This window comes from Serratia sp. CY27727 (assembly GCF_052169275.1).
GTDB lineage: Bacteria > Pseudomonadota > Gammaproteobacteria > Enterobacterales > Enterobacteriaceae > Serratia > Serratia sarumanii.
This window is the reverse complement of the sequence record NZ_JBJNLB010000001.1, coordinates 892146-946124: the sequence shown is the minus strand read 5'-3', so window position 1 is coordinate 946124 and position 53979 is coordinate 892146. Positions and strand designations below refer to the sequence as shown.

60 protein-coding genes (2 of these 60 running past the window's edge) are annotated in these 53979 nt (G+C 61.9%); 25 read left to right on the top strand and 35 right to left on the bottom strand.

The genetic code is table 11. The annotated features are described in order from the left end of the window. Positions 1–964, bottom strand: partial view of a hypothetical protein gene (locus tag ACJ8HB_RS04715; RefSeq protein WP_033653491.1) — the 5' portion only. Its footprint begins 857 nt before the window's first position; 964 of the gene's 1821 nt are visible here — the first part of the coding sequence; it begins with the start codon at positions 962–964; its stop codon lies off the left edge, out of view. 197 nt (positions 965–1161) lie between these two features. Further along, positions 1162–2061, bottom strand: coding sequence for a LysR substrate-binding domain-containing protein (locus ACJ8HB_RS04710; protein WP_047568790.1), 900 nt, complete (start codon positions 2059–2061; stop codon positions 1162–1164). 116 nt (positions 2062–2177) lie between these two features. Here ACJ8HB_RS04710 and ACJ8HB_RS04705 point away from each other — a divergent pair, with 116 nt between their 5' ends. Beyond that, on the top strand, positions 2178–2957 hold the full coding sequence (locus tag ACJ8HB_RS04705) for a HalD/BesD family halogenase (protein WP_047568788.1): 780 nt from the start codon (positions 2178–2180) through the stop codon (positions 2955–2957). A gap of 37 nt (positions 2958–2994) precedes the next feature. On the opposite strand, the gene ansP is transcribed toward ACJ8HB_RS04705, so the two are convergent. Continuing rightward, positions 2995–4461, bottom strand: a complete 1467-nt coding sequence (gene ansP / locus ACJ8HB_RS04700) for an L-asparagine permease (protein WP_033637529.1) — start codon at positions 4459–4461, stop codon at positions 2995–2997. Positions 4462–4897: 436 nt separating this feature from the next. Beyond that, entirely contained in the window at positions 4898–5335 is a 438-nt protein-coding gene (locus ACJ8HB_RS04695) for a PACE efflux transporter (protein WP_033647078.1), read from the bottom strand. A 112-nt stretch (positions 5336–5447) separates the two neighbouring features. On the opposite strand from ACJ8HB_RS04695, the gene ACJ8HB_RS04690 reads away from it, so the two are divergent. Beyond that, positions 5448–6341, top strand: a complete 894-nt coding sequence (locus ACJ8HB_RS04690) for a LysR family transcriptional regulator (protein ID WP_047568785.1) — start codon at positions 5448–5450, stop codon at positions 6339–6341. A gap of 16 nt (positions 6342–6357) precedes the next feature. Here ACJ8HB_RS04690 and ACJ8HB_RS04685 read toward each other — a convergent pair whose 3' ends face one another. Both ACJ8HB_RS04685 and ACJ8HB_RS04680 read right to left on the bottom strand, forming a co-directional pair. Next, positions 6358–6921 (bottom strand): DedA family protein, encoded by a 564-nt coding sequence (locus tag ACJ8HB_RS04685; protein ID WP_033647075.1) that lies wholly within the window; start codon positions 6919–6921, stop codon positions 6358–6360. 50 nt (positions 6922–6971) lie between these two features. Further along, positions 6972–7649, bottom strand: a complete 678-nt coding sequence (locus tag ACJ8HB_RS04680) for a DJ-1/PfpI family protein (protein WP_047568783.1) — start codon at positions 7647–7649, stop codon at positions 6972–6974. A gap of 91 nt (positions 7650–7740) precedes the next feature. On the opposite strand from ACJ8HB_RS04680, the gene ACJ8HB_RS04675 reads away from it, so the two are divergent. From ACJ8HB_RS04675 to pbpG, 3 genes are all read left to right on the top strand, one after another. Further along, complete coding sequence (locus tag ACJ8HB_RS04675) at positions 7741–8685, top strand: GlxA family transcriptional regulator (protein WP_047568781.1); 945 nt, start codon at positions 7741–7743, stop codon at positions 8683–8685. Between the two features lie 45 nt (positions 8686–8730). Further along, positions 8731–9834, top strand: coding sequence for an adenosylhomocysteinase (locus tag ACJ8HB_RS04670; protein WP_033653486.1), 1104 nt, complete (start codon positions 8731–8733; stop codon positions 9832–9834). A gap of 151 nt (positions 9835–9985) precedes the next feature. Next, the gene (pbpG, locus tag ACJ8HB_RS04665) at positions 9986–10915 is read left to right on the top strand and encodes a D-alanyl-D-alanine endopeptidase (protein ID WP_041033978.1); all 930 of its coding nucleotides are present in this window, start codon (positions 9986–9988) and stop codon (positions 10913–10915) included. A gap of 34 nt (positions 10916–10949) precedes the next feature. On the opposite strand, the gene ACJ8HB_RS04660 is transcribed toward pbpG, so the two are convergent. Beyond that, a complete protein-coding gene (locus ACJ8HB_RS04660) occupies positions 10950–11405 on the bottom strand; it encodes a GNAT family N-acetyltransferase (RefSeq protein WP_033647069.1) in 456 nt (151 codons plus the stop codon). Between the two features lie 75 nt (positions 11406–11480). Here ACJ8HB_RS04660 and ACJ8HB_RS04655 point away from each other — a divergent pair, with 75 nt between their 5' ends. Beyond that, on the top strand, positions 11481–11885 hold the full coding sequence (locus ACJ8HB_RS04655) for a VOC family protein (protein ID WP_033653485.1): 405 nt from the start codon (positions 11481–11483) through the stop codon (positions 11883–11885). A gap of 99 nt (positions 11886–11984) precedes the next feature. Beyond that, positions 11985–12905, top strand: coding sequence for a DUF808 domain-containing protein (locus ACJ8HB_RS04650; RefSeq protein WP_047568779.1), 921 nt, complete (start codon positions 11985–11987; stop codon positions 12903–12905). A 42-nt stretch (positions 12906–12947) separates the two neighbouring features. Here ACJ8HB_RS04650 and ACJ8HB_RS04645 read toward each other — a convergent pair whose 3' ends face one another. The 6 genes from ACJ8HB_RS04645 to ACJ8HB_RS04620 form a co-directional block, all read right to left on the bottom strand. Beyond that, on the bottom strand, positions 12948–13031 hold the full coding sequence (locus ACJ8HB_RS04645) for a membrane protein (protein WP_016928643.1): 84 nt from the start codon (positions 13029–13031) through the stop codon (positions 12948–12950). 103 nt (positions 13032–13134) lie between these two features. Further along, on the bottom strand, positions 13135–13674 hold the full coding sequence (locus tag ACJ8HB_RS04640) for a GNAT family N-acetyltransferase (RefSeq protein WP_033653482.1): 540 nt from the start codon (positions 13672–13674) through the stop codon (positions 13135–13137). 159 nt (positions 13675–13833) lie between these two features. Beyond that, positions 13834–14646 (bottom strand): MetQ/NlpA family lipoprotein, encoded by an 813-nt coding sequence (locus ACJ8HB_RS04635; protein WP_033653481.1) that lies wholly within the window; start codon positions 14644–14646, stop codon positions 13834–13836. A gap of 130 nt (positions 14647–14776) precedes the next feature. Continuing rightward, positions 14777–15628, bottom strand: coding sequence for a DUF1460 domain-containing protein (locus tag ACJ8HB_RS04630; protein WP_033647064.1), 852 nt, complete (start codon positions 15626–15628; stop codon positions 14777–14779). Between the two features lie 104 nt (positions 15629–15732). Next, positions 15733–16275, bottom strand: a complete 543-nt coding sequence (locus tag ACJ8HB_RS04625) for a GNAT family N-acetyltransferase (protein WP_033653479.1) — start codon at positions 16273–16275, stop codon at positions 15733–15735. After that, the gene (locus ACJ8HB_RS04620; protein ID WP_047568776.1) at positions 16275–16742 is read right to left on the bottom strand and encodes an acyltransferase; all 468 of its coding nucleotides are present in this window, start codon (positions 16740–16742) and stop codon (positions 16275–16277) included. The genes ACJ8HB_RS04625 and ACJ8HB_RS04620 overlap by 1 nt, the downstream gene beginning before the upstream one ends. Before the next feature lie 205 nt (positions 16743–16947). On the opposite strand from ACJ8HB_RS04620, the gene ACJ8HB_RS04615 reads away from it, so the two are divergent. Further along, positions 16948–17538 carry a Yip1 family protein gene (locus ACJ8HB_RS04615; RefSeq protein ID WP_033637547.1) on the top strand — a complete coding sequence of 197 codons (591 nt, stop codon included), beginning with the start codon at positions 16948–16950 and terminating at the stop codon, positions 17536–17538. 57 nt (positions 17539–17595) lie between these two features. On the opposite strand, the gene ACJ8HB_RS04610 is transcribed toward ACJ8HB_RS04615, so the two are convergent. Continuing rightward, positions 17596–18447, bottom strand: coding sequence for a DMT family transporter (locus ACJ8HB_RS04610; protein WP_047568774.1), 852 nt, complete (start codon positions 18445–18447; stop codon positions 17596–17598). A 598-nt stretch (positions 18448–19045) separates the two neighbouring features. Here ACJ8HB_RS04610 and ACJ8HB_RS04605 point away from each other — a divergent pair. The 3 genes from ACJ8HB_RS04605 to ACJ8HB_RS04595 are packed head-to-tail and all read left to right on the top strand — an operon-like array spanning position 19046 to position 21739. Further along, positions 19046–19762: an ABC transporter ATP-binding protein gene (locus ACJ8HB_RS04605; RefSeq protein ID WP_047568772.1), complete on the top strand. Its 717-nt coding sequence runs from the start codon at positions 19046–19048 to the stop codon at positions 19760–19762. A gap of 16 nt (positions 19763–19778) precedes the next feature. Next, positions 19779–20735: an ABC transporter substrate-binding protein gene (locus ACJ8HB_RS04600; protein WP_047568771.1), complete on the top strand. Its 957-nt coding sequence runs from the start codon at positions 19779–19781 to the stop codon at positions 20733–20735. Further along, positions 20732–21739, top strand: coding sequence for a FecCD family ABC transporter permease (locus ACJ8HB_RS04595; RefSeq protein WP_047568769.1), 1008 nt, complete (start codon positions 20732–20734; stop codon positions 21737–21739). Before ACJ8HB_RS04600 ends, ACJ8HB_RS04595 begins: the two co-directional genes overlap by 4 nt. 13 nt (positions 21740–21752) lie before the next feature. Here the strand turns inward: ACJ8HB_RS04595 and ACJ8HB_RS04590 are convergent, their stop codons facing one another. The 5 genes from ACJ8HB_RS04590 to ACJ8HB_RS04570 all read right to left on the bottom strand — a co-directional run bounded on the left by ACJ8HB_RS04590 (position 21753) and on the right by ACJ8HB_RS04570 (position 26756). After that, positions 21753–23276: a flavodoxin domain-containing protein gene (locus tag ACJ8HB_RS04590; RefSeq protein WP_047568767.1), complete on the bottom strand. Its 1524-nt coding sequence runs from the start codon at positions 23274–23276 to the stop codon at positions 21753–21755. A gap of 5 nt (positions 23277–23281) precedes the next feature. Next, the gene (locus ACJ8HB_RS04585; protein WP_033647052.1) at positions 23282–23707 is read right to left on the bottom strand and encodes a PAS domain-containing protein; all 426 of its coding nucleotides are present in this window, start codon (positions 23705–23707) and stop codon (positions 23282–23284) included. Positions 23708–23929: 222 nt separating this feature from the next. Continuing rightward, positions 23930–25636, bottom strand: coding sequence for a D-lactate dehydrogenase (gene dld, locus ACJ8HB_RS04580; RefSeq protein WP_047568764.1), 1707 nt, complete (start codon positions 25634–25636; stop codon positions 23930–23932). A gap of 125 nt (positions 25637–25761) precedes the next feature. Beyond that, positions 25762–26556: a type I methionyl aminopeptidase gene (gene map, locus ACJ8HB_RS04575; protein WP_047568762.1), complete on the bottom strand. Its 795-nt coding sequence runs from the start codon at positions 26554–26556 to the stop codon at positions 25762–25764. Then, positions 26553–26756 (bottom strand): ParD-like family protein, encoded by a 204-nt coding sequence (locus ACJ8HB_RS04570; RefSeq protein WP_006324220.1) that lies wholly within the window; start codon positions 26754–26756, stop codon positions 26553–26555. The genes map and ACJ8HB_RS04570 overlap by 4 nt, the downstream gene beginning before the upstream one ends. 167 nt (positions 26757–26923) lie before the next feature. On the opposite strand from ACJ8HB_RS04570, the gene ddlA reads away from it, so the two are divergent. After that, positions 26924–28027: a D-alanine--D-alanine ligase gene (gene ddlA / locus ACJ8HB_RS04565; RefSeq protein WP_047568755.1), complete on the top strand. Its 1104-nt coding sequence runs from the start codon at positions 26924–26926 to the stop codon at positions 28025–28027. A gap of 34 nt (positions 28028–28061) precedes the next feature. Here ddlA and ACJ8HB_RS04560 read toward each other — a convergent pair whose 3' ends face one another. Both ACJ8HB_RS04560 and ACJ8HB_RS04555 read right to left on the bottom strand, forming a co-directional pair. Further along, on the bottom strand, positions 28062–28841 hold the full coding sequence (locus tag ACJ8HB_RS04560) for an ABC transporter substrate-binding protein (RefSeq protein WP_047568753.1): 780 nt from the start codon (positions 28839–28841) through the stop codon (positions 28062–28064). A gap of 34 nt (positions 28842–28875) precedes the next feature. After that, positions 28876–30030: a pyridoxal phosphate-dependent aminotransferase gene (locus ACJ8HB_RS04555; RefSeq protein WP_047568751.1), complete on the bottom strand. Its 1155-nt coding sequence runs from the start codon at positions 30028–30030 to the stop codon at positions 28876–28878. Positions 30031–30148: 118 nt separating this feature from the next. On the opposite strand from ACJ8HB_RS04555, the gene ACJ8HB_RS04550 reads away from it, so the two are divergent. The 3 genes from ACJ8HB_RS04550 (at position 30149) to ACJ8HB_RS04540 (ending at position 34478) form a co-directional block, all read left to right on the top strand. Further along, positions 30149–31069: a LysR substrate-binding domain-containing protein gene (locus ACJ8HB_RS04550; protein WP_049233799.1), complete on the top strand. Its 921-nt coding sequence runs from the start codon at positions 30149–30151 to the stop codon at positions 31067–31069. Between the two features lie 112 nt (positions 31070–31181). Beyond that, a complete protein-coding gene (gene bglX / locus ACJ8HB_RS04545; protein ID WP_047568749.1) occupies positions 31182–33479 on the top strand; it encodes a beta-glucosidase BglX in 2298 nt (765 codons plus the stop codon). 75 nt (positions 33480–33554) lie between these two features. Continuing rightward, complete coding sequence (locus ACJ8HB_RS04540; RefSeq protein WP_041033990.1) at positions 33555–34478, top strand: DUF7916 family protein; 924 nt, start codon at positions 33555–33557, stop codon at positions 34476–34478. A 173-nt stretch (positions 34479–34651) separates the two neighbouring features. Here ACJ8HB_RS04540 and ACJ8HB_RS04535 read toward each other — a convergent pair whose 3' ends face one another. Further along, entirely contained in the window at positions 34652–34870 is a 219-nt protein-coding gene (locus tag ACJ8HB_RS04535) for a hypothetical protein (protein WP_223307166.1), read from the bottom strand. 462 nt (positions 34871–35332) lie between these two features. Here ACJ8HB_RS04535 and ACJ8HB_RS04530 point away from each other — a divergent pair, with 462 nt between their 5' ends. The 5 genes from ACJ8HB_RS04530 to ACJ8HB_RS04510 all read left to right on the top strand — a co-directional run bounded on the left by ACJ8HB_RS04530 (position 35333) and on the right by ACJ8HB_RS04510 (position 39449). Then, positions 35333–35725, top strand: a complete 393-nt coding sequence (locus ACJ8HB_RS04530) for a hypothetical protein (RefSeq protein ID WP_038879962.1) — start codon at positions 35333–35335, stop codon at positions 35723–35725. 186 nt (positions 35726–35911) lie between these two features. Continuing rightward, positions 35912–36961 carry an ABC transporter substrate-binding protein gene (locus ACJ8HB_RS04525; protein WP_047568746.1) on the top strand — a complete coding sequence of 350 codons (1050 nt, stop codon included), beginning with the start codon at positions 35912–35914 and terminating at the stop codon, positions 36959–36961. Next, positions 36958–37959, top strand: coding sequence for a FecCD family ABC transporter permease (locus tag ACJ8HB_RS04520; RefSeq protein ID WP_047568744.1), 1002 nt, complete (start codon positions 36958–36960; stop codon positions 37957–37959). Before ACJ8HB_RS04525 ends, ACJ8HB_RS04520 begins: the two co-directional genes overlap by 4 nt. Next, complete coding sequence (locus ACJ8HB_RS04515; RefSeq protein ID WP_047568741.1) at positions 37952–38731, top strand: ABC transporter ATP-binding protein; 780 nt, start codon at positions 37952–37954, stop codon at positions 38729–38731. Before ACJ8HB_RS04520 ends, ACJ8HB_RS04515 begins: the two co-directional genes overlap by 8 nt. Further along, a complete protein-coding gene (locus ACJ8HB_RS04510) occupies positions 38724–39449 on the top strand; it encodes a substrate-binding domain-containing protein (RefSeq protein ID WP_080298840.1) in 726 nt (241 codons plus the stop codon). The genes ACJ8HB_RS04515 and ACJ8HB_RS04510 overlap by 8 nt, the downstream gene beginning before the upstream one ends. 28 nt (positions 39450–39477) lie before the next feature. On the opposite strand, the gene ACJ8HB_RS04505 is transcribed toward ACJ8HB_RS04510, so the two are convergent. Further along, positions 39478–40278 (bottom strand): alpha/beta fold hydrolase, encoded by an 801-nt coding sequence (locus ACJ8HB_RS04505; RefSeq protein ID WP_080298839.1) that lies wholly within the window; start codon positions 40276–40278, stop codon positions 39478–39480. 237 nt (positions 40279–40515) lie between these two features. Between ACJ8HB_RS04505 and ACJ8HB_RS04500 the strand changes: the two genes are divergently transcribed. Further along, a complete protein-coding gene (locus ACJ8HB_RS04500; protein WP_047568735.1) occupies positions 40516–41271 on the top strand; it encodes a CDP-diacylglycerol diphosphatase in 756 nt (251 codons plus the stop codon). A gap of 47 nt (positions 41272–41318) precedes the next feature. Here ACJ8HB_RS04500 and ACJ8HB_RS04495 read toward each other — a convergent pair whose 3' ends face one another. From ACJ8HB_RS04495 to lsrK, 6 genes are all read right to left on the bottom strand, one after another. Then, positions 41319–41621, bottom strand: coding sequence for a hypothetical protein (locus tag ACJ8HB_RS04495; protein WP_033637563.1), 303 nt, complete (start codon positions 41619–41621; stop codon positions 41319–41321). After that, positions 41618–42253, bottom strand: a complete 636-nt coding sequence (locus ACJ8HB_RS04490; RefSeq protein WP_033637564.1) for an AAA family ATPase — start codon at positions 42251–42253, stop codon at positions 41618–41620. The genes ACJ8HB_RS04495 and ACJ8HB_RS04490 overlap by 4 nt, the downstream gene beginning before the upstream one ends. Positions 42254–42524: 271 nt before the next feature. Further along, the gene (yajD, locus tag ACJ8HB_RS04485) at positions 42525–42866 is read right to left on the bottom strand and encodes an HNH nuclease YajD (RefSeq protein ID WP_016928619.1); all 342 of its coding nucleotides are present in this window, start codon (positions 42864–42866) and stop codon (positions 42525–42527) included. Between the two features lie 79 nt (positions 42867–42945). After that, complete coding sequence (locus ACJ8HB_RS04480) at positions 42946–43839, bottom strand: LysR family transcriptional regulator (protein ID WP_047568730.1); 894 nt, start codon at positions 43837–43839, stop codon at positions 42946–42948. Positions 43840–43898: 59 nt separating this feature from the next. Then, a complete protein-coding gene (locus ACJ8HB_RS04475) occupies positions 43899–45083 on the bottom strand; it encodes an MFS transporter (RefSeq protein WP_047568728.1) in 1185 nt (394 codons plus the stop codon). Positions 45084–45304: 221 nt separating this feature from the next. Continuing rightward, complete coding sequence (gene lsrK / locus ACJ8HB_RS04470; protein ID WP_047568726.1) at positions 45305–46870, bottom strand: autoinducer-2 kinase; 1566 nt, start codon at positions 46868–46870, stop codon at positions 45305–45307. Positions 46871–47063: 193 nt separating this feature from the next. Here lsrK and lsrG point away from each other — a divergent pair, with 193 nt between their 5' ends. The 3 genes from lsrG (at position 47064) to ACJ8HB_RS04455 (ending at position 49024) form a co-directional block, all read left to right on the top strand. Continuing rightward, positions 47064–47357 carry a (4S)-4-hydroxy-5-phosphonooxypentane-2,3-dione isomerase gene (gene lsrG, locus ACJ8HB_RS04465; protein ID WP_004939559.1) on the top strand — a complete coding sequence of 98 codons (294 nt, stop codon included), beginning with the start codon at positions 47064–47066 and terminating at the stop codon, positions 47355–47357. 87 nt (positions 47358–47444) lie between these two features. Continuing rightward, positions 47445–48350, top strand: a complete 906-nt coding sequence (locus ACJ8HB_RS04460; RefSeq protein WP_033647025.1) for an EamA family transporter — start codon at positions 47445–47447, stop codon at positions 48348–48350. A gap of 83 nt (positions 48351–48433) precedes the next feature. Continuing rightward, complete coding sequence (locus tag ACJ8HB_RS04455; RefSeq protein WP_047568721.1) at positions 48434–49024, top strand: LysE family translocator; 591 nt, start codon at positions 48434–48436, stop codon at positions 49022–49024. Here the strand turns inward: ACJ8HB_RS04455 and ACJ8HB_RS04450 are convergent. Further along, a complete protein-coding gene (locus ACJ8HB_RS04450; RefSeq protein WP_047568720.1) occupies positions 49000–49827 on the bottom strand; it encodes an AraC family transcriptional regulator in 828 nt (275 codons plus the stop codon). The genes ACJ8HB_RS04455 and ACJ8HB_RS04450 overlap by 25 nt on opposite strands. A 69-nt stretch (positions 49828–49896) precedes the next feature. On the opposite strand from ACJ8HB_RS04450, the gene ACJ8HB_RS04445 reads away from it, so the two are divergent. Beyond that, positions 49897–50115 (top strand): DUF7661 family protein, encoded by a 219-nt coding sequence (locus ACJ8HB_RS04445; protein ID WP_033647021.1) that lies wholly within the window; start codon positions 49897–49899, stop codon positions 50113–50115. 9 nt (positions 50116–50124) lie between these two features. On the opposite strand, the gene ACJ8HB_RS04440 is transcribed toward ACJ8HB_RS04445, so the two are convergent. The 5 genes from ACJ8HB_RS04440 to ACJ8HB_RS04420 form a co-directional block, all read right to left on the bottom strand. Then, positions 50125–50973, bottom strand: a complete 849-nt coding sequence (locus ACJ8HB_RS04440) for a PA4780 family RIO1-like protein kinase (protein ID WP_033637570.1) — start codon at positions 50971–50973, stop codon at positions 50125–50127. 120 nt (positions 50974–51093) lie between these two features. Next, positions 51094–52584, bottom strand: a complete 1491-nt coding sequence (amyA, locus tag ACJ8HB_RS04435) for an alpha-amylase (RefSeq protein ID WP_047568718.1) — start codon at positions 52582–52584, stop codon at positions 51094–51096. A 118-nt stretch (positions 52585–52702) separates the two neighbouring features. Beyond that, complete coding sequence (locus ACJ8HB_RS04430; RefSeq protein ID WP_094859695.1) at positions 52703–53359, bottom strand: DUF799 domain-containing protein; 657 nt, start codon at positions 53357–53359, stop codon at positions 52703–52705. Beyond that, positions 53356–53712, bottom strand: coding sequence for a DUF4810 domain-containing protein (locus tag ACJ8HB_RS04425; RefSeq protein WP_033637573.1), 357 nt, complete (start codon positions 53710–53712; stop codon positions 53356–53358). Before ACJ8HB_RS04425 ends, ACJ8HB_RS04430 begins: the two co-directional genes overlap by 4 nt. 18 nt (positions 53713–53730) lie before the next feature. Then, on the bottom strand, positions 53731–53979 hold the end of the coding sequence (locus tag ACJ8HB_RS04420) for a CsgG/HfaB family protein (RefSeq protein WP_033647014.1). Its footprint extends 423 nt past the window's final position; only the last 249 of its 672 coding nucleotides appear in the window; its start codon lies beyond the right edge, outside the window; the stop codon is at positions 53731–53733.

Here is a 53979-nt window from a genome sequence, read left to right as displayed (position 1 = left end):
TAAAGACCGGCCGGTAGTTGCGGCAGTTGGCGTTACCCCATTCGAAGTGGCAATTTTTAAAGTCCAGCGTGCCGCCCTTAAGGTCGAACAAACCATAGTCGGTATTGGCCAACTGTTCGGTTTCATTGTTAAAGCCGCTGTAGTCGAACGAACAATCGCGGAAGGCCAGGTTATGCACTCCCTGATAATAGTTTCGGCTGTCGCCGAACAGGCATTTGTAGAAGACGATTTTTTCGCCGGCGTTGGCGGTAGTTTCAGACCAGATCGGCCAGAAGCAGCCCCGCACCATGATGCTGTGCCAGCTCTGGATATAGGCGTTATTGCCGAAGACGATGCCTTTATACAGGTTGGTCAGCCAGACGTTTTGCACCAGCAGTTGGCAGGCCGGCAGGCCGTGCATGTTTGAGGCATCGCTGTAGACACACAGGCCGCGCAGATTGGCCGCCGCGCCAGGGGCACCCACGATGCGCAGGTTATAAATCGCCGGCGCTCCCAGCGAATATTGCACGCGTACGCACTCGATGTTGGCGGCGCCGCTGAAGTCCAGAATGGTGCCCTTAAAATCGACGGCGTTTTTCCACAGCTTCAGGTTGGCGGTGGTTTTACAAGGGCGAACGCCGCCGGGGCCAACCAGGGTAATCCCCGCAGGGGTCGTAGGGATAGGCAATTGCCACCACTCTTCGCCTTTGACCTGCAAGAAGTTGCACGCGCGGGTAATGGTCAGCGAGTAATCCAGTTCATCGCCCGGCAGGTGCCACCAATCGATGCTGTAATCGCCGTCATTGATGATGCGCTTCCAGCGGCGGTTTTGCGCGTCGACGAGCAGGGTGACGCCGTTGTCCTGGCTGGTGGTATCTGCATCGTCTCGGGTAAATACGCCGTGGTGGTAGCGGTTTTCGAGCATCACCGCGGTTTCGCTACCGGCATAGCTGCGTAGGTTGGCGTAATCATTTAATGAAATCATGGAGTAACCCTCATTTTGAACAGTAAGAGGCCGATGCAATATGGCGATTGCAGGGGCGGCGGCATAGGGAAATGGCATTGTGGCCGAAGGGCGGATCGGTTCGCGATCCCGGTCGGCAGAGATAAATTAACAGGCTGAGGTGAGAGGCTTAAGCGTTCAGGGTTGTGTCTGACGCCAGCAAACATCGCCGTTGGGGTTCAGGCTTGGTCTGTAGATGCGAGGGTTTGCAACCAGGCCAGAAACGCCGCTGCGCCGGGTTTTTCCAGCGTGCGCGGCGGGTAAACCACGTAGTAGGGTTTGCTGAGCGGCAGCGCCGGTTCGGCCAGGGTGACCAACTGGCCTGCCGCCAGTTCACGGCCGATCAGCCGCCGCTGGCCGAGCAGCACCCCGCGCCCTTGCACGGCGGCGTCGATGGCCAGCGAGGTCAGGTTATAGGTCAGCCCGCGCCGCGCCGGCGGCATTCGATCGGCGGCGGTAAACCACTCGTGCCAGCCCGGCAGAAACTGGCTCTCTTTGCCCCAGTCGACGTGGATCAGCGGGAGCTGCGTCCAGTCGCCGCGATCGCGCAGCGCCGGGCTGCACACCGGCTGCACCCGATCCTGAAACAGCCGCACCTTTTCCAGCAGCGGATAATCCTGATCGCCGAAGCACAGGGCGAAGTCCGCCGCCGAATGGGCGAAATCGACCGCCGCATGGGTGGCGTGCAGCCGCAGATCGCCGTCGGGGCACTGCGCCAGCCAGTCGCCCAGCGCCGGGTTCAGCCACTTGGAGGCCAACGCCGGCAGGGCGAACACCGTCAGCGCCTGTTTGCCGCGCTGGCGCTCGACGTGTTGCTGCGCCACGCGCAGCGTTTCGAACGCCTCCTGCACGTAGGCCAGGTAGTCCGCGCCCTGTTCGGTCAGCGTGACGCCGCTTTTGGCGCGGATGAACAGCGTGATCCCCAGGTGTTGCTCCAGTTGGCGGATCTGTTGGCTGACGGCGGCGGCGGTCAACGCCAGCGTATCCGCCGCGCGGGCCAGGCTGCCGGTGCGGGCGGCGGTTTCGAACGCCAGAATGGCGCTCAGCTTGGGCAAGCGCGCGCGGGACGGTGAGTGCATGGGCAGGGCTATCGCTAAGAATTGGTTAGCTTATCCATAACGTATTTTTGTTATGGCGGCAATGCGGCATTCGCTACAGTGAGAGGCATCCGGCTATCGCACACGAGGGGAACGTCATGCCGCAACTTGCCGATATTATCGATCTGTCCGCCCATCCCATCGACGACGCCGCGTTCCGCGCCCGTTGCCGGCAAACGCTGGAGCGCAGCGGCGCGCTGGTGCTGCCGGGATTTCTGAGCGCCGCCGCGCTGGCGACGGTAAGGCTGGAAGGCGCCGAACAGCACCATGCGGCGTTTTACGCCACCAGCAAACACAACGTGTATCTACGGCCGCAGGACGACGCGCTGCCGGCCGATCACGCGCGCAACCGGCTGGTGGTGTCGTCCAAGGGCTGCATTACCGACGAAGATATTCCGCCGCAGTCGCCGCTGCGTGCGCTGTACGACGCCCCGGCGTTTCGCGCGTTCCTCTGCGCGGTGTTGGATGAGGCGCAGCTGTATCCCTACGCCGATCGGCTGTCGTCGATCAACCTGCATTACGCCCACACCGGCCAGGAGCTGGGCTGGCACTTCGACAACTCGTCGTTCGCCATCACGCTGCTGATCCAGAAACCGGCGGCGGGCGGCCGTTTCGAATACGTGGAGAACCTGCGCGACGCCGATCGCGGCGAGATGAACTATGCCGGGGTCACGCAGGTGCTGGACGGCGAGCGGGCGGTCAAACGGCTGGCGATGGAGGAGGGGGATTTGGTGCTGTTTCGCGGGCGCAACGCCATGCACCGGGTGACGCCGACCGAAGGCGACATCACGCGCATGCTGGTGGTGCTGGCCTACAATGCGCAGCCGGACGTGATGCTGTCGGAAAGCGCCAGAATGACGTTCTACGGCCGGTTATAGCGGATAAAAAAACCGCCCCGGAGGGCGGTTTGTCGATTCAGTGCGGGTTCTGCTCTTCGTGAGCCTGCTGTTCCCGCTTCACTTCCTGCGCGCGCTTGCGCAGGCCGAACCAGCCCAGCGTCAGCAGTACCGCCAGCACCGGAATGGTGGCGATGGTCCAGGTACCGTTCGGGTAGTCAAACGCCATCATCACCACCACGATCAGCAGGAACGCCAGCGTCAGCCAGGAGGTGAACGGCGCGCCCGGCATTTTGAACGATACCGGCTGCGCGCGGCCTTCACGCACGGCTTTGCGCAGGCGCATCTGGCAGACGATGATAAACGCCCATGAGGCGATGATGCCCAGCGAGGCGATGTTCAACACGATCTCGAATACCTGCGAAGGAACCAGGTAGTTGAGCACCACGCCGATCACGTAGATGCCGCAGGTGACCAGGATGCCGGCGTAAGGCACCTGCTGGCTGCTCATTTTGGCCATCAGCTTCGGCGCCGAGCCGCCCATCGCCAGCGAACGCAGGATGCGGCCGGTAGAGTAGAGGCCGGAGTTGAGGCTGGACAGCGCGGCGGTCAACACCACGATGTTCATGATGGTGCCGATGTAAGGCACGCCCAGCTTGCTGAAGAAGGTGACGAACGGGCTTTGGCCGGCCTGGTAGGCGTTCCACGGCAGCAGCAGCACCAACAGCACCACGGAGCCGACGTAGAACAGGCCGATACGCCAGATCACGCTGTTGATCGCTTTGGGCATCATTTTGGCCGGATCTTTACACTCGCCGGCGGCGGTGCCGATCAGCTCGATGCCGGCGAAGGCGAAGATCACCCCTTGCACCAGTACCAGCGCCGGCAGCAGGCCGTGCGGGAACATGCCACCGTTTTCGGTGATCAGGTGCATGCCGGTGGTGTGGCCGGCGACCGGGGTGCCGGTGCCGAGGAAGACCACGCCGACAATCAGGAACAGCGCGATGGCGACCACCTTGATCAGCGCGAACCAGAACTCCATCTCGGCGAACCACTTCACGCCGATCATGTTCATGGTGGCGACGATGCCGAGCGCGCCGAGGGCGAACAGCCACTGCGGCACGTCGGCGAAGGTGCCCCAGTAGTGCATGTACAGCGCCACCGCGGTGATGTCGACGATGCCGGTCATCGCCCAGTTTAGGAAGTACATCCAGCCGGCGACGTAAGAGGCTTTCTCACCGAGAAATTCGCGGGCGTAAGAAACGAAGCTGCCGCTGGAAGGGCGATGCAGCACCAGCTCGCCCAGCGCGCGCAGGATGAAGAAAGAGAAGATCCCGCACACCAGATAGACCAGCGCCAGCGCCGGCCCGGCCAGTTCGAGACGGCCGCCGGTACCGAGGAACAAGCCGGTGCCGATCGAACCGCCGATGGCGATCATTTGGATCTGCCGGTTGCCCATGCTTTTGTGATAACCGGATTCATGAGAGTCTAGCCAGCGTCTTCTGGCGGCGTGTTTATCGTCCGCCGACTTTTTTTGTGAGTGCATTATCCGTCCTGTTTACCTGTCTATGATGAACGCCGCCCTGAGCTGCAGGGCAAACGATTGCCATCAGCAATCGTAATGAGAATGAGGTCGTGGCATCATTCCGCTGTTTATTGTGTATACAGCCGCCGTTAAATAACGGCGTGGCATGCTACCGTTTCCCGATAAAGCTGGCAAAAAAACCTGCGTACAAAGCGTGAACAATTGTGTGTATTTTTTAAACTGAAAACAAAAGCGCATATTATTCAGTAAGATGAGTCTCATTATCAACACGGAAATATCGAACGATAAAAGTGATTGAAATCACAGAATAATAATTGCCGTGCAAATTAAAGGGATTTGGACGTTATTTTGCGTGAGGGGGAAGGCGGGCGGAAAATAAAGCGATGGCGCCTGCGCAGTAATTAGCGTGCGCAGGCGAATCGGACGCGGGGGCTTTTTAGGCGGATTCACCGGCCGGCAGAGCCGAAGCCGGCAGGCCGAACAGCTTGTCGAACGCCCAGTTAAACAGGAAGGTGTAGCAAGGAATGATGACGATCAGCGCCATATCCAGCAGCAGCGCCTGCCACAGCGTGATGCCCATCCACCAGGCGATCAGCGGGATCAGATACACCACCAGCGTCAGCTGAAAGCCGACGGCGTGCAAAATGCGGCGCTTGAGCGTGCGGGTGCGCGACAGCTGGCGGCTTTCCCACCACTCGAATAAATAGTTGTAAATGAAGTTCCAGCTGACCGCGATGGTGGTGATCACCACCGCCAGCGGCCCGGTGCTGCTCGGCGCATGGCCCGACAGCAGCGCCAGCCCCAGCGCCGAGATCGCCATGCCGATGATTTCATAAGCGGTGACATACACCAGTTTGCGTTTGACGCCTTGCATTGTTTTCTCCCGATCTGTTTTTAGTTGCCTCTGCGGCGACGGCGGCTAAGATAACGTCAATCACATTGATAGAAAAAGTCAGGAGCTGTCAGTTTAACTGACAGGTTAAACGATGAACTTTTCCAGCGACAATATCGAACTGTTTCTGGCGGTGCTCGATCGCGGTTCGTTTTCCGCTGCCGCTCGCGCGCTGCGGCGCGTACCGTCCGCTGTCAGCATGGGCATCGCCAACATGGAGGCGGAACTCGGTTTCGCCTTGTTCGATCGCTCGCACCGCGAACCGACGCCGACCGCGCTGGCGTTGGCCTTGGCGCCGCACGCCCGCCTGATCGCCGGGCAGCTCAAGCAGCTGCAGGTGCACGCTATCGAACTGTCTCAGGGGCTGGAGAGCCGGCTTTCGATCGGCGTGGCGTCTGACATTAACGGCGCCAGCCTGCTGGCGGCGGTGAAGACGCTGTCGCAGCGTTATCCGTTGCTCAACATCGAAGTGCTCAGCGCGCCGCAGGACGACGTGCTGCACATGCTGCACCAGGAGCGCATTGGCGTTTGCCTGGCGTTCGGCGGGCTGAACATCAACAGCGCGGAGCAGTTCCACTCCGTCGGCGCGGAATCGCTGGTGGCGATGGTCTCGCCGCAGCACCCGGCGCTGGACGGCGCGGCGGGCGAACTGTTTCTCGAGGATCTGGTCAACGTGCGGCAGATCATGGTGGCCAGCCGCGATCTGCCGATCGGCGATCTGCGCCCGCAGGTGGCGGAGGCCTACTGGTGCACCGACAGCCTGCCGATGGCGCTGAACATGGTGGAAGCGGGCCTGGGGTGGGGCAATTTCCCGCTGTCGCTGGCCGAGCCGCTGCTGGCGCAGGGGCGGCTGGTACGGCTGAAATTCAAAAACACCAAGAACGAGCTGCGCTTGCCGATGCATTTGATCTGGCTGAAGAATCGCCCGCTGGACAAGGCGGCGCGCGAGCTGGTCGAGCTGATGCGCGCGGCACCGCAGGAAGGCTGACGCCAGGCGCGCTGGCTTATTCCGCGTGGCGTTTGCGCCACCAGAAGCGCACCAGCAGGATGGCGGCGATCGCCAGCGCGACAAACAGCAGGCTGGAGAGTTTTTTGTCGAAGCCGGTAACGAAGCGTTCGATCGCCTGGCCGCCAAAATAGCCGAGCATGACGAAGATCGTCGCCCACAGAATGGCGCCGAGGATGTTGAGCGGCACAAAACGCGACGGCGGCAGGCGGCTGGCGCCGATCAGCACCGGGCCGATGATGCGGAAACCGTACATAAAGCGCACCCCGATAACGAACAGCATTGGGTGGCGGGCGATCAGCTTTCTGGCGCGCGCGATGCGCTTTTCCTGCCCCTTGAGCCGCGAGATGACCCGGCCTTCGAACCGGCGGCCGGCGAAGTACAGCAGCTGATCCCCCAGCGTACCGCCCAGCGCCACCACCGCGATCACCCACGGCCAGTGCAGCAAGCCTTCATGGGCGGCGATGCCGCCCAGCAGCGTGATGGTCTCCCCCTCAGCCAGGCAGCCGATAAACAACGCCCAGTAACCGTAGTCCGTAATGTAGTGGGCCAAATCGGTCATTCCTTACTCCTTATGTGACTGACGCATAAGGGCAAGTATACGCCCGATCGCTAGCCTTGGGCGATCTGGGCCACCAACGCTCTGCGCCGCGCCAGGCTTTCCGCCATCTGCGCCTGTACCCTGGCGTAAATGTGCGGCGGGGCCAGTTCCGGCGTGCCGCCCGTGAACGGCGGGGCCGGGGCGTATTCCAGATAGAGTTGGATCGTTTGGGCAGTGTCTTCGCCGTGCAGTTCGGCGATCAGCGCCAGCGCGAAATCGATGCCGGCGGTGACGCCGCCGCCGCTGATCACGTTGCCGTCGCGCTCTACGCGTGCAGCGCTGGGGATGGCGCCGAACAGCTTCAGGCTGTCGCGCATCGACCAGTGGCAGGCGGCGCGTTTGCCCGCCAGCAGGCCGGCCGCGGCCAGGATCAGCGAACCGGTGCACACCGAGGTCAGGTAGCGGGCATCGGCGCCCAGCCGCCGGATTTGCTGCATGAACGCTTTATCCTGCAGCGCCTGGGTACAGCCGCTGCCGCCCGGCACGCACAGCACGTCGCAGCGCGCGATCTCCGGCAGCGGGCGCAGCTGGGTGAAGTGCAAGCCTTCCGATTCGACATCCGCGCCGTCTACCGAAGCGACGATGATTTCCGCGCCCGGCATGTGGCGCAGAAACTGCAGCGGGCCGGTGAAGTCGAGCTGGGTGACGCCTTGATAGATGGGAAATACAATCACGAGTGGTTCAGACATGACATTCGCCTCATTTTTATCGTTGGACCTGGGCCATAATAGCCGCCCTGTTTTTGGCTGGTATGACAGATAACCCTCAAAAAGCGCCATCATGAAAACGATCGGTTTTGTGGTTTTTCCCGGTTTCAACCTGCTGGACTTTGCCGGCCCGCTGGCGGCGTTCGATAACGTCAGCCAGTTTACCGATCCGCCGGCCTACCGCTGCGTGGCGATCTCGCCGCAGGGCGGGATGGTCGCCAGCTCGGCCGGGGTGGAGATCGCCACGCAGCCGTGCGGCGACGAGCGTTTCGATACGCTGGTGGTGGCCGGCGGCAGCGGCAACGTGATGGCGGCGCAGTCGCCGGCGCTGGTGGCGTTTCTGACCACCCACAGCCGGCGGGCGCGGCGCATCGCCAGCGTGTGCACCGGCGCGTTTATTCTGGCGGCCTGCGGTTTGCTGGACGGCAAGCGCGCTACCACCCACTGGTATCACGCGGCGCGGCTGCAGCAGAGCTATCCGCGCATCCGCGTCGACAGCAACCGCATTTTCATTCGCGACGGCGATATCTGGACCTCGGCCGGCATCAGCGCCGGTATCGATCTGGCGCTGGCGTTGATAGAAGACGACCTTGGCGCCACCCTGGCGGCGGTCGTGGCGCGGCAGCTGGTGGTCTATCATCGGCGCCCCGGCGGGCAGTCGCAGTATTCGCTGCTGCTGGCGTTGAACCCGTCGTCGGATCGCATGCGCGCCGCGCTGTCGTTCGCGCGCGAGCACTTGCACCTGCCGCTGTCGGTGGCGGATCTGGCCGACGCCGCCTGCCTGAGCGAGCGCCAGTTCGGCCGGCTGTTCCGCGCCGAAACCGGGCAGACGCCGGCCAAGGTGATCGAACAACTGCGGGTGGAGGCGGCCAGGGTGCGCATCGAAGAGAGCGCCGAGCCACTGGAGGCGATCGCCCGTTCGGTGGGGTTCAGCGATCCGGAGCGCATGAGGCGGGCGTTTATCCGCGTATTTGGCCTGTCGCCGCAGGCGATCCGCCGGCTCGGCCGCGCGGGATAACTTTTTTGCCACGCCTGGCGGCGGGGCACACCAGAGGAGCAACGGATGTATCAGGATTTCGAGAGCGAATTGAACTGGGCGATGCGCCATATGCCGCGCACCCGGGCGGCGGTGGCGGCGTTGCCGGACCTGCACGGGGTGCGGCTGGCGTGCAATATGCACCTGGATCTGAAAATGGCGCCGCTGGTGGCCGGCCTGCTGGATAAGGGCGCGGCGATCTTCCTGACCACCTGCAATCCCACCACGGTGCAGAACGACGTGGTGGCCTGGCTGGAACGGCGGGGCGCGCAGGCCTATGCCTGGCGCGACATGAACGCCGGCGAATGGTCGGAGTCCTTCGACCGCGCGCTGGCTTGGCAGCCGACTCACCTGTGCGAAATGGGGGCGGATCTGACCACCCGTTTGCACCAATCGCCGAACGGCCCGCAGATCGTCGCCGGGCTGGAAGCCACCGGATCGGGCATCAGCCGGTTAAACGGCGTGGCGCCGCGCTACCCGATCTTCAACTGGGACGATCTGCCGGTGAAAGAGGGGCTGCACAATCGACATATGGTTGGGCTGACCGCCTGGCACACCTTCTTCCAGACCACCCATTTGACGCTGCACGAAAAGCGCGTGCTGGTGATCGGCTACGGCCTGGTCGGGCAGGGGACAGCGGCGGCGGCCAGGGCTTACGGCGGCCAGGTGATGGTGGCGGAAATCGATCCGGCGCGCGCGCTGCAGGCGCGTTATGACGGCTGGCAGGTGGTGGATCTGGCGAGCGCCGTCGCGCAGGCGGACGTGATCGCCACCGCAACCGGCGCGAAAAACGTGCTCTCGGCGCAGCATTTGCAACAGGCCCAGGACGGCGTGTTTATCCTCAACGTCGGCCACGTGGCGGAAGAGATCGACGTCGGCTTCCTGCAAGGCCTGCCGCACCACGAGCCGATGCCTTATGTGAACGCTTACCAACTTAATGAGAAGACGGTGTATTTGCTGGCCAACGGCTCGATGTTTAACCTGACCGCCGGCTATGGCGACAGCCTTAACGCCTTCGATGTGACGCTGGCGGTGATGGCGGCCGGCATCGGCCATATCGTCGGCGCCGGGGCGCGGCAAACGCCGGGGCTGTACCTGTTGCCGCAGTCGGCCTGGCAGCCGGCGCTGTAACTTTTTCCACGCGGGCGTTCATCCCAGAGCGTCCGCGGGCTGCGTCGTTTTTCAGCGGACAGAATTTGTCACAAATCCGCCATACAATCCCAGTGCCAAGCGCTGAACCCTCACATATAATTCGCTGAGTTCAAGCCCCCATTTCAGAGTAATGCCTGTGAAAATACGTGTTTTGGTTCTGACCCTGCTCGCTTTGCAGGCGGGCGCAGGCTTTGCGCCGCGCGCGTTGGCCAGCGACAACGCCGCCGCCCTGCACGCCACCCAACCGGAGCTGGCCTCCGGCAGCGCGATGGTCGTCGATATGCAAACCCATAAGGTGATGTATGCGCGCAACCCGGATGAAGTGGTGCCGATCGCCTCGATCACCAAGCTGATGACCGCCATGGTCACGCTCGACGCGCACCTGCCGCTCGACGAGATGCTGGCGGTGGACATCCGCCAGACGCCGGAGATGAAAGGGGTGTATTCACGGGTGCGGCTGAACAGCGAAATCAGCCGTAAGGATATGCTGCTGCTGGCGCTGATGTCGTCGGAAAACCGCGCCGCCGCCAGCCTGGCGCACCACTATCCGGGGGGCTACAACGCCTTCATCAAAGCGATGAACGCCAAGGCCAGGGCGCTGGGCATGACCAATACCCATTATGTGGAACCGACCGGGCTGTCTATTCATAACGTGTCGACGGCGCGCGATCTGACCAAGCTGCTGATCGCCACCAAGCAATACCCGTTGATCGGCCAGCTCAGCACCACCACCGAACGCATGGCCAGCTTCAAGGATCCGAACTACACGCTGCCGTTCCGCAACACCAACCACCTGGTGTACAACCCGAAATGGAACATCCAGCTGACCAAAACCGGCTTCACCAACCAGGCGGGCCACTGCCTGGCGATGCGTACGGTAATCGGTAACCGCTCGGTGTCGCTGGTGGTGCTGGACGCCTTCGGCAAATACACCCACTTCGCCGACGCCAACCGTCTGCGCAGCTGGATTGAAACCGGCAAGGTGACGCCGATCCCGGCCGCCGCCCGTGACTATCGCCGCCAAAAAGACGCCCGTCTGGCGAAGAACGACAGCGAATAACCTGCCTGGCGGCCTGCCCGTTTGCGGCAGGCCGCTATCGGCCCTCGGGCCGTCTGATGACAAATCCCCGCTCGCGATCGCCGTCGAAACCCGCCTTGAGATAAAGCTGGTGCGCGCCGGTGCGTTGCTGCCCCGACAGCAGCATCACCTTGTAACAGCCCTTGCGCCAGGCCAGCTGCAGCGCGTATTCGATCATCGCGAGCGCCACGCCGTGGCCGCGATAGGGCTCCGCCGTCACCACGTGTTCGATGACGCCGAACGGCTGCGCCTGATGCGCCAGCCCCGGGATCAGCGCCAGCATGCAGGTGGCTATCGGCTGTTCCTCTTGCGCCGCTACCACCAGACGGATCGCCGGATCGTCCAGCAGGCGCTGCAGGGCACGGCGCGCGTCGTCGCTGCGCAGCGGCGCATCCTGTGGGCGCAGCTCGCGATACAGAGCCAACAGGCCGTTGAGATCGTCCGGCTGCGCCAGGCGATGAATGATGCTCATGGTTGCTCCTTTCGCCGCTTCAAGGGTAATCCGCTATCCTCCATTAATACCACAACGATTACCGAAGGGGATGTTATGAGTCAGGTTTCGACCTTTGTCATGTTCCAGGGGGAGGCGCAGCAGGCGATCGACCTCTACAGCCAGGTGTTTGAGCGTTTTCGGCTCATGCAGGTGCAGCATTACGACCCGACGCCGGACGGCCGGCGGTTAATCAAGCATGCCACCATCGATTTCGATCGGCAGAACCTGGTGTTTATCGACAGCCCGATCAGCCATGATTTCAGCTTTACCCCGGCGGTGTCGCTGTTCATCAATCTGCCTAACGAAGAAGCGTTGGAGAGGGCGTTCCACCGCCTGGCGGAGGGCGGTAAGGTGCTGATGCCGCTCGACGACTACGGCTTCAGCGCGCGTTTCGGCTGGCTCAACGATCGCTTTGGGCTTTCCTGGCAGCTCAATGTGCCGGCGGGCGATCTGAGGTGATGGAGAAAGTGGCGTTTATCCCATATCCGCTCGCGGTGGTTTACCGCTATGCTAAACGTACAATAACCCGCGTATGCATATGTAAAAGGATGAATCATTTTGGCAGGAAGTAGCTTACTTACCCTTATCGACGACATCGCCTCGTTGCTGGACGATGTCTCTTTGATGACCAAGATGGCGGCAAAAAAAACCGCTGGGGTGCTGGGGGACGATCTGGCGCTCAACGCGCAGCAGGTCACTGGCGTTAAAGCTGACCGCGAACTGCCGGTGGTGTGGAGCGTCGCCAAAGGTTCGCTGATCAACAAGGCGATCCTGGTGCCGCTGGCGCTGCTGATCAGCGCTTTCGCGCCCTGGGCGATCACGCCGCTGCTGATGGTGGGCGGCGCCTACCTGTGCTACGAAGGGTTCGAAAAGGTGTATCACAGCCTGAGCCAAGACAAGCAGGCGCATGAGGATAAGCAAGACGGACCGGGCGCCAATGAGGATGTGGCGGCCTATGAAAAGCGCAAGATAAAAGGGGCTGTGCGTACCGATTTCGTGTTATCCGCCGAGATTATCGCCATTACGTTGGGCACCGTCGCCGGCGCCACTTTCAGTCAGCAGGTGATCGTGCTGTGCGGCATCGCGCTGGCGATGACGCTGGGGGTTTACGGCATCGTCGCCGGTATCGTCAAGCTGGATGATTTGGGGCTGTACCTGAGCCGCAAGGGCAGCGCGTTGGCGCGCGCCGTCGGCGGCGGCATCGTGCGCGCCGCGCCCTATTTGATGAAAACGCTGTCGATCGTCGGCACAGTCGCCATGTTTATGGTCGGCGGCGGCATCCTGACCCACGGTCTGCCGCCGGTACATCATCTGTTTGAGGACTGGGCTTCCTACGCTACGGTGGTGCCGACGTTGGGGCATATTTTGCAGGGTGTCATTCCAGCTCTGCTGAACGTGGTGTTCGGTGTGATCGCCGGCGGCGTGGTGCTGGCGGTGGTGTCGGCGCTGGGCGCGGTGCGCGCGCGTTTCAAGGCATGATGAAAAGTCTCGCCCCGCAAGGGGCGGGACGGAGCTGACGCTTTAAAAAATCAGTTTGAGAACGCCGGTAATCGTCAACAAACCCACGATGAAGATGATGGCGACAATCCACAGAATAATTTTCATTTACTTCTCCCTTACCGGTTAAATGTGGCGCACGATTGGCGCTAACTTAATGAAATCACTCTTCACTATAGACGCTAACTTCCTATCGTGCGTCGCCATGTATTCAAGGATGCTGACTGTCGCCCGCGCCCAGCGCGCGCTGCATGAGGTGGGTGTCGCGCCATTCCCCCAGTTTGAACCCCACGGCCTTTAACGTCCCGACGCTGGTAAAGCCGAGCGACTGGTGCAGCGCCAGCGAACCGCGGTTGGCGGCGGAATCGCCGACGATCGCCAGCATCTGGCGCCAGGGGCCTTGCTCGCAGCGGGCGATAAGCTTGCTCAGCAGCGCCTTGCCGACGCCTTTACCCTGTTGCCCCTCGGCGATATACACCGAGTCTTCCACGGTAAAACGATAGGCCGGCCGGGGCCGATACGGCGTGGCGTAGCAGTAGCCCACAATATGGCCTTCGCTTTTCGCCACCAGCCAGGGCAGCCCGGCTTCTTGCACCTTGCTCAGCCGCAGCTGCATTTCCGCCAGGGGCGGCGGCTGTTCTTCAAACGAGGCGGCACCGTACAGCACGTGGTGAGTGTAAATTTGCAGCACGGCGGCCATATCGTCCGGCGTGGCATCGAGGAGGCTGAGTACGGGAGCGGAGAGCGTCATGGTAATGCCTGTTTACCTTGGAAATCAGCGGATAAACGCCATTATGCGCGCCGCTCGCCGCCGGGGTAAATCGGGTTTTCTTATGGTGAGATAAGAAAACCCGATGATTAGCTGACTAGGGGTTCTTTGGGGAGAGCCCCTGCGGCGCTGTGCCAGGTATTACCAGCCTTTCACCGCGCCGCCGTTGAAGATTTTCTCGGCGGCCTTGGCCACTTCGTCAGACTCATAGGCCTTGATGAAGTTCTGCACGTTCGGCGCGTCCTTGTTGTCTTCGCGGGTGACGATGATGTTGGTGTACGGCGAGTCTTTATCCTCGATGAAGATGCCGTCTTTGGTCGGCGACAGGCCGGTCTGGTTGATGTAGGTGGTGCTGATGACGGCGACGGTGACCTTTGGATCGTCCAGCACGTGCGGCAGCTGCGCGCCTTCCAGCTCCATGATTTGGTAACGGTGCGGGTTGGCGCTGATGTCCAGGGCGGTGGGCAACAACCCCTTGCCTTGTTTCAGCGTAATCAATCCGGTTTTTTCCAGCAGCAGCAGGGCGCGCCCCAGGTTGGTCGGATCGAGCGGGATGGCGATCACCGCGCCGTCCGGCAGCTCTTTGAGCGATTTTATCTTTTTGGAGTAGCCGGCCATCGGGAAGACAAAGGTATTCCCGACCGCCACCAGCTTATAGCCGTGATCTTTATTTTGCTGTTCGAGGAACGGGCGGTGCTGGAACACGTTGGCGTCCAGTTCGCCCTTGTCGGTGGCGTCGTTCGGCAGCAGCGAACCGCTGAAGCCGACCAGCTCGACGTCCAGCCCGTATTTCTCTTTCGCCACTTGCCTGGCGACTTCCGCCACGTCCTGTTCCGCGCCGTTGATGACGCCGACCTTGATATGGTTCCGATCGGTTTTTTGATCGCAGCCCTGAAGTGCCAAAACGGCGGCAAAGGCCGCCGCCAGAGGGGTGATACGCCAGCGTAAGGTCATCGAAGTCTCCCTGAAAAGAACAATAAAATCAGTTGGTTTTTGTTCTTACAGCTAAGCTTGAACCGCCGATGAAGTCAAACGCTCGCTCAGCATAAACGGCTATAGCTTATAGCCGTTATGCGGCGGGGGATTATCGGCTGAGCGAACGCAGCACCACGATGCCCGGCGTGGCCATCACGTAATCCATAAAGGGCGAATCGACCACCCGCATGTTGGCCTTGCGCGATGAGGCGTTGCGCAGCACCGGGCCGTTGTCGGTCATCACGAAGATGCCGGTGTGGGTCACGTCCAGCCCGTCCAGGTTGGTGTAAATGCCGATGTAATCGCCGGTGCGCAGCTGGGCCAGCACCTTGTCGTCGATGCGGTCGCTGGGGATATAGGTCACGCTGCGTTGTACGTCGGGCAAGCCGGGCAGGTAGCTGCCGCCATCCGCTTTGCGGTTGAGGGTTTTCACGAGGGTGACGGCGTGCGGGCTGAGCCGCGCGGTGATGTCTTCAGCCACTTTTTTCGGCCGCTGCGCCCAATCGGTGAAGAAGTGTTTGCGCTGCGGGAAGGCGATTTTGCCGTCGACGTAGCGAATGTCTACCAGACGCTGTACGAACTCGCCCTCGCTGCGGGCGGTGCTGAGCGCTTCCACATAATCGATGTAGGTGAAGCAATCCAGCCCGCGGAAGTCGATCACCAGCTGCTCGGGCGTGCTCTGCGAACCGATCAGGCGGTTGGCGAGATAGGGCGTGCCGAGAAACTCGCGCGAAATCAAATCGACGGTGCGGCCATGCGGCTGCGTGGCGGGCCAACCGGCGCGCAGCGCGAGGATCTCATGCAGTTTGCTGCGGGTGCTGGCGTCCATCTGCGGTTGCACAGCCGGCGGCGAAACGGTGACGTCGGTCGGCGGCGTTGCGGGGGAGACGGCGGTGGGGCGCTCGGCGCATCCGCTCATGGCGATAGCTAACATCAGTAAAACAACCTTGTTCTGGTTCATACGGCCCTCCCTGGGTGTCGCTGGCTTATCAGAGTCAGTGATAACAGTTCTCATCCGATGGTAGGGGTTAAAAAGTAAACATAGCCTCAATGGCGGCCGATAAATCAGTAACCGATTTCGCTATTGAACGGCAAATACCAGAACAGCGCGATTTCGTGATCGGCGATCTCCGGCTCGGCGCGGTACAGCAAACGGTCGATGCCGCCGAGAATAAACCCGTAATGCTGGTAGCAGCGACAGGCGGCCAGATTGTTGTTCTGCGTTTCGAGCATCATACCTGAGGTTTCCTGCTGTCGCGCCCACTGTTTGGCGCAGTCCAGCAGCGCCCCGGCGATGCCCTGACGGCGCGCGTGAGCGCTGACCGCGATCTCGTCGATCAGGGTGTAACCGTTCCAGTTTTTGCTCAGCGTGATGTGGCCAACGGCTTGGTCCTGGCGATATGCCAGGAAAGTCGCGCTGTCTTCGTTGGCGAACGGCGCCAGGGGATACTGTTTGCGAAACGGCGCCACCGGGCGGGTTGGCCAGCTGTCGACCGGGGTGTCGAACTGCGGCAGGGCGTAACAGCGGATGGTAAAGCCGAAATCGCCGCGCGTCAGGTAATCATCGGGCAGCGCCTCAATGGCCGCAATGCGGATGGCCGGGATCATTACGGCAGCTCCCGCAGCAGGCGCGCCGGGTTGCCGGCATAAATCCCCTTGCGGGTGATGTCGCGGGTCACGACCGCCCCGGCGCCGATCACCGCGTCGCTGCAGATCTCCACCGCCAGGATGGTGGCGCCGGAGCCGATGGACACCCGATCGCCGACGCGCGTGCGCCCCCAGCTGGCCGGATCGGTATTGGGTGCGCCGTCTTTGAACAGATCGTTGGCGAAGGTGACGCCGTGGCCGACAAAGCACGCTTCGCCGAGGGTAACGTATTCGCAGATAAAGCTGTGCGACTGAATTTTACTGCGCGCGCCGATGCTGACGTGGCGCTGGATCTCCACGAACGGGCCGACGAAGACATCGTCGCCGAGCCGGCAGCCGTACAAATTGCAGGGCTCGATAACGGTGACGTTGCGCCCGGCGTCGACGTCGACGATCCCCGCCTGGCGGGTGGTGATAACGGATGACATGGCCTTCCTCGCAGCCTGGTTTTTATGGTGGGAGTATAAGACAAAGCGCCGCGGCGTTGCGCTTTCCGCACGTTTTTTCGCCGAAAGACTATAATGAGTACAGGGGAGAGAGCCCCGTGGCCGCAATCCTCGCACGGGTAGCAGTCCGTCGGAGGTGTGAAATTCGTTCGCCGATCGCGGCCTACGGCGAGATAGGAGGTGTCTCATGGTCAGTCATGTTTGGGGACTTCTGGCGCATCCCAGCGCCGAGTTCGAACAGATCAAAAACGAGAATGAAAGCGTCTCGCACCTATACACCCATCACGTGTTGCTCTTGGCAGCAATCCCGGTGGTCTGCGCCTTTATCGGCACCACCCAGCTGGGCTGGCTCTCCGGCGAGGGACATGCCATCAGGCTCGACATGTTTACCGCGCTTTATACCGCCGTGGCGTTTTACCTGCTGATGCTGGCGGGCGTAGCGGCCATGGGGAAAGTCATTCACTGGATGGCGCGGCGCTATGAATCGCGCCCCAGCCTGCACCGCTGCATGGTGTTCGCCGGCTACGTAGCGACCCCGATGTTCCTCAGCGGGATTGTGGCGCTCTATCCGGTCGTCTGGCTGTGTCTGTTTGTCGGCATTATCGGCCTGTGCTATTCGGGCTATCTGCTGAATCTGGGGATCCCGCACTTCCTGAATATCGACAGTAAGGAAGGGTTCATCTTCTCCAGCTCGACCTTCGCCATCGGCATTCTGTTGCTCGAGCTGCTGCTTGGGGTGACGGTGCTGCTGTGGGGGTACGGTTCCTGGTTATTCTGAGTTAACGGTTGTTGTTGTCGCCCCCGCGCCGGTGGAACGGCGCGGGGGCTTTTGCTTTTATGCGCGGCGGAAAACCAGCATCACGCCGAGCACGATGCCCGCCATGCCCAGCAGGCTCAGCGCCGCCAGTGCGTGGCCGAGCAGCAGGTAGTCCAGCAGGGCGGTGACCGCCGGGATCAGATAGAACAGGCTGGTGACCTGCACCAGGTTGCCGCGCTGGATCAGGCGATACAGCAAGAAGGTCGCCAGCACCGAGATCACCACCGCCATCCACAGCAGCGGCAGCACGAACTCTGGCCGCCACTCGACCCGCAGCGGCTCAAACGGCAGCGCCAGCGTACACATCAGCAACCCGACGGCATACTGCAGCGGCAAGACCGCCAGCGGCGGCTGCGTCATGCCTTTTTGCAGCAGGGTGCCGGCGGTCATGCAGCCCAGCGCGATAAAGGCGAACAGCATGCCGCTCAGCGAGAAGTGGGCCACCATCAGGCTTTGGTACACCACCAGCGTCAGCCCGGCCATCGCCAGCGCCAGGCCGAGCGCCCGCAGCCCGGTGCAGCGCCGTTCGGTGATGAACTGGGTGAGGATCGGCTGTACGCCAAGCAACGTGGCCAGCACGCCGGGCGTAATACCCTGTTCCAACGCCAGCAGATAGCAGATTTGATAGCTGCCGATCATCAGCACGCCAATCAGCGCGACGCGCCGGCGGGTGCTGGGGGCGGGCAGGCACTGGCGCTGCCACAGGCCGATGGCCAACAGCACCGCCAGCGCGATGGCGCAGCGGAAGAACAGAAAAGCGAAGGCGGAGGCGTGCTCCAGCCCCCAGCGGGAGAAGATCGCGCCGCTGCTCCAAAGCAGGACGAACAGCGTAGCCAGGCCGGTATTGGCCCAGAGAGAAGGTAATCGCATGTCAATTTCACCTGTCGTGAAAATTACAGGCTCCGGCGCGCGCGGCGGTCTACGCCTGAACGCAACAGATCAATAAGCCGGAGGTAAAAAGTCGGTTTGGCTTAGCGCACGACCACAATGCGTGGCGGGTAAGCGGCAACCGCTGAAACGACAGAGGAAACGGCGGGTGGAGCGGAAGAAGCACACAGCAAAACGGCGGCCGGAACGGTCGCGTTTGTCGGATCTGTGCTGTGCGCCAGGTAGGCCATGTGAGTTCCTGAAAACTGGGAATGAAACTAATCGCTCAAACATAACTAAGTTCAGCGGGACGTGCAATCGGAAATCGCAGTGGCTTAAGTGATAATGAAAATCATTATCATTTATTGGGAGGTATGCTATGTTGCTTTGGCCGCGCAGTTTTGACGCAGAGGGCGCGGCTTGCTCTTGCCTCGGTTCACGCAATGCGTGCGACAAAAGACATTGCGATTCGCTTTTGCAGAAGGCGCGTAATCGTGGTAAAAATATTGATATGTTATAATATAACAATTTACGCATAATGAATTCAGTTCACGACATCCTCCATGTTGATGGGATTAGCCTGACCGGCCACGGCGGGGCATTGATACTCGACAACATCCATTTCGCACTGCGCGCCGGTGAGAAGCTGGCGGTGATCGGCCCTAACGGCAGCGGCAAGTCCAGCCTGTTGCGTGCCCTGATCGGTGAAACGCGGCCGGACAGCGGCGGCATTTACTGGCGAGGGCGCGCCTTGTCCGCGTGGCCGGCGGCGGAGCGCGCCAGAAGCATCGCCTTTCTGGCGCAAAACGATTCGCCGGATTTGCGGCTGTCGGTTGAGGACTACGTGGCGTTGGGCCGTTTGCCGCATGGCGCATGTTCTGCGACGGGAAAGCGCATCGTTGACGAAGCCATCGGGGAAACCGGGTTGGTGCCGCTCAGGCGCCATCCGTTGGGGCGGCTCTCGGGCGGCCAGCGCCAGCGTGCCGCGCTGGCTCGGGCGTTGGCGCAGTCTCCCGATCTGCTGTTGCTGGATGAACCGACCAATCACCTCGATCCGCCCGGGCGCTCGGCGCTGCTGTCGTTAGTGAAAAATAAAGACATCGCCGTGATTGCGGTCTTGCACGATCTGCCCGTGGCAGAGGCGTTTGCCGATCGGATCCTGGTGCTGAACGAAAGCCGTCAGGTGGCCTGTGGTACGCCCGAGGCGGTGTTGCAAACTCCGGTGATTTTGCCGGTGTTCGGCATGAACAGTTTCAAGGTGGCGCATCCCGTCAGCGGGAAAACGCTGCGCATTTTTGACGTTCCCCATTGCGCTTGATCAACCAGAGAGAAACATGAACGCACGCGTATTCATCCTGCTTCTGCTGCTGGCCGCCAGGTCGGCGGCGGCCGAACATTTTCCCGTCACCGTAGAAAGCTGCGGTGTGCCGGTCACCTTCAACCAGGCGCCGCAGCGCGCCGTCATCAACGACATCAACATGGCCGAGATGGCCTTTGCACTGCATCTGCAGGATCGCATTGTCGGGCTGACCGGTATCACCGGCTGGTACAAACTGACGCCCGACTTCAAGGCCGCGATGGGCGCCATTCCCGAGCTGGCGCCGAAATATCCCGCTTTGGAAACGCTGCTGGCGGCACAGCCGGATTTCTTTTTCGCCGGCTGGAATTACGGCATGAAGATCGGCGGCGACGTCACGCCGGAGAAGCTCGCCCCGTTCGGCATCAAAACGCTGGTGCTGAGCGAGAGCTGCGTACAGGCCGGCGGGCGGCCGCAGAAGGCCGATATGAACCTGCTGTATGACGATGAGCTGAAGCTCGGCAAGATTTTCGGCAAGCAGCAAGAGGCCACCGCGCTGGTTGAGGGCTGGCAGCGCCGGTTGGCTGCGCTTCCCGCCAGGCCGGCGGGCCAGCCGCCGCTCAAGGTGTTCGTCTATGACTCGGGGGAGGAGAAGCCTTTCACCAGCGGCAAATACGCTATGCCGACGGCGATCATCGAAGCGGCGGGCGGCCGCAACGTGATGGACGGTTTGCCGGCGAGCTGGACGACGGCGTCCTGGGAGGCGGTAGCGGCGGCCGAGCCCGATTTCATTATTCTGCTGGATTACCAGACCGGTTCGGGCGCCGATGCGCTGCGGCGCTTCCTCGAGTCTCACCCGTTGATGAAATTGACGCCTGCCGTACGGCACCACCGCTATCTGAAACTGCAGTATGCGGAGCTGACGCCGGGGCCGGCCAACATCGGCGCAGTGGAAAAGCTGGCGCGGGCGCTGTACGCGCCGGAGGCTGAATGAACTCGCCGACTCGGCGCTTTATGCTGCTCGCACCGCTGGCGCTGTCGGTATTGTGCGGGCTAATGATCTGGAGCCTGCAGCTGGGGAGCGTCGCGCTGTCATGGCGGCAGGCGTTTGCGGCGTTAGGGCTCGGTTCGGCGCCGCTTTCCGGCATGCTGGACACCATCGTCGTGCAGCTGCGGGTGCCCAGGGCTTTGTTGGCGGCGTTAACCGGCGCCGGACTGGCGATGACCGGCGCGCTGCTGCAGACCACCACCCGCAATGAGCTGGCCGATCCTTTTTTGTTTGGGCTCTCTTCCGGTGCCTCCGCCGGCGCGGTGCTGGTCATCACGCGCTTCGGTGATGCGTTGGGCGTACTGACGTTGCCGCTGTCCGCTTTCGTCGGCGGCATTCTGTCCGCGATGGCGGTGATGATCCTGTTTCGCGTCAGCCGGGTCAGGCGCGCCGAGCAGCTGATCGTCTGTGGCCTGGCGGTCTCATTTTTGTTTAGCGCGCTGACCAGCTACCTGGTGTTTTCCGGCGATCAGCGGGCGGCCGGTTCGGTGTTGTTCTGGTCGCTCGGCGGGCTGGGGTTGGCGCGTTGGGATAATCTGTTCATTCCGCTGGCGAGTTTCGTGCTGCTGGCCGGGTTTACGGCGCTGCGTTGGCGGGCGCTGGACGCGCTGCTGGCGGGCGAGCAAACCGCCCATTCGATGGGGGTCAACGTGGCGCGGCTGCGCACCGAGACCTTTCTGTGCTGCGCACTGTCCACGGCGTTTCTCGTTTCGCTGACGGGCGTGATCGGCTTTGTCGGGCTGATGGTGCCTTATCTGGCCCGGAGCCTGGTGGGCGTGCGCCACCGATTGTCCGTGCCGATGTGCGGCATGCTGGGGGCGATGCTGCTGACCGGCGGTGACATGCTCAGCCGCAGCCTGATCCCCAATCAGGAACTGCCCATCGGCATCATTACGGCGGGGCTGGGGGGCGCGTTCATCGTGTCCTTGCTGCTGCGCGCGGAGCGGTGAACGCCGCCCTGTCTCAATAGAGCTCCAGATGCAGGCGCTGCTGCTCAATCAGCGTCTGCCACAGGTTTTCCGCCCCGTGGGCTTGCTCCAGCGCCGTCGCCACGGCATGTTCCAGATACTGACGATTGCCGCACAGGTAGACATGCGCGCCCCGCCGCAGCAGGCCGCTGACGACACCGGCGTGATCGTCGATGGCGTGTTGCACGTAATACTTGTCGGCGGTGTCGCGCGAGAATGCCGTGATGAGCCGCGTGAGTACGCCCGCCGCGTTCAGCGTGACCAATTCCTCGCCATACAGGAAGTCTTCATCGCGCCTTTTCTCACCGAAGATCAGCACGGTTTCACGCCGTTCGCCCTGGGCGGCCATTTCGCGCAGTAAGCCAATCAACGGTGCGATGCCGGTACCGGTACCGATAAGCAGCACCGGTACGGTGGTATCGCGCGGCAGGTAAAAGCCGGGGTTGGCGCGGCAGAAGAGGCGGAAAGGGCCGGGTTGGCTGAGCAGCCAGCCGGTCGCCGTGCCGCGCCGGGTGCGGCCGCCGCGTTCATAATGCACGTCGCGCACGCACAGATCGAGGCTCTCTTCCCGCGTTGCCGAAGCGATGGAGTAGGCGCGCGGCAGGCAAACGGGCAGCAGCGTCAGCAGGTTCTCCAGCGTGACCGCGTGCGGCGGGCAAAAATCGTGCAGCACGTCCAGCAGATCGGCGCCGTACAGATAACTCTCCAGGGCTTTGCGCTGGCGGATCTTGAGCAAGCCTTTGAGTTCTTCGCTGTCGGCCAACTGCGCCAGTTCGCGCAGCGTCGTTTTGCTGAGCTGGCGCAGCTCCCGACGCCGCAGCGTGTCGACGGCCTCCGGCCTGCCGAGCCAGTCAGCCAGCCGGGTCAATAATCCTTCGTCGTTCTCCGGCAACAGATAGACGGTATCTCCCGCCCGGTAAACGATGCCGCTGCCGGCGATATTCAGCCGCAGGTGCCAGGCCTGTGGCGTGCGTGCGCTGAGCGGCCGCCGTTCGAGGAGGGCGGCGCTGAACGCATGGTCTTCACCGTAGGCGGTTACGCGCAGATGTAAATCGCGGCCGGCCTGGGCATCGCCGGCCAGCACCTTATCCAGCGTCGTCAGCCAGGTTGCGAAGAACGGTTCGAAGTTAACGTCGGCGTCGACGCGATTGACGATGGCGCGGGCGCCGTATTGCGTCAGGCGTGCATCCAGCGCCTGCGTGAAGCCGCAGAAATGCGGGTACGCGGTGTCGCCGAGGCCGAAGATGGCGTAGCGCAACCGATGGCGGTTAGGCCATTGCGCCAGCGCGTCGGAAAAACGTTCGGCGTTGGCGGGCGGTTCGCCGTCGCCAAATGAGCTCGAGACGATCAGTAGGGCGTCATGCTCGCCCACATCGGCGGGCTGGATGGCGTTGAGTTCTTTCACGACGGGGCGGTAGGGTTGCAGGCTGCTTTGCTCGCCCAGGCGCATCGCCAGCGCCCGGGCGTTGCCCGACTCCGAACCGTAACCAATCAGGATGCGTTCGATAAGGTCGGCCATGGCGGTTACTTGTCGTAGTGGTTGTCGAACTGTTCTTTGGCGAATTCCACCGATTCGAAGTCGGTCATCAGATCGTTGATCACGCGGCGGATGCTGATATAGGCCGCGATATTGCCCTGGGCGTCATACAGCGGTTGCACTGTGGTGTCGACCACGTACAGCACGCCGCCTTTGCCGACGTTCGGAATGATGCCGGTCCAGATGCCGCCCGCCTTGATGGTGTCCCACATCGCTTTGTAAACCGCTTTCGGCACGGAAGGGTGGCGCACGATGCTATGGGGCTGGCCCACCAGCTCTTCCCGGGAAAAGCCGGTCAGTTGGCAAAACAGATCGTTGACGTAGGTGATGGTGCCTTGCAGATCGGTGGTGGAGATCACCATCACTTTATCGAGCGCGGCTAACAGCTGGGCGGAATCGAGGGTCTGACTCATGGTAGGTTCCTTCTCATTAACAACTTCGCGGTGATTGCCACGGCGGATGCCATGTATCCGTCATGACAGTTTTGTAATTGATTCTCATTTGCGATGAATGGTAATCGGGAAATTTATAAGTTGCAATATAAATACATCTTTAAGGGCGCAGAAAGATCACGATGAGGCAGGCAGGGGAGAGTAGGCCCGCGCCGGGTGCGGCGGCGGGCCAATCGGGCGGTCTTAGCGGGGGACTTCGGCCCAGCCTTTGCGTTTACTGGTTTTGCCGATGCCGGGGTTGAAGCTGTTGGTCGGATCGGCGGCGCGGTAGAACGCCTGCAGATCCGGTTTGGCGTGATACAGGTGGCCGACGTTATGCTCCGCCGGGTACTCGGCGCCGCGCCGGTTGAGGATCTCGAGCATCTTTTCTTTCAGTGCGTGGCTGTCGACGCCTTTTTTCACCACGTAGTCCTGATGGAAGACGTGGCACATAAAGTGGCCGTAATACAGCTTATGCACCAGCTGGCTGTCGATTTCCGGCGGCAGCGTTTCAAACCAGTCGGTGTCGTTGCGGCGCAGGGCGATATCCAGCGCCAGAATATCCTCCACCTTGTCGGCGTGCACCGCATGGTAGCGCACGGCGGCGCCGGCGGCGGCGAAGCGGTGCAGGAAGGCCTTTTTGCCTTCGTCAGGCGTGCAGGCGAAGAAAGCGCCTTCGGCCTGGGCGAAGTACTCGGTCAGGTAGCGCTGCGCTTCGTCTACGCCGGGGCCGGCCATCTTCAGCAGCAGGTGATGTTCGAAACGTTCGCGGTAGTCCTTCATGCGCTTCGGCAGGTGGCTCGGCGCCAGATGGCTCAGGCCCTGCATCAGCCGGTCGGTCAGGTTGTGCGGCAGCAGCGGCAGCTTGTTGAGGCTGGCGTCCATGCGGCCTTTCAGGGTGAAGAAGCGCGGCATCTGATCGGTGCCGAGCTTGTCGATCATCATGAAGGTGTCTTTGCCGTAGACCTCGGCGATGTCGAAGATATCGCGGTGCATGTACTCACCGGCCACCGGCAGGTTTTCGAACTGGCTCAGCATGTGGCGGCGCAGCTCGGTCAGCACCGCGGTGTCGTTGGTGCCGATATAGAATACCTGCTCTTTGCCTTCTTTCTCGAAGGTGTCGAGCCGCACCGCGAACACCGCCAGCTTGCCGGCGCAGCCGGAAGCCTCGAACAGGCGGCGTTTGTCGGCGTTAAAGCGGGAAGGGGTATCGGCATCGACGTCGCGCACCCGGCTGGCGTACTCGTTATCCGAGGCGCGCAGCTCGCCGTATTCGACGTCGGTCGGGCGATAGTCGCCTTTTTCCAGCCGGGTGAGGATCTCTTCCGGCGTGTCGCCGAGGCGGATGCCCAGATGGTTCACCAGGCGCAGCTGGCCGTCTTCCCCTAGCTGGGCGTACAGCGCCATTTCGGTATAGGCCGGGCCGCGTTTCACCAGCGAGCCGCCGGAGTTGTTGCACACGCCGCCGATCACCGAGGCGCCGATACAGGAGGAACCGATCACCGAATGCGGTTCGCGGCCGTAGGGTTTGAGCAATTTCTCGAGGTGGTGCAGGGTGCTGCCGGGGAAGCCGACCACCTGCTTGCCGTTGTCCAGCACCTGAATATGGTCGAGGCGCAGGGTGCTGACGATGACGATGTCGCGATCATAGTCGTTGCCGCTGGGGGTCGATCCTTCGGTCAGGCCGGTATTGGCGGCCTGCATGATGACGATTTTGTCGGCGGCCACGCAGGCCTGCAAAATGCGCCACAGCTGCAACAGGCTGGTGGGAAACACCACCGCCAGCGCCTGGCCTTCGCCGGAGCGGAACCCCTTGCGATACCGCTCGGTGTTGCGATCGCCGGTCAACAGCTGCGGGCCGCCGACGATGTCCTTGAGCTGATTGATAAACGCCTGATTGCCTGACTGCATGCTGTCTGTCTCCCTGTCATCCCCGTCACTTTAACCGCGGCGCCGGAGTGCCGCATATAAGCTAAGAGGTTATCAATTAAATAACTTATTAAGCTATCAGCTTGCCAGGCTAATGGCTTGCGGGTTTAGTACCGCTCGGCGTAGCCGGCCCGGCGCTCTTCGTCGCGCAGCGTCAGGATCTCCACGCCGTCGGCGGTGACCGCCACGGTGTGTTCCCACTGCGCCGACAGTTTTTTGTCGCGCGTCACCACCGTCCAGCCGTCTTTCTTCTGCTTGATACGGCGGTCGCCCTGGTTGATCATCGGCTCGATGGTGAACACCATGCCTTCCTGCAGCACCAGACCGCTGCCGGGTTGGCCGTAGTGCAGCACCGCCGGCTCTTCATGCATATCGCGGCCGATGCCGTGGCCGCAATACTCCCGCACGATGCTGTAGCCGGCCTGCTCGGCGTGCCGCTGGACGGCATGGCCGATATCGCCGAGGGTGGCGCCCGGTTTCACCGCGCGAATGCCCTGCCACATCGATTCATAGACGTTGTTCACCAGCCGTTTGGCCAGCGGCGTCACCTGGCCGATGCAGTACATTTTGCTGGAGTCGGCGATGTAGCCGCCGTTTTCCAGCGTGATGTCCACGTTGACGATCATGCCGGAACGCAGGATTTTGCTGGCCGACGGCACCCCGTGGCACACCACGTCGTCGATTGAGGTGTTGAGCACATAAGGGAAATCATACTGCCCCTTGCTGGCCGGGCGCGACTTCAGCTCTTCGACGATAAACGCCTCGGCGCGGTCGTTGATCTCCATGGTGGAGATGCCTTCGACGATGACCTCATCGAGCATAGCAAACACTTTCGCCAGCAGGGCGCCGGAATGGCGCATTTTGGCAATCTCTTCCGGCGTTTTAATCACAATCTGTTTCACCCGACAATCTCCTTCAGCGTCAGCGCGTTATCTTTCATCATTTTTTTTACCAGCTGCGGGTAGGTCAGTTCCGGATGGAACTCCGCCAGCATGCCGATCTTGATCCAGTACTCGGCCTGCGCGTTGATCGAACGCGTCATGGTCAGGCTGGCGAGGCGCAGATCGTCATGCAGCGCGTCTGAAATTTTTACGATGCCCATCGGCGTCTCCCTAAGTGAACGATATACGAAGTGTATACGTTTAGGATGGTCGCGATGTGGCATTCTGTGGCGTAAGAAGATTCTGGCAACAACGATTGCCGCCGCCGGGCAATGCGTTTATTGTGATGAACGACTTTTTGCCATGATTTTTCAGAAGGATTTAAGGCGTGACTAAACTACGTGTTGGGGTGATTTTTGGCGGTAAATCGGCGGAGCATGAGGTGTCGCTGCAGTCGGCCAAAAACATTGTGGATGCAATCGACAAAGAGAAGTTTGACGTCACGCTGCTGGGGATCGACAAACAGGGGCAGTGGCACATCAACGACGCCTCCAACTACCTGCTCAACGCCGAGAACCCGGCGCTGATCGCGCTGAACCGCTCGAACAAGAACGTGGCGCTGATCCCGGGCCAGGAAAAACAACAGCTGATCGAAGCGGGCAGCGCCGGCGCGTTGGGCCAACTCGACGTCATCTTCCCGATCGTGCACGGCACGCTGGGGGAGGACGGCTCGCTGCAGGGGCTGCTGCGCATGGCCAATATGCCGTTCGTCGGCGCCGGCGTGCTCGGCTCGGCGGTCAGCATGGATAAAGACGTGACCAAGCGCCTGCTGCGCGATGCCGGGCTGGTGGTGGCGCCGTTCGTCACCCTGACCCGCGCCAACCGCGCCGGATTCACGTTTGAGCAACTGAGCGAGCGCCTCGGCCTGCCGCTGTTCGTCAAGCCGGCCAACCAGGGCTCGTCGGTCGGGGTCAGCAAGGTGGAAAACCGCGCCGAGTTCGACGCGGCGGTATCGCTGGCCTTCAGCTTCGATCACAAGGTGCTGGTGGAGTCGGCGATCGTCGGCCGCGAGATCGAGTGCGCGGTGCTGGGCAACGACGATCCGCAGGCCAGCGTGTGCGGCGAGATCGTGCTGAGCGACGCCTTCTATTCTTACGACACCAAATACATCAATGAGCAGGGCGCTCAGGTGGTGGTGCCGGCGGCGATCGCGCCGGAAGTGAGCGACCACATCCGCGAGGTGGCGCTGAAGGCGTTCCGCGCGCTGGAGTGCTTCGGGCTGGCGCGGGTGGATGTGTTCCTGACGCCGGACAACCAGGTGGTGATCAACGAAATCAACACGCTGCCGGGCTTCACCAATATCAGCATGTATCCCAAGCTGTGGGCCGCCAGCGGCGTCAGCTATCAGGCGCTGATCACGCGCCTGATCGAATTGGCGCTGGAGCGCCACCAGCAGGATCGCGCGCTGAACAGCTCGGTGTTCGATCGCTAATCGCGGCAGGGGGCGGCGGTGCCGCCCCCGTCTCTCACTTCACCGTCACATCGATATCGCCGAAATACTTCTTCGACAGCGCCGTCACCGTGCCTTGCTGTTTCACTTTGGCGATGGCAGCATCCAGTTTTTTCTTCAGCGCCTCATCCCCTTTACGCAGGCCGAAGGCGATACCTTCACCGAGGATTTTGTCGTCGCGCACCGCCTCGCCGACGAAGGCGAAGCCTTTGCCGTCCGGCTGCGACAGGAAGCCGCTTTGCCCCGACGGCGCCATCACCAGCGTGGCGTCAAGCCGACCGGCCGCCAGATCGAGATAAACCTGATTCTGATCCTGATAAGACACCACGTCCACGCCCGCCGTCGCCCAATGGGTTTTGGCGTAAATCTCCTGAATCGATCCTTGCAGCACGCCCACGTGTTTGCCCGCCAGCGATTTGGCGTCCGGCAGCAGGCCGCTGCCGGCCTTGGCGATCAGGCGGTTCGGCACCTGATAGATGGCGTCGGTGAAGGCGATCGCCTGGCGCCGCTGTTCGGTCACGTTCATCGCCGAGTTGATGGCGTCGAACTTGCGCGCCTGCAGCGCCGGGATCAGGCTGTCGAACGAGGTTTCCACCCAGCTGCATTGCAACTGCGCGGCGGCGCACACCGCGTCGCCCAGTTCGATGTCGAACCCTTCCAGTTTGCCGCTGGCGGATTTGGATTCGAACGGCGGATACAGCGCTTCCAGGCCGAAGCGCAGGCTGTTTTCCGCCGCCAGCGAAGCGCCGGCGGCCAGCAGGCATCCGGCGGCAAACAGCGTTTTCAATGCTTTCATAGGCAGTGCCCCTTTCCCATGGTTGGACAAAAAATCACACCTGGCTCAGGCGGCGCGCGCCTTCCAGCAGGGTCTCGTTATCTTTGGAAAAACTCAGCCGGATAATGCCGGTATCGGTGCCGTCGCTGTAGAACGCCGACAGCGGGATCGTCGCCACCTTCGCTTCGCGGATCAAGCGCACGGCGAAATCATTGTCGCTTTCGTGACTGAAGCCGCTAAAGCGGGCCAGCATGAAGAAGCTGCCGCGGCTGGGCAGCAGCTCAAAGCGCGAATCCTGCAGGGCGCTGGCCAGCAGATCGCGCTTTTGTTGATAAAACGCCGCCAGCCCCAGGTAGCTCTGCGGGTTGGCGAGCGCGGCGGCGAAGGCGTGCTGCATCGGCGTATCGGCGGAGAACACCATAAACTGGTGCACCTTGCGGATCTCGTCCATCAGCGCCGCCGGCGCCAGACAGTAGCCGACGCGCCAGCCGGTGACGTGGTAGGTTTTACCGAACGACGACACGATCACGCTGCGTTCCGCCAGCTGCGGGTAGCGCGCCATGCTGTGGTGAATATCGCCGTCGAACACCACGTGCTCGTAGACCTCGTCGGACAGGATCACGATGTCGGTGTCGCGGGTCAGGGCGGTCAGACGTTCGATGTCGTGCGCGTCAAACACCGCGCCGGTCGGGTTGTGCGGCGTGTTGACGATGATCATGCGCGTTTTGCCGTTGATGGCGGCGGCCACTTCGTCCCAGTCGACGCGAAAATCCTGCAACGACAGCTTGATCGCCACCGGCGTGGCGCCCTGCAGGCGCACGATCGGCGCATAGCTGTCGAACGCCGGTTCGAAATAGATCACCTCGTCGCCGGGGTGCACCAGCGCGCTGATCGCCGAGTACAGCCCTTCGCTGGCGCTGGCGATCACCGTGATTTCTTCGTCGGCGTCATAGCGTGCGCCATACAATCGTTCAGCTTTTTCCGCCAGAGCAGCACGTAACGCCGCCACGCCGCTCATCGGCGCGTATTGGTTATGACCTGCGCGCATGGCTTGCGCCGTTGCCTCGATCAGCTGCGGGTCGCCGGCGAAGTTGGGCGCGCCCTGCGACAGATTGAGGGCCTGATGTTCGGCGCTGAGTTGGCCAATGACGGTGAAAATGGTGGTGCCGACGTCCGGCAGCTTCGAGCGGGATGAGCAGGCGCTCTGCATGATGGGCTCCAGGCAAACAGGGAAGTGTTGAGCGATTAAGCATCAGCCGGCGTAGGCGGACAAGGGAAAGTTTGTCATACTTGCCATGCACTACGATCATACCTAATCGAGGCCCGCTATGCCGATATCCCTGCCGTCGCTCGACGTGTTGAAAACCTTCGTGGTGGTGGCGCAACGCCTCAACTTTACCCATGCCGCCCGGCAGCTGCACCTGACGCAGGGGGCGGTCAGCCGGCAAATCCTCGGGCTGGAACAGCGCCTGGGCTATCCGCTGTTCAGCCGCCAGGCGCGCGGTCTGGCGCTGACGCCGCAGGGCGCGCAGCTGCTGGCGCCGGTGCAGCTGGCGCTGGGGCAGTTGGACGAGGCGCTGACGCGGGCCGCCGCCCCGCCGGGGGCGCTGCGCATCAAATGCCCGACCTGCGCGATGCGCTGGGTGCTGCCGCGCATCATTCGCCTGCAGAATGAACGGCCGGACATGCATATTGAGCTGACCGCTTCGGTGTCGCACGGTCTGGATTTCAGCACCGAGCAATTTGACGCCGCGGTGGTATTCGGCCGGCCGCCGGGCAAAAAGCTGAGCGCGCACCTGCTGTTCGACGAAATCCTCACGCCGGTCTGCACGCCGACGTTCCTGCCGCCAACGCCCCGGCTGGCGGACTTGACGGACAAAACCCTGCTGCACCCGACGCGCGATCGGCGCGACTGGCTGCGCTGGCTGAAGGCGGCGGGGGCCGATGCGCTGCCGTCCGGCAAGGCTCAGCATTTCGATACCCTCGATCTGGCGATGAGCGCTGCGCTGCAGGGATTCGGCATCGCCATCGGCGATCTGTGCCTGCTGGAGGAAGATATTCAGGCGCGGCGTATCGTCACGCCGTTCCCGCTCTGCGTCAGCAGCGGCGCGGCCTATTATTTGGTCTATCCTGAACGCGGGGCGCCATCGCCGGCGCTGGCGCAGTTTATCGATTTCCTGACGGCGGAGGCCGCCGACAGCCGCGCCCGGCTGCAGAATTACCTGCCGATAACCTGTAATGCTTTGTAAACATTAACGATGCGAATTCCCTTGGCGATGAAACAGAGTGTGGCAAACTGTTTCTTCACTCCGATTAAACTCCGCGGCGTTGGCGGCGGAAACACGCCTGAGATAAAACAAGATGAAATGGCTTTGTGTGGTGAGTATGTTGTCCGGTCTGGCCCTCAGCCCGGCTTTTGCGCAGGAAACGCCGATAACGCAGGGCATGCACGCCCAGCAGCGCGACGCCTTCGTGTCCCATTTGATGAAGCAGATGACGCTGGAAGAGAAGATCGGCCAGCTACGGCTGATCAGCGTCGGGCCGGATAACCCGAAAGAAGCGATCCGCGAGGGCATCCGCAAAGGGCAGATCGGCGCCATCTTCAATACCGTTACCCGGCCGGATATCCGGGTGATGCAGGATCAGGCGATGCAGCTCAGCCGCCTCAAAATCCCGTTGTTCTTCGCCTATGACGTGGTGCATGGCCAGCGCACCGTGTTCCCGATCAGCCTGGGGCTGGCGGCCAGCTTCGATCTGGAAGCCATCGCGCTCAGCGCTCGGGTGGCGGCGCAGGAGGCCAGCGACGACGGCCTCAACATGACCTTCGCGCCGATGGTCGATATCACCCGCGATCCGCGCTGGGGCCGGGTCTCCGAAGGCTTCGGCGAAGACACCTGGCTGGTGTCGAAAATCGCCAAGGTGATGGTCGACGGTTTCCAGAACGGCGACCCGGCCAAACCCGGTTCGGTGATGGCCAGCGTCAAGCACTTTGCGCTGTACGGCGCCGTCGAAGGCGGCCGCGATTACAACACCGTCGACATGAGCCCGCTGCGCATGCATCAGGACTATCTGCCGCCTTATAAAGCGGCGGTGGATGCCGGCAGCGGCGGGGTGATGGTGTCGCTCAACGCGATCAACGGCGTGCCGGCCACCGCCAACCCGTGGCTGCTGAAAGATCTGCTGCGTGACCAGTGGGGCTTTAAAGGCATCACCATCAGCGACCACGGCGCAATCAAAGAACTGATTAAACACGGCGTGGCCGCCGACGCGCGCGACGCGGTGCGGCTGGCGATCACCTCCGGCGTCGACATGAGCATGAGCGACGAGTTCTACGACAAATACCTGCCGGGCCTGGTGAAAGACGGGCTGGTGGCTGAAAGCGATATCGACCGCGCCTGCCGCGACGTGCTGAACACCAAGTACGACATGGGGCTGTTCACCGATCCGTATGTGCATCTGGGCCCGGCGGGTGCCGATCCGCAGGACACCAACACCGAAAGCCGCCTGCACCGCGCCGAAGCGCGGGTGGTGGCGCGCAAAACGATGGTGCTGCTGAAGAACGATAAGCAGACGCTGCCGCTGAGCAAACAGGCGACCATCGCGCTGGTCGGGCCGATGGCCGACAGCCAGCGCGACGTGATGGGCAGCTGGTCCGCCGCCGGGGTGGTCAAGCAGTCGGTGACCCTGCGCGAAGGGCTGGAGCGGGCGGTGGGCGACAAGGCGCGCATTCTTTACGCCAAGGGCGCCAACGTCACGCAGGATAAGGGCATTATCGACTACCTGAACGAGTATGAGCCGGCGGTGGCGTTCGACACCCGTTCGCCGCAGCAGATGATCGACGAAGCGGTGCAGGCGGCGAACAAGGCCGACGTGGTGGTGGCGGTGGTGGGGGAATCGCAGGGCATGGCGCATGAGGCCTCCAGCCGCGCCGACATCACGATCCCGCAGAGCCAGCGCGATCTGATCGCCGCGCTGAAAGCCACCGGCAAGCCGCTGGTGCTGGTGCTGATGAACGGCCGGCCGCTGGCGCTGAGCTGGGAGAGCGAACAGGCGGACGCGATGCTGGAAACCTGGTACAGCGGCACCGAGGGTGGCAACGCGGTGGCGGACGTGCTGTTCGGCGATTACAACCCGTCGGGCAAGCTGCCGATGACCTTCCCGCGCTCGGTCGGCCAGATCCCGATATACTACAACCACCTGAACACCGGCCGCCCGTTCGGCAAGGAGAATCCGGGCAAGTACACCTCGCGCTACTTCGATTCGCCGAACGGCCCGCTGTATCCGTTCGGTTACGGCCTGAGCTACACCACCTTCAGCCTGTCGGATCTGAAACTGTCCAGCCCGACGATGGCGCGCAACGGCAAGCTAACCGCCAGCGTCACGCTGAAAAATACCGGCAAGTACGACGGCGCCACGGTGGTGCAGCTGTATCTGCAGGACGTGACCGCCTCGGTCAGCCGGCCGGTGAAAGAGCTGCGCAACTTCAAGAAAGTGACGCTGAAGGCCGGCCAGTCGCAGCAGGTTGAGCTGCCGATTAGCGAAGACGATCTGAAGTTCTACAACGCCAGCCTGAAATGGGGGGCGGAGCCGGGCAAATTCAACGTGTTCGTCGGCCTGGACTCCGACAACGTGCAGGCGCAAAGCTTTACGCTGAAGTAACCCTGTCCCCCTTGTTCGCCGCGCTGAGCGAGGGGGCATCTATTCATTCCCGCTAACGTCATCGGAGCTTGCCTCATGAAACGCTATCTGGACTGCAGCGCCAGCGATCTGGCCGATATCGGCAAAGCCGATCTGCTCTACGCCATCCGCGCCAGCGAAGGGCGCATCTTGGTCAGCGAAACCATCGCGGTCACTCAGCCGCTGCTCAATAACGTCACCAACGCCGAGCTGGCGGCCAGCCAGGGCGCCGACCTGCTGCTGCTGAACCTGTTCGACGTCGACCAGCCGCATATTGCGGGGCTGCCCGCCGACGTGCCGCCGCAGGAGGCGCTGCGCACGCTGCAGCGCCTGACCGGGCGGGTGATCGGGGTGAACCTGGAGGCCGTCGATCCGGCCTTCGCCACCGAACATAACGACTTCTGGCAGATGACGGCGGGCCGCGCCGCCACCGCCGAGAATGCGCGTAAGCTGTATCAACTCGGCGCGCGCATGTTGGTGCTGACCGGCAACCCGAACAACGGCGTCAGCAATCAGGCGATCGCCGCCGCGCTGAAAGCGATCCGTGATGAGGTGGGCGACGAGATGGTGCTGGTGACCGGCAAGATGCACGGGGCCGGTATCGTGCGCGAAAGCGGCAGCCAGCTGATCGGCGAGCAGGACATCGCGCTGTTCGTGGAGAACGGTGCGGACATCGTGCTGTTGCCGGCGCCCGGCACCATTCCCGGCATGTCGCAGGAGAAAGTGGCGGCGCTGATCGCTTATGCGCAGCGGCAGGGCGCGCTGGCAATGACGGCGATCGGCACCTCGCAAGAGGGGGCCGACGTGCAGACCGTGCGGCAGATTGCGCTGATGAGCAAAATGGCCGGCGCGGATCTGCACCATATCGGCGATACCGGCTATCTGGGGCTGGCGCTGCCGGAAAACATCTTCGCTTACAGCGTGGCGATTCGCGGCGTGCGCCACACCTACAGCCGTATGGCGCGCTCGGTGAACCGCTAAGCCCGGGGTTTTTGCGCCGTCACGATGCTGAAATAGCCGAGCGACGGCAGCACTAGAGCAGGCCCAACGTCGCGCAGCTGGTCGCCGATTTCCCTGCCGGAGTATTGGCGGCCCTGCGTCCATCCCATCATCATCAGGCCGCATCCCGCGGCGGCAGACCGAACACGATGCCGTCAGCGCGCCGGCCAAACGCTGCTGATCAAATCCCAGAAATAACGCGGTGTTTTTAACAAAAAGGGTTCCGCTTCCGGCGTAAGATGAAATGTTTCGCCGTCTCTGGCGATCAATTTCAATGCCAATAGCGCCATGATCAACGTTTCCGCCGGGCGTCTTTCCACATTGGCCTGAGCGCATATATCGGTCAGGTTGAGGGGGCAGAGCAATAAACTCAAAGATGCCCAGGCGATGCGCGATAAGCACCGCCGGAGAGAGATATAAATTCATCGTGATATCGAGAAGGGGTTTTCGTCGCATTGCGGCGGCCGGACGGCATGGTTCATGTGAATCCCCTCCCACTAAGGCATGACACGTCTTAACAGGCTATGCCACGCCGGTGGTTTTGGCAAAGATGGGCACGCAATTGACCGCAGGCCAACGCTTCCGTTGTAAATAATTCCTGGGTGAGATTATTTTTACTATGAATTGAGCGCGGCCAATGCCGAACGTGCAAAAATGACAGCGGGCGGAGATTATTACCCCAGCATGCGTTTTTATTTTATTGAGGCTTAACTTAATCACCGCTATTAATGCATTAGGGTTGTGTTAATCTAGGCCGCCATTATACCGTACCGATATTCACACTGTATTTGTGAATAATTAAAAATTAAATAATTCATTATTAAAACGAGTTAACAATGAAAAAAAGCATTCTGACCGGCATGATTGCCGCGACTCTGGGCCTGTTCAACACCGCTAACGCTGAAGGGATGGATCCTGCCGCATTGAAAAACGTCTATGACATCACGCGCAATACCGCCGGGTTGATGTCCTACTGCGTCGATAAAGGCTTCCTGAAAGCCGACAGCATCGACAACGCCAAGAAAATGGTGGCCTACGTGGCGGCTATTCCCGGCGGCGTCGACACCCGCGACGGCGACAAGCGCGAAGCGATGGGCCGAGAAGGCAATGTACTGAACGACGACGGCAAAGTGGTCGCGTTGGAAAAAGAAGCGCCGCAGGGGCTGCAGGCATGGTGCCAGCAGGCTGACGAAGGGATCCGCCAGGGGCTGACGTCTATCGGTCAGTAAGTCTTCTTCACGCGCCCCTACAGGGCCGATGGGATCCGTCGCCACACCGGCGGATCCGCTTCCAGGATCGCATTCACGCCTCGTTTTACCTCCCGAGTACCCGCATCCGGTTTGATCCCGCTGATTGTTTCGCCATGCACATCGCTATATTATTTGCTATACAACGATAATCAACCGGTCACTGCCATGTTTAACTTTCTCCCGCGCCTGCTGTTGGCGCTTGTTTTGTTTTCCACCGCCGCCCAGGCGGATCGCCAGGTCACCGATCAGCTCAATCGCCAGGTCACGCTGCCCGATCGCATCACCCGCGCGGTGGTGCTGCAACACCAGACGTTGAACCTGTTGGTGCAGCTTGATGCGATGCCTCAGGTGGTCGGCGTGCTCAGCAGTTGGAAAAAGCAGCTGGGGCCAAACTACCTGCGGCTGGCGCCGACGTTGGCAACCCTGCCGATGCCGGGCGATCTGACTTCGGTGAATATCGAGAGCCTGCTCGGCCTGCATCCGCAGGTGGTGTTCGTGGCCAACTATGCGCCGCCGGAGATGATTGCGCAGATCGAACGGGCGGGCATTCCGGTGGTGGCTATCTCGCTGCGCCGCGAGGCGGCCGATCAGGCGGGTAAAATGAATCCGCAGCTGAGCGATGAGGATCGGGCCTATACGCTGGGGCTGCAGGACGGCATTCGCCTGATCGGCGAGGTGATGTCGCGTCAGCCTCAGGCCGAAGCGTTGATTAAGGACGTCATTCAGCAGCGCGCGTTGGTCGCCGAACGGCTGCGCGATCTGCCGGAAAATCAGCGGGTGCGGGTGTATATGGCCAACCCCGATCTCACCACCTACGGCGCCGGCAAGTATACCGGGTTGATGATGCGACACGCCGGTGCGCTCAACGTGGCGGCGAAGGACATTCAGGGGTTTAAACAGGTTTCTATCGAGGATGTCCTGAAGTGGGATCCGGCGGTGATTTTCGTGCAGGAGCGCTACCCGGACGTGGTGCAACAGATCCTGACGTCACCGCAGTGGCAGCCGATCGACGCGGTGAAGAATAAGCGGGTCTACCTGATGCCGGAGTATGCCAAGGCCTGGGGGTATCCGATGCCGGAGGCGATGGCGTTGGGTGAGTTGTGGATGGCGAAAAAACTTTACCCGCAGCGTTTTGCCGATATCAATCTGCAGCAGCGGGTCGACGCTTACTATCAACGTTATTACCGCGCCACCTGCTGCCAGAGCTGGCAATGAGGCTGGGCTGGCTGGCGTTGTTGACGCTGTGCTGCGCGCTGTTTTCGCTCGGCGTTGGCCGCTTTCAGGTGCCGATGACGCACAGCCTGATGATTTTGCTGGAGCCGTTCACCGGGCAGCATTATGCCGGCATCGATGCTATCCAACGCCAGGTGATCCTGGGCGTGCGCGTGCCGCGAGTGCTGTTGGCGATGGGCGCCGGCGCGGCGCTGGCCCTGTGCGGCGCGGCTTTGCAAGGCGTCTTTCGCAACCCGCTGGTCGACCCGCATATCGTCGGCGTGTCGTCCGGCGCGGCCTTTGGCGGCACGCTGGCTATCCTGCTCAGCCTGCCGTTGGCGGCGCTGCTGCTGTCGGCTTTTGTTTTCGGCATGGCGGCGCTGCTGCTGATTTTCACTCTCACCAGCGCCATTGCGCGGCGCAATATTCTCTCTTTGGTACTGGCGGGGGTGATCCTCAGCGGCTTCTTCTCAGCCTGCGTCAGCCTGATGCAATATCTGGCGGATACCGAAGAGAAATTGCCGAGCATCGTGTTTTGGCTGCTCGGCAGCTTTGCCACCGCCGATCGGCAAAAGCTGCTGATGCTGTTTGTGCCTTTGCTGTTGGCCGGCGGCTTGCTGTTGGCGCTGCGCTGGCGCATCAATCTGCTGTCGTTGGGTGATGAGGATGCCGGTGCATTGGGCATCAACGTTGAGCGCACCCGCTGGCTGATTTTGACGCTGTGCGCCGCCATCGTGGCCGCCCAGGTGGCGGTCAGCGGCAGCATCGGTTGGGTCGGCTTGGTGATCCCGCACGTGGCGAGGCGGCTGGTGGGGCCGGATCACCGGCGCCTGTTGCCGGCTTCACTTTGCCTGGGGGCCCTGTACATGCTGGTGATCGACGATTTGGCGCGCACGCTGAGCAGCAGCGAAATCCCGCTGGGCATTCTGACCGCGCTGATTGGCGCGCCGCTGTTCGCGCTGCTGCTGCGCCGCGCGCAAGTGAGAGGCTGGCATGACTGACACCTTATTGGCCGCCAGGGGCGTAAGGTTCGCCTGGCCGGGCGGGGCACCGCTGTTCCAGCATCTGGACATTCAGCTGCGGCGCGGCGAAGTGCTGGCGGTATTGGGCCCGAATGGGCGTGGCAAGAGCACGCTGCTGCAGCTGTTGTTAGGCAGCCTGACGCCGCAATCCGGCGAGATTGAGCGCCACGGTGAGATGGGCTTTGTCCCGCAACACTTTGCGCCGCCGTTCGCCTACCGGGTGCTGGATATCGTATTGATGGGGCGGGCGCGCCATGTCGGCCTGTTTCGTTCACCGTCAGCCGAGGATCATCGGCTGGCGAGAGAAGCGTTGCAGTCGTTGGATTTGCAGCACCTGGCAGAGCGCGAGTTTGGCAGCCTATCCGGCGGTCAACGTCAATTAGTGATGATCGCCCGCGCGTTGGCGATGCGCTGCGAGGTGTTGATCCTGGATGAACCGACTTCGGCGCTGGATCTGCATTATCAGGATCGGGTGTTGAGCCTGATGGCGAGCCTGGCGCTGGAGCAGCAGCTGGCGGTGGTGTTCTCTACGCATCAACCCAATCATGCTCACGCGGTGGCCGATCGGGCTTTGCTGTTGGGCAAGGAAGGGCGCAGCCGGCTCGGTGCCTGCCGCGAGGTGTTAACGGCGCAATCCCTGTCACCCCTGTTCGAGCTGGCGATCGAACGGGTGCCGCTGACGGTGGCGGGCCGCCGTTACGCGACGCTGGTGCCGCTGTATCGCAGCCAACTGGAGCGACATGATGAGTGATATCCTGCTGTTTGCCGCCGGCAGCCTGCGGCTGGCGTTTGCGCCGCTGCTGTCGGCATTTCAGCGGCGCGCCGGGCAAAAAGTCACGGCGGAATTCGGCCCGGCGGGGTTGTTGCGCCAGCGGATAGAGAATGGCGAGCGGCCACAGCTGTTCGCCTCGGCCAACGTGGCGCACCCGCAAAGGTTGGCGGATCTTGGGATAGCGGGGGCGGTGCAGATTTTTGCGCGCAATCGGCTCTGTGTGACGGTACGCAACGTGCCGGCATTAACCGAACGTCCGCTGCCGCAGGTGCTGTTCGATCCCCACTGGCGCCTTGCTACCTCGACACCGGAGGCAGATCCTTCCGGCGATTATGCGCTGCAGCTTTTCGAACGCTGTGAGCAATACTGGCCGGGGCAAGGGGAAGCGTTGCGCCGCCGGGCGCTGCCGTTGGTTGGCGGCAGGGATTCTGCCCCGCTGCCGGCGGGCCGATTGGCAGCGGAATATCTGATCGCCGGCGGGCAGGCGGATATTTTTCTCGGCTACGCCAGCTATGCTCCGGCCTTAGCCGCCTACCCGACGTTGGCGGTGCGGCCGTTGGCGCCGCCGCTGGACATCGAGGCGGATTACGGTTTATGCCTGTTGGATGACGGCGCGCAGCGGTTAGCCGCATTTATCTTGAGCGAACAGGGGCAGGAAATCCTGAGCCGACACGGGTTTATGCGGCGCGCGGAATGACTCGCCGGGCCTGGCGGCCCGGAGAATGTTACCAGAACAGCGGGGTGGTGTTTTCAGCCAGAAACGCCAGCAGGGTTTCGTTGACCGCCGTCGGGTTTTCCTTGTTGCTGATATGCCCGGCGTTGGGGATCAGCACATGTTGACAACCGAGAAGATCCGCCATGCGCTGGCCTTCCGCCGGCGGGCGCGGCTTATCTTGGGCGCCGGTGATGACGATGCTGGCGGCGGTGATGTTTTCCAGCAGCGTCAGCTTGTCGGGGCGACCGAAGATCATCCGGCCCAGCGGTACGATGCTCTCGCGCAGGCGATCGGCGGGCAGGCTCTGGAGCTGACACAATAGCGATTGCAATAAGGCGTCGGGGACGTCATCGGAATAAAACAGCGACGCGACATGTTCCAGCAGCGGCGAAGTGATGGCGCCGGCTTGCTCCACGGCGGCCAGCATGCCCATATAACGCTGCCGCGCCTCCGGCGTTTCGTCGCCCAGATAGCTGTCCATCAGCGCCAGCACCTTGACCCGTTCCGGCGCCAGCGCCGCCAGTTCGGCGCCCCACATGCCGCCGACGGACAGGCCGACGATGCCGAACTCTTCAATATCCAAGCGATCCATCAGCGCCAAATGATCGGCGGCGATATCCGACAGGCTGTTTCGCCCGGTCGGCAGCGCCGGTGAGTCGCCGTGGCCCCAGAGATCCGGCACGATCAGGCGATAGCGTTTCGCCAGCGCTTCAAACTGCGGCGCCCACATGTTCAGATCGAACAGATAGCTGTGGCCCAGCAGCAACGGAAAGCCTGAGCCTACGTCGAGATAATGCAGGGAGTTGCCCATCGTTGGCATCTTATCGGTTCCTTAATATAAAGAGAGTCCGGCTGCTTATATCACACTCATATTCAACCTGTGGTATTAATTTACCTTAAATTACTCAGGCAAATCCTTATTTTTAATTTTTATTGATAACAAGACGTCAATGAAAGGTGACGCTAAGGATAATATTCTGGTGACGATAAGCGCCTTGGTTTATGCTGGCGCTCCTTTCAAGACGGAATAGCTAAACAGGGAGTCATGATGAAAAAACTTTTCAGGCTATTAATTATTTTGCTTGTCATTTTGCTGCTGGCGGCGGTGCTGTGGTGGTTCTTTGGGCGCGGCAATCCGAATGCGCTGTGGCAAATCGTCAGCCAACAGTGCGTGCCCAATCAGCAGCAGAACGACGATCCGGCGCCCTGCTTAAAGGTTGATTTAACACAGGGTTATGTGCTGTTTAAGGACAGCAAAGGCCCCTATCACGATCTGGTGATGCCAACCGAAAAGGTCAGCGGCATCGAGAGCCCGGCATTGCAGACGGAACACGCACCGCCTTATTTCGCCCAGGCCTGGAATAACCGCGAACATATATCCGGCGAGCTGGGAAAACCGTTAAAAGATGCGTGGCTTTCGCTGGCGGTCAATTCGAAATATGGCCGTTCTCAGGATCAGCTGCATATTCACGTTGCCTGCCTGCGTCAGGATGTCTATAACGCGCTGGGGCAACAGGCGGAGCAATTAGATCAGCAGTGGCGCCCGCTGGCGGTGAAATTGGTCGGCCACCAATATCTGGCCAGAAAATTGGCGGGCACCGATTTAACCCAGGAAGATCCTTTCCGTTTGCTGCACAACTATGTGGTCGAGCAGGGCGACAGCATCGGCAATTATGGCCTGGCGCTGGCGGTCAGCCCGCAGGGTGAGATGCTGCTGTTGGCTAACCGTTTGAAGTTGACCGATCTGAACCTGGGCTCGGCCGGCGAAATTCAGGACTACCACTGCGCGGTGGCGGGGAACTGAAGGTGATGATAACCCGCCGGCTGAGTTAGCCGGCGGCTGCCGCGCGCTCAGAGCTTCTTCAGCAGCGCCAGCAGCTGCGCTTCGCTTTTCTCCGCCAAACCGTCGATGGCCAGCTTGATGATGTCGGAGCGGGTGATGCGCACGATGCCGCTGCGCGCCGCCTGCACGATCACTTCATCGATGGCTTCAATGTGGCTGTCCGTCAGGCTGACGGAAATCGCCTTATAGGTGCGCTTGCGGCCGGCCGGTTTGGCTTCCGGCGCGGGCGCCGCGACCGGCAGCGTGTGCGAGGTGGCGCTGTTGATGAATTCGTCTTCCGACATGCGGTGGGTGGGGGTGCGCTTCTTCACAGGATCACCTCTTTCACCAGGCATTCAATTTCGCTCTGCGCCTTTTCGTTGTTCGCCTCATGCACGGTGATGGCTTCGCCCCAGGCGTCGCGGTAAATCTTGCGGTCGCACAGGCGGTGGCTCACCAGGGTGAACTCCGGATATTCGCTCAGCACTTGCGCCGCTTCGTTGGCTTCATTGATGAAGATGTTGGTCGGGCACATGTTCAGCACGATGTAGCCTTTGACCTTCTCGTTGTATTCCTGCGCGGTGGAGAACATCTCCGACAGATAGCCGATGGTGTCGAGATCCATCTGCGAAGGGCGCAGTGGCGAGAGGAACAGATCGGCGGCCAGCAGCCCGGAGCGCAGTTCGGCGCTGTCGCGGCCGGCGGTGTCGACGATCACGTAGTCGTAATGGCGATCCAGTTCCAGCAGCGTTTCTTTGATTTTGCCCGACGCGGCCACCACCGGAATGTGCGGCAGCCCCTCAACGTTCTGACGGTCGTTGTACCAGGTCATGATCGATTTCTGGTCGTCGGCATCGACGATGATCGCCGTCTTGCCTTGCTTAAGAATCAGATACCCGGCGATATTCACCGCTTTCGTCGATTTGCCGACGCCGCCTTTTTGCGAGCCAATCAGAACAATCATGCTGCCATCTCTCAAGTTATTAAGCTGATAACTTATTAAGTTAATGTGCTTATTAGGTTGATAATCAAACAGGTTAACAAGAACAACTCGCGAACAATATGCACCAACTGCGGCGGCTTGCCAAGCCAGTATGTCGTTAACTGCGCAGCTTATTTTGCGCTGGATGGCCCGGATGGGTAAGTAGGAATTCTCTGGGAAGTGGCGATGCGGAGGCGGGGTTTGTTAATTTAACAGCTTAATAAGTTAGTGGCTCATTAAGCTGTCGGTGGCGTTACTTCTTCATCATCGCCTTCAGGTTGGCGAACGGGTTATGGGTGGCGACGCCGACATCTTTCTGCGCGTCTTCACCGGCCACCACCGTCGAACCGTATTGATCGGCCTCGGTGTATTTCGAGTGCTCGTGGTCGTGGCAGTACAGGCACAGCATTTCCCAGTTGCTGCCGTCTTCGGGGTTGTTGCTGTGATCGTGATCGATGTGGTGCACCGTCAGTTCGCGCAGGTTGGAATAAACGAACTCGCGCGAGCAGCGCCCGCATACCCAGGGGAACAGTTTCAGCGCTTTTTCGCGATAGCCGGTTTCCAGCTTCGCATAGTTTTTGGGGATATAGGCCATGGTGGTCGTCCGTCGTGAATCACTATGCGGCAAATAATACCACACTGCGTACGGCGACAACGTGCGGCTCATCCTGTCGCTAGCGAAATGTCTCCACCGCCCAGTCGATAAACGCCCGCAGCTTGCCGCTGAGGTGGCGATTGGACGGGTACACCACGTACATCTGCTCCGGCGGCGGCTGCCAGTCGTGCAGCAGGCTGACCAGCTCGCCGCGCTCGAGGTGCGGCTGCGCCATAAACCGATAGATCTGGATGATGCCCAATCCGGCCAGGCTCGCCGCCAGCAGCGCGTTGCCTTCGTTAATGCTGACCGGGTAGCGCTGTTGAATGGCGATCTCTTTGCCGCGCTCGACATAGCGTTGCGGATGGATGCGGTCGTTGACAGGATGGCGATAGTGCACCATCGGGAAACTCTGCTCCAGATCGCACGGGTGGCGCGGCGTGCCGTGGCGCGCCAGGTAGGCCGGGGTGGCGCAGCTCACCCAGTCCAGGTCGAACAGGCGGCGGGCGATCAGGCTGGAGTCGGCCAACGGGCCGCTGCGGATCACGCAGTCCGCGCTGTCGCTGATCAGATCGATAACGCGATCGCCGATGCTGAGATCGATCTGGATTTGCGGGTAGCGTTCCAAAAAACCGGGCAGCGCCGGCAACAGCAGCTGGCGGGCGGTGCCGCTGCCGGTATCGATGCGCAGCACGCCCTGCGGAGAATTCTGTGACTCGGTCAGACAGCCCTCCATCTGCTCCAAATCCGCCAGCCATTTCACCGTATTCTGGTAATAGCATTCGCCTTCGCGGGTGACCGACACGCTGCGGGTGGTGCGCTGGAACAGCTTGGTCTGCAGGTGATCCTCCAGATTCTGGATCAGCTTGGTGACCGTCGCTTTCGGCATGCCCAGCGAATCGGCGGCGCGGGTAAAACCGCCGGTTTCCACCACGCGGTTAAATACCCGGATAGCGAGCAAATGATGATCCATAGGTTCCCAACGTCATGCCCCGGCAGTGGCCGGGGCATGTTTCTGCAGATAGATAATGATTAACACTGTTTAGCGCCAATCGTGCCGGAGCGCAAGCTGAGGCCGAACACCAGCGTGGCGGAGAGGATCAGCGCGCCGCCGAACAACATGGCGCTGCTGACGCCCTGCCAGTCCACCACCTCGCCGCCCAGCAGTGCGCCGGAGGCCAGCGCGATCTGGATGACGCACACCAGCAGCGCCTGGCCGGCTTCCGGCGCCTGCGGCACCGCGGCGAACATCCAGTTGGTGGCGCATACCGGCACGGCGCCGAACGCCAGCCCCCAAACCAACACCATCAGCGTGGCGCCGGCGAGGCCGCTGAGCAGCGGCGAAACGATCAGAATGCCCGCCAGCATGGCGGCGATCAGGATAAAGGTGGCGCGCAGGCTGTGTTCCGCCAGGCGCTCGCCGAGGAAGGTGCCCAGCAGGCCGATGGCGCCATAGGCCAGCAGCTGCAGCGAGATCGCCGATGGGCTGAGCACGAACACCTGTTGCAGCAGAGGGCGCAGATAGGTATAGGCGGCGAAGTGGCCGATGAACAGCAGCACGATGGCGATCAGGCCGATGCGCGCCATCGGCAGGCGCAGCGGCAGCACCAGATCGCGCGGCGTAACCGGCCGGGAAGGCGGTACCGACGTGAGTAAACGCAGCTGCGCCAACAGTACGCCGACCGCCAGCGCCGCCCCGCCGAAGAAGGCGGCGCGCCAGCCGAACAGATCGCCGATCAGCGCCCCCGCCGGCACGCCGCACACCGCGCCGACCGAGATGCCGCTGAGGATCAGCGCGGTGGCGCGGCCCTGGCTGGCTTCCGGCACCAGATGGCGGCCGTAGTTGGCGGCGAACGACCAAAAGCCGCCGACGCAGATGCCCAGCAACACGCGGCCCAACAGCATCATCGGGAAGTTGACGGCCAGCGCCGCCACCAGGTTGGACACCATCAGCAGCAACGACAGTCCCAGCATCAGCAGGCGTCTGTCCAGCCGGCCGGAAGCCAGGCTCAACACCGGTGCGGCCACCGCCGCCACGATGCCGGGCATGGTGACCATCAGCCCGGCGGTGCCGGTGCTGACGCCGAGCGAAGGGGCGATGTTGGTCAGCAGGCCGATCGGCAGAAACTCGGTGGTGACCATGACAAAACAGGCGACCGTCAGCGAGAAGATCGCCGGCCACGGGGATGATGCAGGTTTATCTTTATTATTCAGCATAATGCCGCTCGTCTTGGGTGAATGCGCAGGCCGCGCTCGGGGCGCGGTGTGACCGAAGTCACAATCTACGGCAGGCCGAAGCCGCGGATAAATCCGTTTGCGGTGGTTACACTGTTTCTGAGGGGAAACAATCGCCGGCGGCGAGTGAAAACGCGGCTTGCGCCGCGCTGCGGGGGAAAGGAATAAAACGGCATAAGGTTATGACCGAATGCCGCTTGCGTTTAAAGCCCCGGCGCTTTCCACAGCGAGGTGGTCAGGCCGTTATCCACCAGCGTCAGCTGATCGGCGTAAACCTGCCGCCAGGTTTCTTTCTGTTCCTGATACAGCGCATGGTGGGTCATGTCGGGTTGATGCTCGCGCTCCCAGCGCACCAGGCGTTCGCCGGTTTCGGCCAGCGACTCGAACAGCCCGGCGCCGACGCCGGCGGCGATCGCGCAGCCCAGCGCGGTGGCTTCTTTCACCATCGGCACCCGCACCGTCAACCCGGTGACGTCGCTGAGGATCTGGCTCCACAGCTTGCCCTTGGCGCCGCCGCCGGCGAACACCAGCGAGCGCGCCTGCACGCCGGAGAAGGCGGCGATCTGTTCCAGGTTGCAGGCGGAGACGATGGCGGCGTTCTCCTCCAGCGCGCGGAACAGCGTCTGTTTATTGCAGCGCTCCGGGTCGATCGACATATTGATGAACGACGGCGCCGCGTGATACCAGGTTTTGAAATGCATGGCGTCGGAAAAGATCGGCATCACGCCGTAGGCGCCCGGCGGCACCCTGGCCGCCATCTCTTCCAGCAGGCTGTAGGCATCGACCCCCAACCGCTCCGCCAGCAATTTTTCCTCTGCGCAGAAGGCGTCGCGGAACCAGCGCATGGTCAGGCCGGTAAAGAAGCTGATGGATTCCGCCTGCGCCATGCCGGGAATGACGTGGGGGTTGATGCGGATGTTCATCTCCGGATCGATGGCCGGCTCCGGCAGGTTGACGATCTGCTGCCAGAAGGTGCCGCCGAGCACCGCCGTCTGCCCGGCGCGCACGATGCCAAGCCCCAGGCTGCCGAGCTGCACGTCGCCGCCGCCCATCACCACCGGGGTGCCGCGCAGCAGCCCACTCTCCTGCGCCGCCTGTTCGGTGACGCGCCCCAGCACGCTGCCGGTCTCTTTCACCGGCGACAGAATATCGGCGCGCAGCCCGGCCATGTCGAGCAGTGCCGGCCGCCAGTCGCGGCTGGTCAGATCCAGCATGCCGGTGGTGCCGGCGTTGGAAGGATCGACCGCCAGCTCGCCGCTGAGCATGTTGGCCAGCCAGTCGCTGATCATGGTCAGCGTCGCCGCCTGGCGGTAGATGTCCGGCCGATGGTGCGCCAGCCACAGCAGGCGCGGCATGGCGCTCAGCGCCAGCGTCTGGCCGGAGTATTGATACACCTCGCGTTCGAAGCCGTGGTTATGCAACTCTTTCAGCTCGCTGACTTCGTGGCTGGCGCGCGCGTCGACGTTGGCGCAGGCCCAGATCGGCACGCCGTTGCGGTCGTACAGAACGATGCCTTCACGCATCGAGCAGCAGGCCACCGCGCGTATCGCCTGCGCCGTCAGCCCGGCGCGCTGCAAGGCCTGGCGAATGCACTGGCAGGCCAGCTGCCAGTTGCGGCTGAGGTCAAACTCCATCGAGCCGGGCACGCCCGGCACCGCCAGGTGTTGCCACTCCGCCTGGCCGTGCGCGATCTGATTGCCCGCCAGATCGAAGATCACCGCGCGAATACTGCCCGTTCCTGCGTCCAGCGCCATCAAGTAGTTATCCATAGCCTATGCTCTCAGGGGGAGGAGTGTTAACTATAGATGCCGCCGCCTTACCCCGCCGGGGGAGGAGTGGGCGTCGCCGGTGCGATTTGTGAGCCAGGCGGCAAAATTGCCGTTGCGGCAGGGCAATCGACGGGAATAAACCTATGGTTGGAAAGCGCCATGCTACGGCGCGCCGTTCAAACAAGGAGCTGTCATGCACGTCACATTGGTTGAGATCAACGTTAAACAAGACAAAATCGACGAATTTATCGATGTTTTCCGCGCCAATCACCTGGGTGCAATCGAAGAGCCGGGCAACCTGCGCTTCGACGTGCTGCAGGACGAACAGATTCCGACGCGGTTTTACATCTACGAAGCCTATCGCGACGAGCAGGCGGTGGCGGCGCACAAGCAGACCCCGCACTACCTGCAGTGCGTGGAGAAGCTGGAAGCGCTGATGACCGGCCCGCGCAAGAAGACCACCTTTATCGGCCTGATGCCGGAATAATCGCCGGCGTTTGCCGGTGTCCATACGCCCGGTTTGGTTGTAACCTGCAAGCTAAAGCGAATTTTCAATGGGATAAGCGGGGCGAGGATGACATTGCGCGATCGGCTGTTGGCGCTGTTGGTGGTGGTGATCTGGGGCGTGAATTTCGTCGTGATCAAGTTCGGTTTACAGGGCATGCCGCCGTTTCTGCTGGCCGGGATGCGTTTTTTGCTGGTGGCGTTGCCGGCGATCTTCTTTATCCCGCGCCCGACGATCCCGTGGAAATGGCTGCTGCTGTACGGCATGACCATGAGCTTCGCGCAGTTTGCCTTCCTGTTTGTCGCCATCAAGGTGGGCATGCCGGCGGGGCTGGCTTCGCTGGTGCTGCAGGCGCAGGTGTTCTTCACCCTGCTGTTGGGTGTCGTGCTGATGGGCGAAAAGCTGCGCGTCAACCATTTCGTCGGTATCGCTATCGCCAGCGGCGGCATGCTGGTGCTGGCGCAGGCCAGCCTGCATAAGCCGGGCAGCGGCGCGGTCCCCCTGGCGGGCCTGCTGCTGACGCTGGCGGCGGCGTTTTCCTGGGCGCTGGGCAACCTGACCAACAAGAAGATCCTGGCCGGTTTCCCGCAGCGCAACATTTTGTCGCTGGTGGTGTGGAGCGCGCCGATCCCGGTCGTGCCGTTCCTGGCCTGCAGCTGGCTGTTCGACGGCCCGCAGGCGGTGCTGAGCAGCCTGGGCCATGTGCAGGTCGGCACCTGGCTGGCGGTTGCCTACCTGGCGTTTGCCGCCACGCTGTTCGGTTATTCGGTGTGGGGCAGCCTGCTGGGGCGTTATGAAACCTGGCGCGTTGCGCCGCTGACGCTGCTGGTGCCGCTGGTCGGGCTGTTCGCCGCCTGGCTGCTGCTGGACGAAGCGCTGTCGCCGGCGCAGTTCGGCGGCGCATTGCTGGTGCTGGGCGGCATGGCGGTCAACACCTTCGGGCTGCCGCGCCGCCGGGCGGCGATCGCGCGTTAAACCGAACAGGGCAATTCTGTTCAATACCTTGTCGACGGCGGTCGGCATTCTGGCGCCTGTGAATACTTTCTCAGGTGACCATCATGAATATCTACCTTTCCATGGCCGCGTTTGCGCTGGCGGCCTCCATCACCCCCGGCCCGGTCAACATCGTCGCATTGAGCGCCGGGGCGCAATTCGGCTTTGGCGCGGCCCAGCGCCACGTGTTCGGCGCCACGCTGGGGTTTACCCTGTTGCTGGTGCTGCTGGGATTGGGCATGCACCAGCTGCTGATCCTGTGGCCGGCGCTGACCCGCTTGATTCAGTGGGCCGGCGTGGCTTTCCTGCTGTTTATGGCCTATCGGTTGGCGTTTGACGACGGCAGGTTGGGCAGCGGCGCGGCGCGGGCGCCTTCCTGCCGCTACGGCGCGCTGATGCAATGGCTGAACCCCAAGGCGTGGCTGGCGTCGGTGGCCAGCCTCGGCGCCTTTGTCGGCGACGGCGACATCCGGCTGCTGTGGCAGTTCGCCGGGCTCTACTTCGTGATTTGCTATGCCTCGGTGGCCTGCTGGGCCTATGTCGGCGCGATGCTGCGCGGCCTGCTCAGGCAGGCGCGCAACGTGCGGCGTTTCAACCGCGCAATGGCGGCGTTGCTGGCGACCAGCGCCTGCTATCTGCTGGCGGAGGGTTTTTGATACTGGCCGGGCGTGGCGGCCAGCAGCTGTTTGAAGGTGCGCTGGAAGTGTGCCTGATCGGCAAAGCCGCTTTCGCTGGCGGCCGCGGCGATCGGCAGGCCGCTTTTCAACAGCCGATGGCCGTGCTGCACGCGGCGGTTGACCAGATAGGCGTGCGGCGTCATGCCGTAACGCTGGCGGAAGGCGCGGATCAGGTAAGAAGGGGACAGCGCGGCGGCGCGGCAAATGTCGTCCAGCGTCAGCGGCCGGGTGCAGTGCGCGTCGATAAACGCCGCCGCCGCTTCCAGTCGGGTATGCGGCGGTGTCTCCGGTTGGCGGGCATCGCCCAGCCCGAGCTGCAGGGCGCTGAAATACTCCACCATGGCGATCTGTTTTTCCAGCGCGCTGCACAGCGGATCCGTCAGCAGCGCATAAAGCCGGTTCAGGCCGTGGAACAGCGCCGGATCGCGGCTCAGCGGCTGGCTGAACGGAACAAAACGGTCGCCGTCGCCGCCGAGCAGCTCCTGCTGCAGCGCGCCGAGCCAGGCGAGATCGAGATAGAACATGATGTACGACCAACGCCGATCGGCGATGGGGTTGCAGGCATGCGCCTGCTGCGGGTTGATGACAACCAAATCGCCGGCGCTGACCTGCATGCGCCGCTCGCCGTTGACATAGGTGCTGACGCCGCCGGTGATGGCGCCGATGGAAAAGAATTCGTGGCTGTGCAGGCTGTAGCACACCTGGCGGCCATCCGCGATGGCGCGGGCTTCGACGAACGGCAACTGCGGATCGCGCCAGAACTGCGGCGTTTTTTCACTCATACGCTTTCCTTTTCACTGCGGTGGCATCACAGTGTTATAGCCTGAAAGCGACGAGAGGGGGAATGGCGGATGATGATTTTTAACGTATTCGGCCGTCTGCTGGGCGTGAAGCGCATCGGGGATGAATGGCGGCTGTTCCGCGTGACGCTGCCGGAGCGCAAATATGCTCCCAGCTACGATATCGTGCTGCCGGCCGACCTGCGCGAAGAGGAGATCGCCGGCTATCTGGGGGATATTTATCACGAGGCGGCGACGCTGCAGCGGCCGGAGGTGTTTCGCGTCGAATAGCGCGGCGCGTTACTCTTCCGCGTTGCGCGCCATCATGCGGCGTTGATGCTCCTCGCCGGCGGCCTGGATCTCTTCCAGCACCGAGCCGACGTCGGCGCGTTTCAGGGTTTCGCTGAACCGGCCGCTGAGGACGCTGTCCGGCGTCAGGTTGCCTTCCTGATACAGCGCCCAAATCTCTTTGGCGTATTGGCTATCGCGCAGCTCCGGCGCGAACTGGCCATAATATTCCGCCAGATTGCCGATATCGCGCTCGAACATGCTTTTGGCGTGGTTGTTGGCGGCGGCGTCCACCACCTGCGGCAGATCGATGATCACCGGCCCGTCTTTATCCATCAGCACGTTGAATTCCGACAGGTCGCCGTGGACCAGGCCGGCGCACAGCATGCGCACCGCGTAGTTCATCATCAGGGCGTGATCGGCGCGCGCCTGTTCCGGCGTCAGGATGACATCGCTCAGGCGCGGCGCCACCAGGCCTTCTTCGTCGGTGATCAGCTCCATCAACAGCACGCCGTCCAGGCAGATATCCGGCTGCGGTACCCGCACCCCGGCCTTGGCCAGCAGATACAGCGCGTCCACTTCGGTGTTTTGCCAGGCTTCTTCCTGTTGCTGGCGGCCGAATTTGGAGCCTTTGCTCATGGCGCGCGCGTCGCGGCTGTTGCGCACCTTGCGCCCTTCCTGATAGTGAACGGCCTGCTTGAAGTTGCGCTTCTCGGCCTCTTTGTACACTTTGGCGCAGCGGATCTCATCGCCGCAGCGCACGATAAACACGTCGGCTTCTTTGCCGCTTTTCAACCGGCGGATGACGTCGTCGATTAATCCGTCATCAACCAGCGGCTGGAGTCGTTTTGGAATTTTCATGCAGCCTTGTACCCTATTTAGGCTCCGGTGTGAATGGCTTGCGCAGTTGATAGCGTAAGTTAGACCCGAAAGGCAAACATTAGTTTTGCCGCCGCTGCATCATTGCGCGGCGGCGGGCGCTTACAGGCTGGCGGCCGGTACCCAGACGCTGACGCTGCCGGCGTTGACCGGGAAATGGGCGCTGCCCTGGTCGTCGGTGGTGATTTCCTCCTGACGGTTGCCGAGGAAATCGCGCCAGGCGGTGTGCGCCAGATCGGCCCCCAGCGCGACGGTTTTGCCGCTTTCGCCGCCGTTGGTCAGCACCACCACGCAGCCGGGGGCCTCGGCGGTGCCGGCGCGGCTGAAGGCCACGCAGTGGCTGTCGTCGAAGTAGTCGGTTTGCGGGCCGTTGGCGAAACGCTGGCGGGCGGCGATCAGCTTCTCCAGCTCCGGGATCGCCGGCATATCAATCTGGTACTCGCCGCCGTCGCGCCCCTTGTCGCGGTAGCTGGCGCCATACAGGTCGGGATAAAACACGCAGGGCACGCCCTGTTCGCGCAGCAGGATCAGCGCGTAGGCCAGCGGTTTGAACCAGGGTTCCACCGGCGCTTCCAGCGACTGCAGCGGCTGGGTGTCGTGGTTGGCGACCAGCGTCACCGCGTGGGCCGGATCGGCGGCGGTCAGGGTATCGGTGAAGATTTGCGCCATGTCGAAGCCGTCGCCCTGTTTCGACGCCTGATGAAACTTCAGGTGCAGCGCCACGTCGAACAGCATCACCTTGCCGTCCACCAACTCGATGTATTGCTGCAGCGCGCTCAGATCGTGCGACCAGTATTCGGCAACGATCAGCAGGTCGCGCTGCGCGCTGTCGCGCACGTGATCCGCCCACTCTTTGAAGAACCAGGCGGGAATGTGTTTGGCGGCGTCCAGGCGGAAGCCGTCGCACGGCAGGCTTTCCAACAGCCAGCGCCCCCAGTATTTGAGCTCCTCCGTCACGGCGGTATTGCGGAACTCCACGTCGGCGCCCATCAGATAGTCGTAGTTGCCCTTTTCGTCGTCGACCTGATCGTTCCAGCCGTCGTCGCCATAGTCGTTGGCGATTTTGAACACCCCTTTGTCGTCCGGCTGCTCAACGTAGTCGACGCCGCTGAAGCATTTGTAATCCCAGATAAACTCGGAATGCACGCCCTGGCGGCCGGGAAAGGTGAAGCGGGTGTAGGCCAGCGCGTCGAAGCCCTGGTCGTCGATGTCGTTGCGGTTGTTGGCGTCCACCTTGAACACGTGTACCTGTTCTTTCTCGTCCGCGCCGAGCTTGTGGTTGAACACCACGTCGTAGAGCACCCCCACGCCGTGTTCGCGCAGCGTATTGGCGGCGTGTTCGAGCGCCGCCTTGTCGCCGTATTTGGTGGCCACGCTGCCTTTCTGGTCAAACTCGCCGAGATCGAACAGATCGTAAGTATCGTAGCCGACGGAGTAGCCGCCGGAAGCGCCCTTGCAGGCGGGCGGCAGCCACAGATCGGTGATGCCCAGTTCGGCGAGGTGCGGCGCGCGCTCGGCGGCCTCCTGCCACAGTTTGCCGCCGTCGGGGTAGTACCAGTGGAAGAATTGCAGCAGGGTGGTTTTTTTCGTCATGAGCCAGCGTCCCGGTTAGCCAGAAGGAGAGGAGCAGTTGCCGTTAAAGCATGGGCTACTTTTGGCAAAAGGGACAAGTTTGGCATAGGCGACCCGAGAAGGCCGCCCGAGAGACGGCTTAACGCTGGCTGGCGTAATGAGGTGAGCGTGGGCCATAAAGAATGGCGCCGTTCTGACCTGTCGCCGATAGCAGGCGGGTGTTGGCGATGGCGCCAACATCAAATCCTTTGTCGCTGATGGTATCGGCGATTTGCGAAATCGCGGCGCTGATCACCATGCCCAGCAGGCCACCGGAGTTGTTGTTGCCTTCGTTGCTGGATGCGGTGGCGGTGCCGGCCCACAGCTGTTTGCCGTTGCGCAGATCGACCAGACGAGCGGCTACGGTAACGCGGGTTTCGCTGCTGATCACCATGTAGCTGGTGCCGTATTGCGTGACATCCAGGTACAGCACGGTGTCGGCGCCGAAAATCTGGTGCAGTTTTTTCGGACTGACGGCGCGGATGTCGTTGGCGTTGGTTAGGCCGTTTTGCAGGAAGGTTTCCTCCACTACAGCGACCGGCAACACATAGTAACCGGCCTCGGCCAGCGGCAAGGTGGCGCTGGCGAGCACGCTGTGGCTGGCTTTGACGTCCGGCGACTGGTTAACCGGCGGCAAGACCAGGATCGACTTCGGCTTGCTCTCATGGAACGCCGCATAATCATAAGGCGTCTGCTTGGCACAGCTGCTTAGCAACAGGGTGGCGGCAACGGCGAGGAAAGTGAGTACACGTTTCATTTAAAGCTCCCTTTATCCCTGGCCATCAGGAAATTCATAAACGGCGCCGACTCCGGGAACAGCGTTTTTTCCGTGTTGAATTCATTCATGGCTTGTCCGTCGTTGCCGATTTTGCTGTACAGCAGCCCCAGCTGCGCATGCAGACCTGGCGGTACGGCTTTATCCTTGGCGCGGGATTTCTCGACGATCTCTTTCAGCGTGGCGATCTGCTGCTCAGGGCTTTGCCCCTCCTGCTGGTAGTATTGATAGAGAGAAGTCTGGTAGCCATCCCAATTGTAAAGCGTTTTCGGCGCGGCGCAGCCGGCCAGCAGGGTCGCTGCAAACAGCGCCCCGCCCATTTTTTTAGTTATCATCTTTCTGCTTCTATTCCGTTAGTTAGCAGGGCGCCATGCGCCGTTTTCGATACCGGTGACCAGGTTATTGACGGCTTCACGCACGGCCAGATCCAGCACCTTGCCGTTGAGGGTGGAGTCGTAGCTGGCGGTGCCCCCGAAACCGATGATTTCGCGATTGGACAGTTCGTATTCCCCGGCGCCCTGAGCGGAATAGACGACTTCTGAGGTCTGTACGTTTACGACGTTCAGATTGACTTTGGCGTAAGCGACCTGTGATTTACCACG

Coding starts and splice junctions, on each gene's coding strand:
- ACJ8HB_RS04710 (WP_047568790.1), bottom strand. CDS start 2,061: ATGCACTCACCGTCCCGCGCGCGCTTGCCCAAGCTGAGCGCCATTCTG.
- ACJ8HB_RS04705 (WP_047568788.1), top strand. CDS start 2,178: ATGCCGCAACTTGCCGATATTATCGATCTGTCCGCCCATCCCATCGAC.
- ansP (WP_033637529.1), bottom strand. CDS start 4,461: ATGCACTCACAAAAAAAGTCGGCGGACGATAAACACGCCGCCAGAAGA.
- ACJ8HB_RS04695 (WP_033647078.1), bottom strand. CDS start 5,335: ATGCAAGGCGTCAAACGCAAACTGGTGTATGTCACCGCTTATGAAATC.
- ACJ8HB_RS04690 (WP_047568785.1), top strand. CDS start 5,448: ATGAACTTTTCCAGCGACAATATCGAACTGTTTCTGGCGGTGCTCGAT.
- ACJ8HB_RS04685 (WP_033647075.1), bottom strand. CDS start 6,921: ATGACCGATTTGGCCCACTACATTACGGACTACGGTTACTGGGCGTTG.
- ACJ8HB_RS04680 (WP_047568783.1), bottom strand. CDS start 7,649: ATGTCTGAACCACTCGTGATTGTATTTCCCATCTATCAAGGCGTCACC.
- ACJ8HB_RS04675 (WP_047568781.1), top strand. CDS start 7,741: ATGAAAACGATCGGTTTTGTGGTTTTTCCCGGTTTCAACCTGCTGGAC.
- ACJ8HB_RS04670 (WP_033653486.1), top strand. CDS start 8,731: ATGTATCAGGATTTCGAGAGCGAATTGAACTGGGCGATGCGCCATATG.
- pbpG (WP_041033978.1), top strand. CDS start 9,986: ATGCCTGTGAAAATACGTGTTTTGGTTCTGACCCTGCTCGCTTTGCAG.
- ACJ8HB_RS04660 (WP_033647069.1), bottom strand. CDS start 11,405: ATGAGCATCATTCATCGCCTGGCGCAGCCGGACGATCTCAACGGCCTG.
- ACJ8HB_RS04655 (WP_033653485.1), top strand. CDS start 11,481: ATGAGTCAGGTTTCGACCTTTGTCATGTTCCAGGGGGAGGCGCAGCAG.
- ACJ8HB_RS04645 (WP_016928643.1), bottom strand. CDS start 13,031: ATGAAAATTATTCTGTGGATTGTCGCCATCATCTTCATCGTGGGTTTG.
- ACJ8HB_RS04640 (WP_033653482.1), bottom strand. CDS start 13,674: ATGACGCTCTCCGCTCCCGTACTCAGCCTCCTCGATGCCACGCCGGAC.
- ACJ8HB_RS04635 (WP_033653481.1), bottom strand. CDS start 14,646: ATGACCTTACGCTGGCGTATCACCCCTCTGGCGGCGGCCTTTGCCGCC.
- ACJ8HB_RS04630 (WP_033647064.1), bottom strand. CDS start 15,628: ATGAACCAGAACAAGGTTGTTTTACTGATGTTAGCTATCGCCATGAGC.
- ACJ8HB_RS04625 (WP_033653479.1), bottom strand. CDS start 16,275: ATGATCCCGGCCATCCGCATTGCGGCCATTGAGGCGCTGCCCGATGAT.
- ACJ8HB_RS04620 (WP_047568776.1), bottom strand. CDS start 16,742: ATGTCATCCGTTATCACCACCCGCCAGGCGGGGATCGTCGACGTCGAC.
- ACJ8HB_RS04615 (WP_033637547.1), top strand. CDS start 16,948: ATGGTCAGTCATGTTTGGGGACTTCTGGCGCATCCCAGCGCCGAGTTC.
- ACJ8HB_RS04610 (WP_047568774.1), bottom strand. CDS start 18,447: ATGCGATTACCTTCTCTCTGGGCCAATACCGGCCTGGCTACGCTGTTC.
- ACJ8HB_RS04600 (WP_047568771.1), top strand. CDS start 19,779: ATGAACGCACGCGTATTCATCCTGCTTCTGCTGCTGGCCGCCAGGTCG.
- ACJ8HB_RS04595 (WP_047568769.1), top strand. CDS start 20,732: ATGAACTCGCCGACTCGGCGCTTTATGCTGCTCGCACCGCTGGCGCTG.
- ACJ8HB_RS04590 (WP_047568767.1), bottom strand. CDS start 23,276: ATGGCCGACCTTATCGAACGCATCCTGATTGGTTACGGTTCGGAGTCG.
- ACJ8HB_RS04585 (WP_033647052.1), bottom strand. CDS start 23,707: ATGAGTCAGACCCTCGATTCCGCCCAGCTGTTAGCCGCGCTCGATAAA.
- dld (WP_047568764.1), bottom strand. CDS start 25,636: ATGCAGTCAGGCAATCAGGCGTTTATCAATCAGCTCAAGGACATCGTC.
- ACJ8HB_RS04570 (WP_006324220.1), bottom strand. CDS start 26,756: ATGGGCATCGTAAAAATTTCAGACGCGCTGCATGACGATCTGCGCCTC.
- ACJ8HB_RS04560 (WP_047568753.1), bottom strand. CDS start 28,841: ATGAAAGCATTGAAAACGCTGTTTGCCGCCGGATGCCTGCTGGCCGCC.
- ACJ8HB_RS04555 (WP_047568751.1), bottom strand. CDS start 30,030: ATGCAGAGCGCCTGCTCATCCCGCTCGAAGCTGCCGGACGTCGGCACC.
- ACJ8HB_RS04550 (WP_049233799.1), top strand. CDS start 30,149: ATGCCGATATCCCTGCCGTCGCTCGACGTGTTGAAAACCTTCGTGGTG.
- bglX (WP_047568749.1), top strand. CDS start 31,182: ATGAAATGGCTTTGTGTGGTGAGTATGTTGTCCGGTCTGGCCCTCAGC.
- ACJ8HB_RS04540 (WP_041033990.1), top strand. CDS start 33,555: ATGAAACGCTATCTGGACTGCAGCGCCAGCGATCTGGCCGATATCGGC.
- ACJ8HB_RS04530 (WP_038879962.1), top strand. CDS start 35,333: ATGAAAAAAAGCATTCTGACCGGCATGATTGCCGCGACTCTGGGCCTG.
- ACJ8HB_RS04525 (WP_047568746.1), top strand. CDS start 35,912: ATGTTTAACTTTCTCCCGCGCCTGCTGTTGGCGCTTGTTTTGTTTTCC.
- ACJ8HB_RS04520 (WP_047568744.1), top strand. CDS start 36,958: ATGAGGCTGGGCTGGCTGGCGTTGTTGACGCTGTGCTGCGCGCTGTTT.
- ACJ8HB_RS04515 (WP_047568741.1), top strand. CDS start 37,952: ATGACTGACACCTTATTGGCCGCCAGGGGCGTAAGGTTCGCCTGGCCG.
- ACJ8HB_RS04510 (WP_080298840.1), top strand. CDS start 38,724: ATGAGTGATATCCTGCTGTTTGCCGCCGGCAGCCTGCGGCTGGCGTTT.
- ACJ8HB_RS04505 (WP_080298839.1), bottom strand. CDS start 40,278: ATGGGCAACTCCCTGCATTATCTCGACGTAGGCTCAGGCTTTCCGTTG.
- ACJ8HB_RS04500 (WP_047568735.1), top strand. CDS start 40,516: ATGAAAAAACTTTTCAGGCTATTAATTATTTTGCTTGTCATTTTGCTG.
- ACJ8HB_RS04490 (WP_033637564.1), bottom strand. CDS start 42,253: ATGATTGTTCTGATTGGCTCGCAAAAAGGCGGCGTCGGCAAATCGACG.
- yajD (WP_016928619.1), bottom strand. CDS start 42,866: ATGGCCTATATCCCCAAAAACTATGCGAAGCTGGAAACCGGCTATCGC.
- ACJ8HB_RS04480 (WP_047568730.1), bottom strand. CDS start 43,839: ATGGATCATCATTTGCTCGCTATCCGGGTATTTAACCGCGTGGTGGAA.
- ACJ8HB_RS04475 (WP_047568728.1), bottom strand. CDS start 45,083: ATGCTGAATAATAAAGATAAACCTGCATCATCCCCGTGGCCGGCGATC.
- lsrK (WP_047568726.1), bottom strand. CDS start 46,870: ATGGATAACTACTTGATGGCGCTGGACGCAGGAACGGGCAGTATTCGC.
- lsrG (WP_004939559.1), top strand. CDS start 47,064: ATGCACGTCACATTGGTTGAGATCAACGTTAAACAAGACAAAATCGAC.
- ACJ8HB_RS04460 (WP_033647025.1), top strand. CDS start 47,445: ATGACATTGCGCGATCGGCTGTTGGCGCTGTTGGTGGTGGTGATCTGG.
- ACJ8HB_RS04455 (WP_047568721.1), top strand. CDS start 48,434: ATGAATATCTACCTTTCCATGGCCGCGTTTGCGCTGGCGGCCTCCATC.
- ACJ8HB_RS04450 (WP_047568720.1), bottom strand. CDS start 49,827: ATGAGTGAAAAAACGCCGCAGTTCTGGCGCGATCCGCAGTTGCCGTTC.
- ACJ8HB_RS04445 (WP_033647021.1), top strand. CDS start 49,897: ATGATGATTTTTAACGTATTCGGCCGTCTGCTGGGCGTGAAGCGCATC.
- ACJ8HB_RS04440 (WP_033637570.1), bottom strand. CDS start 50,973: ATGAAAATTCCAAAACGACTCCAGCCGCTGGTTGATGACGGATTAATC.
- amyA (WP_047568718.1), bottom strand. CDS start 52,584: ATGACGAAAAAAACCACCCTGCTGCAATTCTTCCACTGGTACTACCCC.
- ACJ8HB_RS04430 (WP_094859695.1), bottom strand. CDS start 53,359: ATGAAACGTGTACTCACTTTCCTCGCCGTTGCCGCCACCCTGTTGCTA.
- ACJ8HB_RS04425 (WP_033637573.1), bottom strand. CDS start 53,712: ATGATAACTAAAAAAATGGGCGGGGCGCTGTTTGCAGCGACCCTGCTG.